The sequence below is a fragment of the Kitasatospora sp. DSM 101779 genome (genome assembly GCF_025655475.1).
Lineage (GTDB): Bacteria > Actinomycetota > Actinomycetes > Streptomycetales > Streptomycetaceae > Kitasatospora.
This window is the reverse complement of the sequence record NZ_JAHTIK010000001.1, coordinates 919,980-977,650: the sequence shown is the minus strand read 5'-3', so window position 1 is coordinate 977,650 and position 57,671 is coordinate 919,980. Positions and strand designations below refer to the sequence as shown.

50 protein-coding genes (1 of these 50 only partly in view) are annotated in these 57,671 nt (G+C 74.5%); 34 read left to right on the top strand and 16 right to left on the bottom strand.

Translation table 11 applies throughout. The annotated features are described in order from the left end of the window. Positions 1–166, top strand: partial view of a hypothetical protein gene (locus KSNIM_RS04620; protein ID WP_263101935.1) — the final stretch only. It extends 341 nt beyond the left edge of the window; 166 of the gene's 507 nt are visible here — the last part of the coding sequence; the start codon falls outside the window, past its left edge; its stop codon occupies positions 164–166. A 46-nt stretch (positions 167–212) separates the two neighbouring features. Here the strand turns inward: KSNIM_RS04620 and KSNIM_RS04615 are convergent, their stop codons facing one another. Further along, positions 213–1,295, bottom strand: coding sequence for an alpha/beta hydrolase family protein (locus KSNIM_RS04615; protein WP_263101934.1), 1,083 nt, complete (start codon positions 1,293–1,295; stop codon positions 213–215). Positions 1,296–1,470: 175 nt separating this feature from the next. Further along, positions 1,471–2,976 carry an alpha/beta hydrolase gene (locus KSNIM_RS04610; protein WP_263101933.1) on the bottom strand — a complete coding sequence of 502 codons (1,506 nt, stop codon included), beginning with the start codon at positions 2,974–2,976 and terminating at the stop codon, positions 1,471–1,473. Positions 2,977–3,063: 87 nt separating this feature from the next. Between KSNIM_RS04610 and KSNIM_RS04605 the strand changes: the two genes are divergently transcribed. From KSNIM_RS04605 to KSNIM_RS04595, 3 genes are all read left to right on the top strand, one after another. Then, positions 3,064–3,990 (top strand): MerR family transcriptional regulator, encoded by a 927-nt coding sequence (locus KSNIM_RS04605; RefSeq protein ID WP_263101932.1) that lies wholly within the window; start codon positions 3,064–3,066, stop codon positions 3,988–3,990. 183 nt (positions 3,991–4,173) lie between these two features. Further along, the gene (locus tag KSNIM_RS04600) at positions 4,174–4,668 is read left to right on the top strand and encodes a tyrosine protein phosphatase (RefSeq protein WP_263101931.1); all 495 of its coding nucleotides are present in this window, start codon (positions 4,174–4,176) and stop codon (positions 4,666–4,668) included. A gap of 109 nt (positions 4,669–4,777) precedes the next feature. Next, complete coding sequence (locus KSNIM_RS04595) at positions 4,778–5,587, top strand: alpha/beta fold hydrolase (protein WP_263101930.1); 810 nt, start codon at positions 4,778–4,780, stop codon at positions 5,585–5,587. 157 nt (positions 5,588–5,744) lie between these two features. Here the strand turns inward: KSNIM_RS04595 and KSNIM_RS04590 are convergent, their stop codons facing one another. The 4 genes from KSNIM_RS04590 to KSNIM_RS04575 all read right to left on the bottom strand — a co-directional run bounded on the left by KSNIM_RS04590 (position 5,745) and on the right by KSNIM_RS04575 (position 7,978). Next, positions 5,745–6,164, bottom strand: a complete 420-nt coding sequence (locus KSNIM_RS04590; RefSeq protein WP_263101929.1) for a VOC family protein — start codon at positions 6,162–6,164, stop codon at positions 5,745–5,747. 193 nt (positions 6,165–6,357) lie between these two features. After that, positions 6,358–7,326, bottom strand: a complete 969-nt coding sequence (locus KSNIM_RS04585; protein ID WP_263101928.1) for an NAD(P)-dependent alcohol dehydrogenase — start codon at positions 7,324–7,326, stop codon at positions 6,358–6,360. Then, positions 7,323–7,526 (bottom strand): helix-turn-helix transcriptional regulator, encoded by a 204-nt coding sequence (locus tag KSNIM_RS04580; protein ID WP_317634103.1) that lies wholly within the window; start codon positions 7,524–7,526, stop codon positions 7,323–7,325. Before KSNIM_RS04580 ends, KSNIM_RS04585 begins: the two co-directional genes overlap by 4 nt. A gap of 23 nt (positions 7,527–7,549) precedes the next feature. Next, positions 7,550–7,978 (bottom strand): hypothetical protein, encoded by a 429-nt coding sequence (locus tag KSNIM_RS04575; protein WP_263101926.1) that lies wholly within the window; start codon positions 7,976–7,978, stop codon positions 7,550–7,552. Between the two features lie 168 nt (positions 7,979–8,146). On the opposite strand from KSNIM_RS04575, the gene KSNIM_RS04570 reads away from it, so the two are divergent. Continuing rightward, a complete protein-coding gene (locus KSNIM_RS04570; RefSeq protein ID WP_263101925.1) occupies positions 8,147–8,881 on the top strand; it encodes a histone deacetylase in 735 nt (244 codons plus the stop codon). Positions 8,882–8,930: 49 nt separating this feature from the next. Beyond that, positions 8,931–9,479: a YrhB family protein gene (locus KSNIM_RS04565; protein WP_263101924.1), complete on the top strand. Its 549-nt coding sequence runs from the start codon at positions 8,931–8,933 to the stop codon at positions 9,477–9,479. Here KSNIM_RS04565 and KSNIM_RS04560 read toward each other — a convergent pair. Together KSNIM_RS04560 and ligD are read right to left on the bottom strand one after the other, a co-directional pair. Further along, positions 9,472–10,212 carry a hypothetical protein gene (locus tag KSNIM_RS04560; protein WP_263101923.1) on the bottom strand — a complete coding sequence of 247 codons (741 nt, stop codon included), beginning with the start codon at positions 10,210–10,212 and terminating at the stop codon, positions 9,472–9,474. The genes KSNIM_RS04565 and KSNIM_RS04560 overlap by 8 nt on opposite strands. A 255-nt stretch (positions 10,213–10,467) precedes the next feature. Further along, positions 10,468–11,466 (bottom strand): non-homologous end-joining DNA ligase, encoded by a 999-nt coding sequence (ligD, locus tag KSNIM_RS04555; RefSeq protein ID WP_263101922.1) that lies wholly within the window; start codon positions 11,464–11,466, stop codon positions 10,468–10,470. A gap of 69 nt (positions 11,467–11,535) precedes the next feature. On the opposite strand from ligD, the gene KSNIM_RS04550 reads away from it, so the two are divergent. Then, positions 11,536–12,594 carry an ATP-dependent DNA ligase gene (locus KSNIM_RS04550; RefSeq protein ID WP_263101921.1) on the top strand — a complete coding sequence of 353 codons (1,059 nt, stop codon included), beginning with the start codon at positions 11,536–11,538 and terminating at the stop codon, positions 12,592–12,594. Between the two features lie 439 nt (positions 12,595–13,033). Here KSNIM_RS04550 and KSNIM_RS04545 read toward each other — a convergent pair whose 3' ends face one another. Next, positions 13,034–13,372, bottom strand: a complete 339-nt coding sequence (locus tag KSNIM_RS04545; protein WP_263101920.1) for a DUF5713 family protein — start codon at positions 13,370–13,372, stop codon at positions 13,034–13,036. Next, entirely contained in the window at positions 13,356–14,096 is a 741-nt protein-coding gene (locus KSNIM_RS04540) for a tyrosine-protein phosphatase (RefSeq protein WP_263101918.1), read from the bottom strand. The genes KSNIM_RS04545 and KSNIM_RS04540 overlap by 17 nt, the downstream gene beginning before the upstream one ends. A 291-nt stretch (positions 14,097–14,387) precedes the next feature. On the opposite strand from KSNIM_RS04540, the gene tdh reads away from it, so the two are divergent. The 8 genes from tdh to KSNIM_RS04500 all read left to right on the top strand — a co-directional run bounded on the left by tdh (position 14,388) and on the right by KSNIM_RS04500 (position 22,669). Beyond that, positions 14,388–15,416, top strand: coding sequence for an L-threonine 3-dehydrogenase (gene tdh, locus KSNIM_RS04535; protein ID WP_263101917.1), 1,029 nt, complete (start codon positions 14,388–14,390; stop codon positions 15,414–15,416). A gap of 165 nt (positions 15,417–15,581) precedes the next feature. After that, positions 15,582–16,775: a glycine C-acetyltransferase gene (locus tag KSNIM_RS04530; protein WP_263101916.1), complete on the top strand. Its 1,194-nt coding sequence runs from the start codon at positions 15,582–15,584 to the stop codon at positions 16,773–16,775. 301 nt (positions 16,776–17,076) lie between these two features. Beyond that, positions 17,077–19,086, top strand: coding sequence for a phosphatase PAP2 family protein (locus KSNIM_RS04525; protein ID WP_263101915.1), 2,010 nt, complete (start codon positions 17,077–17,079; stop codon positions 19,084–19,086). A 77-nt stretch (positions 19,087–19,163) separates the two neighbouring features. Further along, the gene (locus KSNIM_RS04520; RefSeq protein ID WP_263101914.1) at positions 19,164–20,081 is read left to right on the top strand and encodes a LysR family transcriptional regulator; all 918 of its coding nucleotides are present in this window, start codon (positions 19,164–19,166) and stop codon (positions 20,079–20,081) included. A gap of 288 nt (positions 20,082–20,369) precedes the next feature. Beyond that, positions 20,370–20,684, top strand: a complete 315-nt coding sequence (locus KSNIM_RS04515) for a hypothetical protein (protein WP_263101913.1) — start codon at positions 20,370–20,372, stop codon at positions 20,682–20,684. A 207-nt stretch (positions 20,685–20,891) separates the two neighbouring features. Continuing rightward, positions 20,892–21,215 (top strand): YciI family protein, encoded by a 324-nt coding sequence (locus KSNIM_RS04510; protein ID WP_263101912.1) that lies wholly within the window; start codon positions 20,892–20,894, stop codon positions 21,213–21,215. Continuing rightward, complete coding sequence (locus KSNIM_RS04505; protein ID WP_263101911.1) at positions 21,212–22,441, top strand: RNA polymerase sigma factor; 1,230 nt, start codon at positions 21,212–21,214, stop codon at positions 22,439–22,441. The genes KSNIM_RS04510 and KSNIM_RS04505 overlap by 4 nt, the downstream gene beginning before the upstream one ends. Positions 22,442–22,510: 69 nt before the next feature. Continuing rightward, on the top strand, positions 22,511–22,669 hold the full coding sequence (locus KSNIM_RS04500) for a hypothetical protein (protein ID WP_263101910.1): 159 nt from the start codon (positions 22,511–22,513) through the stop codon (positions 22,667–22,669). Positions 22,670–22,687: 18 nt separating this feature from the next. Here KSNIM_RS04500 and KSNIM_RS04495 read toward each other — a convergent pair whose 3' ends face one another. After that, complete coding sequence (locus tag KSNIM_RS04495; protein WP_263101909.1) at positions 22,688–23,548, bottom strand: alpha/beta fold hydrolase; 861 nt, start codon at positions 23,546–23,548, stop codon at positions 22,688–22,690. 222 nt (positions 23,549–23,770) lie between these two features. On the opposite strand from KSNIM_RS04495, the gene KSNIM_RS04490 reads away from it, so the two are divergent. After that, positions 23,771–24,667 carry a Gfo/Idh/MocA family oxidoreductase gene (locus KSNIM_RS04490; RefSeq protein ID WP_317634102.1) on the top strand — a complete coding sequence of 299 codons (897 nt, stop codon included), beginning with the start codon at positions 23,771–23,773 and terminating at the stop codon, positions 24,665–24,667. 86 nt (positions 24,668–24,753) lie between these two features. Here KSNIM_RS04490 and KSNIM_RS04485 read toward each other — a convergent pair whose 3' ends face one another. After that, on the bottom strand, positions 24,754–25,005 hold the full coding sequence (locus KSNIM_RS04485) for a chaplin (RefSeq protein WP_411543657.1): 252 nt from the start codon (positions 25,003–25,005) through the stop codon (positions 24,754–24,756). Positions 25,006–25,412: 407 nt separating this feature from the next. Here KSNIM_RS04485 and KSNIM_RS04480 point away from each other — a divergent pair, with 407 nt between their 5' ends. From KSNIM_RS04480 to KSNIM_RS04445, 8 genes are all read left to right on the top strand, one after another. Beyond that, the gene (locus tag KSNIM_RS04480; RefSeq protein WP_263101907.1) at positions 25,413–27,110 is read left to right on the top strand and encodes an acyclic terpene utilization AtuA family protein; all 1,698 of its coding nucleotides are present in this window, start codon (positions 25,413–25,415) and stop codon (positions 27,108–27,110) included. Beyond that, positions 27,107–28,705 (top strand): acyl-CoA carboxylase subunit beta, encoded by a 1,599-nt coding sequence (locus KSNIM_RS04475; protein ID WP_263101906.1) that lies wholly within the window; start codon positions 27,107–27,109, stop codon positions 28,703–28,705. Before KSNIM_RS04480 ends, KSNIM_RS04475 begins: the two co-directional genes overlap by 4 nt. A 23-nt stretch (positions 28,706–28,728) precedes the next feature. Next, positions 28,729–30,657, top strand: a complete 1,929-nt coding sequence (locus KSNIM_RS04470) for an acetyl/propionyl/methylcrotonyl-CoA carboxylase subunit alpha (RefSeq protein ID WP_263101905.1) — start codon at positions 28,729–28,731, stop codon at positions 30,655–30,657. Positions 30,658–30,708: 51 nt separating this feature from the next. After that, positions 30,709–31,890 (top strand): acyl-CoA dehydrogenase family protein, encoded by a 1,182-nt coding sequence (locus KSNIM_RS04465; protein ID WP_263101904.1) that lies wholly within the window; start codon positions 30,709–30,711, stop codon positions 31,888–31,890. Between the two features lie 510 nt (positions 31,891–32,400). Then, positions 32,401–33,999 carry an AMP-binding protein gene (locus KSNIM_RS04460; RefSeq protein WP_263101903.1) on the top strand — a complete coding sequence of 533 codons (1,599 nt, stop codon included), beginning with the start codon at positions 32,401–32,403 and terminating at the stop codon, positions 33,997–33,999. Positions 34,000–34,044: 45 nt separating this feature from the next. Further along, positions 34,045–34,704: a TetR/AcrR family transcriptional regulator gene (locus KSNIM_RS04455; RefSeq protein WP_263101902.1), complete on the top strand. Its 660-nt coding sequence runs from the start codon at positions 34,045–34,047 to the stop codon at positions 34,702–34,704. A gap of 129 nt (positions 34,705–34,833) precedes the next feature. Continuing rightward, complete coding sequence (locus KSNIM_RS04450) at positions 34,834–37,305, top strand: SpoIIE family protein phosphatase (protein ID WP_263101901.1); 2,472 nt, start codon at positions 34,834–34,836, stop codon at positions 37,303–37,305. A 121-nt stretch (positions 37,306–37,426) separates the two neighbouring features. Next, positions 37,427–37,927 carry a hypothetical protein gene (locus KSNIM_RS04445; RefSeq protein WP_263101900.1) on the top strand — a complete coding sequence of 167 codons (501 nt, stop codon included), beginning with the start codon at positions 37,427–37,429 and terminating at the stop codon, positions 37,925–37,927. A 126-nt stretch (positions 37,928–38,053) separates the two neighbouring features. Here KSNIM_RS04445 and KSNIM_RS04440 read toward each other — a convergent pair whose 3' ends face one another. The 3 genes from KSNIM_RS04440 to KSNIM_RS04430 all read right to left on the bottom strand — a co-directional run bounded on the left by KSNIM_RS04440 (position 38,054) and on the right by KSNIM_RS04430 (position 41,080). After that, a complete protein-coding gene (locus KSNIM_RS04440) occupies positions 38,054–38,440 on the bottom strand; it encodes an MmcQ/YjbR family DNA-binding protein (protein WP_263101899.1) in 387 nt (128 codons plus the stop codon). Between the two features lie 67 nt (positions 38,441–38,507). Next, the gene (locus KSNIM_RS04435) at positions 38,508–39,413 is read right to left on the bottom strand and encodes a diacylglycerol kinase (protein WP_263107830.1); all 906 of its coding nucleotides are present in this window, start codon (positions 39,411–39,413) and stop codon (positions 38,508–38,510) included. A gap of 35 nt (positions 39,414–39,448) precedes the next feature. Next, on the bottom strand, positions 39,449–41,080 hold the full coding sequence (locus tag KSNIM_RS04430; RefSeq protein WP_411543656.1) for an FAD-binding oxidoreductase: 1,632 nt from the start codon (positions 41,078–41,080) through the stop codon (positions 39,449–39,451). Positions 41,081–41,100: 20 nt separating this feature from the next. Here KSNIM_RS04430 and KSNIM_RS04425 point away from each other — a divergent pair, with 20 nt between their 5' ends. From KSNIM_RS04425 to KSNIM_RS04400, 6 genes are all read left to right on the top strand, one after another. After that, positions 41,101–41,697 carry a TetR/AcrR family transcriptional regulator gene (locus KSNIM_RS04425; RefSeq protein WP_263101898.1) on the top strand — a complete coding sequence of 199 codons (597 nt, stop codon included), beginning with the start codon at positions 41,101–41,103 and terminating at the stop codon, positions 41,695–41,697. A gap of 110 nt (positions 41,698–41,807) precedes the next feature. Beyond that, the gene (locus tag KSNIM_RS04420; RefSeq protein ID WP_263101897.1) at positions 41,808–43,364 is read left to right on the top strand and encodes a glycerol-3-phosphate dehydrogenase/oxidase; all 1,557 of its coding nucleotides are present in this window, start codon (positions 41,808–41,810) and stop codon (positions 43,362–43,364) included. 118 nt (positions 43,365–43,482) lie between these two features. After that, positions 43,483–43,848 (top strand): trypco2 family protein, encoded by a 366-nt coding sequence (locus KSNIM_RS04415; protein WP_263101896.1) that lies wholly within the window; start codon positions 43,483–43,485, stop codon positions 43,846–43,848. A gap of 52 nt (positions 43,849–43,900) precedes the next feature. After that, positions 43,901–48,580: a tetratricopeptide repeat protein gene (locus KSNIM_RS04410; RefSeq protein WP_263101895.1), complete on the top strand. Its 4,680-nt coding sequence runs from the start codon at positions 43,901–43,903 to the stop codon at positions 48,578–48,580. 73 nt (positions 48,581–48,653) lie between these two features. Beyond that, positions 48,654–50,123, top strand: coding sequence for an oxidoreductase (locus tag KSNIM_RS04405; RefSeq protein ID WP_263101894.1), 1,470 nt, complete (start codon positions 48,654–48,656; stop codon positions 50,121–50,123). 41 nt (positions 50,124–50,164) lie between these two features. Beyond that, positions 50,165–51,133: a leucine-rich repeat domain-containing protein gene (locus KSNIM_RS04400; protein WP_263101893.1), complete on the top strand. Its 969-nt coding sequence runs from the start codon at positions 50,165–50,167 to the stop codon at positions 51,131–51,133. Positions 51,134–51,242: 109 nt separating this feature from the next. On the opposite strand, the gene KSNIM_RS04395 is transcribed toward KSNIM_RS04400, so the two are convergent. Then, a complete protein-coding gene (locus tag KSNIM_RS04395; RefSeq protein ID WP_263101891.1) occupies positions 51,243–51,626 on the bottom strand; it encodes a VOC family protein in 384 nt (127 codons plus the stop codon). Between the two features lie 161 nt (positions 51,627–51,787). Here KSNIM_RS04395 and KSNIM_RS04390 point away from each other — a divergent pair, with 161 nt between their 5' ends. From KSNIM_RS04390 to KSNIM_RS04375, 4 genes are all read left to right on the top strand, one after another. Further along, positions 51,788–52,693, top strand: coding sequence for an NADP-dependent oxidoreductase (locus KSNIM_RS04390; RefSeq protein ID WP_263101890.1), 906 nt, complete (start codon positions 51,788–51,790; stop codon positions 52,691–52,693). 774 nt (positions 52,694–53,467) lie between these two features. Beyond that, entirely contained in the window at positions 53,468–55,012 is a 1,545-nt protein-coding gene (locus KSNIM_RS04385; protein ID WP_263101888.1) for an arginine decarboxylase, read from the top strand. A gap of 3 nt (positions 55,013–55,015) precedes the next feature. After that, positions 55,016–56,629 (top strand): class I adenylate-forming enzyme family protein, encoded by a 1,614-nt coding sequence (locus KSNIM_RS04380; RefSeq protein ID WP_263101887.1) that lies wholly within the window; start codon positions 55,016–55,018, stop codon positions 56,627–56,629. A 52-nt stretch (positions 56,630–56,681) separates the two neighbouring features. Further along, positions 56,682–57,671: DMT family transporter (locus KSNIM_RS04375; protein ID WP_263101886.1), on the top strand; the 990-nt coding region annotated here is incomplete at its 3' end.

Sequence of the window (57,671 nt, the reverse complement as noted above, 5' to 3'; positions counted from 1 at the left end):
CACGGCCGAGCGGCTCGCGGAGGGCGAACGGCCCTACGCCGCCGCGCTCGCGCCGGCCGGCCGGACCGGACTCGACGTGTCCGAGGTGCGGATCCTCGGCGGTCTGCCGGGTGCTTCCGCCCGCCTGCGCAGCGGGCTTCGGCGACGGCTCGCCGCCCGGGCCTGACGGCCCGGCCGACCACCTCGGCCACGTCGAGTCCGGGCGTTCGGCATCAGGCCCGCGGCGGCGCCGACCGGACGGCTGCGGCGAGCCAGTCGGCGGCGGCGGGCAGCCAGTCGGCGAGGGCGGTGCCGAGCAGGTGGTTGCCGTGGGGGACGAGCAGGAGCTCGGCGTGGGGGAGTTGACGGGCCAGCAGGTCGGCGTTGGTGACGCCCGGTATCCGGTCGTCGCCGCCCTCGACGACCAGCAGCGGGAGGTCGAGCTCAGCGGCGATCGTGCCGAGGTCGACCCGATCGGCGAAAGCCCTGGCCGCCGCGAGGCCGCCGCAGCGCTGGGCGAGCGTCGCGACCACGAAGGGGACGAGTCCGTCCCAGTCCAGCCGGTACGGACCGCTGACCAGGGCGGCCGCCCGGACCCGGGGCTCGCGGGCGGCGGCGACCGCGGCGAACCAGCCGCCCAGGCTCAGTCCGATCACTGCGACGCCGTCCGCGGTGTCGAGGCCGTCCCGGCCCGCCAGGTGGTCGACGGCGCGGCCGACCACCTTCTGGTACTCCGGTTCGAAGCTGCTGGTCGCCGCCAGGACGCCCTGGCCGGGCCCGTCGATCGAGAGGACGGCCGTCCCGCGGGCGAGCAGCGCCTCCGCCACCGCGTGGAACTCCTCCTTGCCGGAGTCCAGCCCGGGCACGATCACCACCACCGGCGCGGGCCGTACGTCCGTCGGACGCCGCAGCCACCCGGCGAAGCCCTCGCCCTCGACCCGTTCGGCACCCGGATCGAGGAGGGCGAGGGCCGAGCCCATCGCCTCGTCCGCCGCGGCGGCCGTCCGGGCGGCCGCCGCGCGGTCCGGGTCGGGGACGAGCCCGGCGACGTGGAACCAGCGGGCCGCCGTCCGGTAGGCCTCGCCGGCCGTCCGTGTCCGCCCCTCGGCCGCGGCGGCCCCGGCGACCGCCAGGTGCCGCCGCGCGGCCGCCCCGCAGACGGCGGGCCACTCGCGCAGGGACGCCGCCCCTGCCGCCACCCGCCCGTACTCCCAGACGTCGAGGCCGGCACCGTGCGCCCGTGGGCGGGTCTCCTCGGCGAAGCCGGCCAGCAGATCGGGCGCGTCGAGGAAGGAGAGGTCGGGGCTGTCGGTCATCGGAGTCCTCGGTCGCAGGGTGCACGGGCGGCGGGAGCCTTCCCGCCGAGCCCCCAGCAGACCAAGCGGCACCGGCCCGCGTCCAACAACCGTCCGTTCCCACCGACAACCGTGCGGTCGTGCCGACAATCGTCAGGTCCCACCCGACCACCGGTGAGGGGGGCTCAGGCACGGCTCAGGCCCGCAGGTGCGTCAGGACGGACCGCATCGCCCGTGCCACGGCCCGGCGCGACGGCCCGGTGGACTCGGCGGTGTCGAAGCCGTGCTGCCCGTCGGGCAGGTCGACCACGTCGACGGCGGCGCCGCACTTCCCGGCCGCGCCCAGGAACTCCGCGACGGTGGCGGCGATCCCGGGGTTCTCCCGGCCGACCCGGGTCAGCACGATCGGCAGCCGCCCGGCCGCGCCGACCGCCTCGACCGGACGGAACCGGGGATCGACCGGGCCCCAGGAGGGCAGCGGAGCGAGCACGGGGTAGCTCGCGGCCACGCACCGCAGCCACGGCCCGGGTGCGGCAAGCGCGTCCGCGAGGAGCAGTCCACCGCCGGAGAAGAACCACAGGGCGATGCGGTCCGGGTCGACCCGCGGATCGGCGCGGAGCAGGTCGACGGCCGCGGCGAGGTCCCCGGCCGCCCGGGGGTAGTCCGCGAAGCCGTGCAGCCGGTGGTCGACCACCGCGCCGACCGCACCCAGCTCCGCGGCGTACCGGGCGTGGCCGGCCAGCCCCGGCCAGTCCCGGGGCGTGGGCCGCACGTCCGGCGGGAGCGGGCCTCCGTGGACGAACAGCACCGCCGGGCGGGGATCGCGGGAGCCGGCACCGTCCGGGAGGTACAGGTCGACCCGGCCGACCCGCTCGCGCGGCCGCTCCGGCACCTCCAGCACGAACGGCCGCAGATGCGGCGGCACGTCGCGGGACGGGGCGATCCGGTGCCCCTCCCCGGCGGCGGCCTGCCGCAGGACGTCCGCCAGTTCGCCGGGGCAGGAGAGCATCGGCCAGTGCCCGGTGGCGAGTTCGAAGAAGCGCACCGCGGGGTCGGTGAGCTTCCGGGCGAGCGGGCCTGCTCCGGCGACCACCGTCCGGAGAATGGCGATCGTCATGCCGCCCCCGGTGCACAGCACGCCGGTGGACGGCAGCGCGGCCGCAGCCCCCGAGAGCTTCAGCGGACGGGTGAGCGTCCCGACGGGCTGCGGGACGGCGCGGTCGGTGAGCCGGGCCAGCGCCTCGTCGCCGAGGCCCGCGGTGCTGCCCCAGCGCTGCCAGCCGTCGACGGCGGGCGGCGGGACGTCGGCGACGCCCGGGTCGGCGCCGAGCAGCCGCGTACGGACGTCCGGGTCCGGCACCGACTGTGCCGCGGTGTCGCCGTCCCCGGGCATGCCCGCGTCCAGGTGCACCACCCGGGCGACCCGCTCAGGACGGCGGTCCGCGGCGCCCAGGACCGGATGGATGCCGTAGCCGTGGCCGACGAGCACCACCTCGGGTGCGGCGAGGCCGTCGACCACCCGCAGCACGTCCCCGATGTGCGTCTCCAGGTCCGTGCCGGGCGGCGCCGTTTCGCCGCGGCCACCCGTCCCCGTCAGGGCCACCGGATGCACCTCGGCCCCGGAGGCCCGCATCCGCTCCGCCACGTCCTCCCAGATCCAGCTTCCGGTGAACCAGCCCGACACCAGGACGAACACCGCCATCGTCGCCTCCCCGGCTCTGGCGGCGGCCCGGTCGGCCGCCGCCGTGTGCGGGTACGGTAGGAACTCCCCCTGAGGGAGGTTCAAGTCGTGGTCCCGGCCGATCTGTGGAGCATCGGGGAGCTCGCCGAACGGGCGGGCGTCACCGTGAAGACCGTCCGCTTCTACTCCGACCGCGGTCTGCTGCCGGAGGCCGGCCGCAGCACCGGCGGCCACCGCAGGTACGGGCCGGAGGCGCTCGACCGGCTGCGGCTGATCCGCTCGATGCGCGCCCTCGACCTGCCCGTCCCGGAGATCGACCGCGTCCTCCGGCGGGAGGACACCCAGGCCGACGCACTGGAGGACGCCGTCGCCCGGCAGTTGAAGGAGCTCGGCACGCAACTCGCCGCGCTGCGCTGGCGGGAGGCCGCGCTGCGGCTGCTGCGCGACTGCACCGCCGAGGAGCGCACCGACCGGCTGCGGCTGATCGGCGCGGTGACCACCCCGCCCGACACCACCGCGCTGGCCCGCTACTGGCGGCGGGTCCTGCCCGGCGGGCTGTCCGCGCGGCAGGTCAGGTGGATCGTCGACGCGGCGGTGCCGCAACCGCCCGCCGAGCCGCGGCCGGCCGAGGTGCTGGCCTTCGCCCGGCTGCACGCCCTCGCCACCATGCCCTGCCCCGGGGGCGGCGCCGATGCGCCGCCCCGGCCCCCGGCGGACGGCCGCACCTACCGCCCGGCCGTGCTCTACGACGGCCTCGGTGAGGCGTACGAGCTGGCCGCCCCGGCGCTCCGCGGTGGAGGCGCACCGCAGCCGGGCGAGGCACTCGACTGCTTCGTCGCGGCGTACGCGGGCGCCCACGGCGACCGGGACACCCCGCTGTTCCGCCGTCGGCTCGCCCAGGAGCTGGACGCCCTCGCGCACCCCGTCATGGACCGCTACTGGCAGCTCGCCGGTGAACTCGCCGACCCGTTCACCCCCACCCTCGGAGCCGCCCACGACTGGCTCCGCGCCGCCCTGGCGGCCGCCCCGGTCTGACCTTCCTGACGCCGGCCCATCGTGCTGCCCGGACCGCCGCGCTCTCCGGCCGCGCGGTACGCTGACCGGCATCCCGTGGCCGTAGCGCGGGCGCTCCGCTCCCTCGACGTTCCGTCAGGTCTCCGAGCGCCGCCCGACGTCCGACCCGGGGCCCACACCTTCCGAGCGAAATGCGGTGCCGCCGTGCGCGTTTCCCTGTTCACGATCGACCTGCCCGGCCCGGGGCGGCTGAGCACCATGGCCCGCCCGCGCGGCCACGACTGGCTGCCCGGCGAGACGGCCGCGCTGGCCGCCGCCGGCGCCGACGTGCTCGTCTGCGCCCTCACCCCGGACGAACTCGACGAACTCGGCCTCACCGCCGAGCCCGCACTCGCGACTGCCGCCGGACTGGAGTTCGTGTCCCTCCCGATCCGCGACCGGACGGTCCCCGACCCGGCCGCCGTGCTGCCGACCCTCCGTCGCCTCACCGCCCGCCTGCGCGACGGCGCCCACGTGGTGACGCACTGCCGGGCGGGCATCGGCCGCTCCTCCCTGCTCGCGGTCTCCCTCCTCGTCCTCGGCGGCACCCCGCCCGAGACCGCCTGGGCCGCCGTCCGGCGGGCCCGCGGCCTCACCGTCCCCGACACCCCCGAACAGCGCGCCTGGCCCGCCGACCTGCTGCTCCCGCTCCTGGACTGATCGGCCGGTGCCCCGGCCGGGCCGACATGCCGCGTTCGGCCCAGGGTCGGCGGGCTGCGGACGGCGGCGCGGGAGACTTCGGTGGTCGAGCGAGACGGAGGGCCGAGCCGTGGCCGGTGCCGCACAGTTCCATGCCTGGGACGTCCGGGAGTCGGGGCCGGCGGACGCCCCGCACCGGGTGCTGCTGCTGCCCGGTGGGATGTGCAGTACGGCCTTCTACGAGGACCTGATGGCGGCAGAGCCGCTCGCCGGCGCACCGGTCCGGCTGGTGGCGGCGACCGTCCCGGGCCATGCCGGGACGGTCGCACCGCGGGACGTGTCGATGGAGAACTACGCGGCGATCACCGGCTCCTTCGCGGCCGAGTACGGCTGCACGGCCGTGGTCGGCCACAGCATCGGCGCCAACATCGCGCTGGAGATGGTCGGTGGTGGGCACTTCGCCGGGCCGGTGGTGCTGCTCTCGCCGACCTTCTCGCGGCCGGACGAGTCCAGGGCGCTGGCGGTCGCGACGAGGCTCGGCCGGGTGCCCGGTCTCGGCGCGGCGGTCTGGCCGGCGATGCTGTGGCTGGTGCCGAAGGTGCTGGCGGACAGCATGCCGGAGCCGCGGCGCGAGCCGCTCGTCGCCGACCTGAAGCGGAACTCGGCGTCCTTCTGCCGCCGGGCGCTGACCGAGTACTTCGCCTACCTGGACCGGCACGGTTCGCTGGTCCCGCGGTTGTGCGACGCGGGTGTCCGGGCGTGGGTGGTGCGCGGCGACCGGGACGAGGTCGGGCTCACCGACGACGAGCGCGCCGCGCTGGGGGCCTGCCGCTCCGTCACCCTGGAGACGGTCGAGGACAGTGGCCACCTGGTGATGGTGGAACAGCCCGCGGCGGTCGCCCGCCTGATCGTCGACGCCCTCCTCGCCCCGGACCGTTGAACCCCGGCGGCAGGAGAACGGGCGTCAGAGCTGCTGGGGCATGGCCGGGGTACGGCGTCGCGAGGGCGGCCGGCGGGTCGTGGTCAGCCGGGGCGGGTACCCGTCGGTTCGTGGGTCGCGCACCGGCTCGATGCCCGAGGGGATCAAGGACATGCGGTCAGAGCACCAGATCGTCGTGTTCGTCGAAGATCCAACCGTCCTCGTACAGCACCTCGAACAGGTGGCCGTCGGGATCGGTGAAGTACCCGCTGTGTCCCCAGGGGTTCGGGCCGGCCGGGCGGGTGACCGTGGCGCCCAGTTCGGCGGCCTTGGCCATGACCTCGTACACCTCCTCGGCGCTGCGGGCCACATACGCCAGGGCGAAGCCGGCGAAGCCGCCAGGCTCCCGGTCGGGCAGACGGGTGTCGGCTGCGAAGGCCGCCCGGGACTGGAACGCGATCGCGACCCCACCCAGTTCGAACAGTGCGAACCCGTCCGAGCCCGCCGTGGACCTTCGCCAGCCCAGCGCCTGGTAGAAGGCGACCGAGGCGGCGACATCGCGCACACCGAGCAGGATCAGATTGAGTCGCTGCCGCATGTCTTCCTCCCCGAACGGCGATCGGCAGGTCATCCTGACATCCCGACATCCCGGCCGCCACCACCGTGATCAGCCCAATGGACGTCACCATGACGCCTTCCCCGACGCCGGAACTCCGTCGCACGAAGATGCCGGTCGAGGTCGTTTCGGACCCGCTCGACGGGGCTCTGTGCGGGACCGCCGGCACGAGTGCTCACACGGTGAGCACGACCTTGCCCCGGGCGTGCCCTGCGTGCACGTGCCGGACCGCGTCCGCGGCCTGTGCCAGCGGGTAGCCGCGGTCGAGGAGCGGCACCAGCCGGCCGTCCGCCACGGCATCGGCGAGGTGGCGCAGGTCCTCCGTCCGGGTCTGCCCGACGAGTGTGCGCAGTCGCTGCCCGAGGAAGGGCGAGAGCGCGACGGCCCGCAACTGCCGGTCGAGGCCCTGGAACCACTTGCCGTCGGCCTCGCCGCCCACGATGACCAGGGTGCCGCGAGGGGTGAGGGCCTGCCGGAGCAGCGTGAGCGGCCGGTTGCCCGCGGTGTCGAGGACGAGGTCGTAGCGGTGCCCGCCCTCGGTGATCTCCTCGCGGGTGTGGTCGAGCACCCGGTCGGCGCCGAGCGAGCGGACGAGTTCGGTCTTGCCGGTGCTGCACACCCCGGTGACGTCGGCGCCGAGGGCCTTGGCCAACTGCACCGCGTAAGAGCCGACGCCGCCGGCCGCGCCGATGACCAGGACGTGCTGCCCGGCCCGCAGCCCGCCGGTGTCGCGCAGGGCCTGCAGTGCGGTGCAGCCGGAGATCGGCAGCGCCGCGGCCTGTTCGAAGCTCAGCCCGGCGGGCTTGGGCGCGAGCCGTCCGGGCCTGGCGAGGGCGTACTCGGCGAAGGACCCCGCGCAGACCCCGAACACCTCGTCACCGGGCCGGAAGGCGGTGACGTTGCCGCCGACCTCCTCGACGACCCCGGCGGCGTCCAGGCCGCGGACGGGGTTGCGCGGGGTCCGCAGGCCCGAGGCGAGCCGTACGGGGTAGGGGAGACCCGCCATCAGGTGCCAGACGCCGGGGTCGACACCGGCCGCGCGCACCCGGACGAGGACTTCGCCCGCCCCCGGCCGCGGCCGCTCCGTCTCCCGGAGCTGCAGCACCTCTGCCTCGCCGTACCTGTCCTGCACAACGGCCTTCACTGTGCCTCCCCCTTGGATTCCGGGTACTGGAAGACGTCGTCGAGTGCGACGCGAAACACCCGGGCGATCTGGAAAGCCATCTCCAGCGAGGGCGAGTACCGGCCCTGCTCGATGGCGATGACGGTCTGTCGGGTCACGCCGATCCGTTCGGCCAGTGCCGCCTGGGTCATCTCCCCGTGGGCGAACCGGAGCGCGCGGATGCTGTTGGTGACCTTGGTCGGCTTCACCACGGGCCGAAACCCCGCCGGTAGGCGACGATCTTCGCGGCCGAGCCGAGCAGGGCCGAGAGGACGAACGCCAGGTACGCCGCATTGGCGATCCAGAAGTGGTCGGCCCTGGCCATGGCGAGGACGAGCGCGGCCACCCCGCCGATCACCAGGAAGGACTGGCCGACGTACTCGCCGAACCGGTGGATCTCGCGGTCCCGCTGGTCCTTCCGGCGGCCGCTCTCCTTCGAGGCGAGCGACACCGTGATGTGCAGCACGATCGACGCCGCGATCGCGAGGCCGACGCTCCAGAGCAGGGCCGCCCGGTACGGCGTCGCGGCGAGCGGCCCGGAGCCGGCGCGACCCAGGACGACGGCCGCGTAGGCGGCATAGCTGCAGAGCGTGACCAGGACCATGATCCAGGCCCGCTTCTCTTCGGTTGCCATGCCATCAAGGTAAAGCAGACCATACCTCGTGTCAAAGATTCTTTACCTCGCGATCGGGGTGTGCCGCCCCGGCCGAGCAGGGTCGGCCGCGCCCGCCGGACGGGTGAAGCCGGAGCGCCGCGCGGCGGGCCGGGGCCGGGCACGGCTCCGGCCCGCGCATCATCGGGCATGGGCACCCCCGTACCGCGCCGGCCCCGCCCGCACCTCCTCCGGCCGCCCGAACTCCTCGACCCCGCAGGGCTGGTGGACCCGGCCGACCCGGTCGACCTGGCCCGCCCGGTCTGGTACGCCGCGTACGGCTCCAACATGCGCAGGGCCCGACTGCACGCCTACCTCGTGGGCGGCAGCCCGCCCGGCACCACCCGCGGCTACCCCGGCTGCCGGGACCCGCGCCCGCCCGCCGCGGACCTGCCGCTGGTGCTGCCCGGCCGGCTCTACTTCGCCCGGGAGTCCCTGGTCTGGGGCGGCGGCATGGCCTTCCTCGACGCACAGGACGACGGAGAACTGCCCGCCCGCGGCTACCTGCTGACCCTGGACCAACTGCTCGACGTCGCCGCGCAGGAGATGCACCGCACTCCCCGCGCGCGGGCCGCCCCCGGTCTGGCCGCCGCCCTCCGCGACGGCCGCGCCACCCTCGGCCCGGGCCGCTACGAGACCCTGCTCTGCCCGGGCACCCTGGACGGCCACCCCGTGGTCACCTTCACCGCCGCCGGCCGCAGCAGCGAGGCGCCGCTCAGCCGCCCCTCCGCCGGCTACCTGCGCCACCTCGCCACCGGCCTCGCCGAGTCCCACGGCTGGTCCGCCCCGCGCGCCGCCGCCTACCTCAGCAGCCGCCCCGGCGCCCTCGGCCGCTGGACCCCGGACACCCTCCTCGCCGCCCTCCGGGCCCGGTCGGACCAGTGAAAATCCGGACCAGCGAAAATCCGGTTGCCGGGCAGGAGACACTGGGACGGTGATCACCGAGGAGCGTGCGGTCGAGCTGGTCGAGGCCCAGTTGGTCCTGGACCGGCTGGCCCAACCGTGGATGACACACCTGGTCGAGTACGCCGTGGGCCGGGTGGAGGAGCACGCCGTCGGCTGGCTGGTCTTCTGGCAGGGGGTGGAGCGGTCGCCCCACAGCGACACGCTCGTCCGCTACGCCGGCACCGGCCCGTACCTGGTGGACCGGCAGGACGGGAGCCTGCACTTCGTCCGCGCCACCTCCCTGGACGAGGACTGGGAGACGTTCTACCGCCGGACGGCCAGAGGAGGGACGGACGACGACCCGCTGGTGACGGAGATCCGCGACGCGGCGCAGTCCGCCGGGCCGGTCGCGGCGATGCAGCGCCTGCGCCGCCGCTACCCGCAGCTGGGCATCGCCCAGGCCAAGGCCTATGTGACGGCCGTGGCGCGGGGCGTCCGGCCGCCCGAGGAGCTGGTGCAGCTGACCCGGCCCGACGACCTGTTCCTGCGCGCGGACATCTGGGCGGTCACCGGCCCGGCCGGGCGGCCGCTCACCTGACGCCTCGTCGCTCGACCCGGCAGTCGGACCCGGCACCGGGCCCGCCACGGACGGCCCCGAGCGCGGTGCCGGTCGTCACACACAGAGCGGCTGCGGTCAGGCCGACCGCCAGGGCGGCGTTGCCCAGCAGGGCCGTGCAGGCAAGGCTGGCCGCGGCCGCACAGATGCACCCACCGGCGAAGCCGACCAGCGCCCCGGTGACCGTGGCGGGCCGCCCGGGATCGGCCGCCGGGGCGGCGGCCGGGACCGGATCCGGCCGCCGGGCCCAGGAGGGCAACGCCGGAGGCGGTGGCGGCGGGGCGGCCACCGGCTGCGGGCGGGCGGCGGGCCGGCGCGGCACGGCCGTCCACGGCAACTGCTCCAGCAGCGCGGTCACCTGGTCGAAGGGCCGGCCCGGTCCGAGCGCGACCAGCGTCCGCGCGCTGGCCGGCGACAGCTCCAGCCGGCGGGTGACCACCGTCCGGCCGCCTGCACCGGGTATCCGCAGCGAGCTGTCCCGGTAGCGGTGGAACCGCCCGTTCACGTCGAGGACGAGTGCACAACTGCTGCGCACCTCCGTTCGGCGCGTCTGCAGCGCGGCGCCGCCGCGGTCCCAGGCGGGAAGCCGGTCCACCACCCAGCCGTCCACCACGGCGCCCTCGTCGTCACGGAACGACCGCGGCGCGACGCCCTGCGCCAGCAGCGTCCGGGCGGTGCCGCGGGCCAGCGCCAGCAACTCCTCGTACGCGTCCACCGGCTCGTCAGCCCCGGTCGCCGCAGGCCGGGCAGGGCCGCCGCGGCCCCTTGGTGGCGCACTTGCCGCACGTCGTGGTCTCGCCCATCTCGCCGTCCCCTGCCGAAGCGGTGTCACCCGAAGCGGTGTCAGGTGCGCGAGCGTAGCCACGCGGTGGGGCGGCGGAGGGGCGGCGTTCGGAACCGGCGGCGATCGACCGGACCCGACGGTTCCCGACGGTTCCTGCCCGGTCGGGCCCGCTGCCCGTCCCCGTGCTCAGCCCTTCTTCGCCCGGCTGGGCTGCACCCGCATCGGCTCGCCCGGCATCTTCGGATGGTCCGGCGGGTAGGGCAGGTCGCCGGCGTCCTGCTGCGCGAACAGCTCCAGCAGCGGCTCCAGGTCGAAGGCGAAGTCGTCCATGTCGGCGTGCAGGTCGCCGAGTTCGGCGAACCGCGCGGGCAGTGTCCGCAGGTCGAAGTCCTGCGGGACGACCTCGTCGAGCTCCTCCCAGCGCAGTGGCGCGGAGGCGGTGGCCTCGGCCCGGGCGCGCAGCGAGTACGGGGAGGCGATCGTCCGGTCGCGGGCCATCTGGTTGTAGTCCACGAAGATCCGCTCGCCGCGCTCCTCCTTCCACCACGCGGTGGTCACCCGCCCGGGCATCCGGCGCTCCAGCTCCCGGCCGAGCGCGATCACCGCGTGCCGGCAGTCGGTGAACGTCCAGCGCGGCTCGACCGGCACGTAGACGTGCAGCCCGCGCCCGCCCGAGGTCTTCGGCCAGCCGCGCAGCCCCAGCTCCTCCAGCAGGGCGCGCAGCTCGTGCGCGGCGTTCACCGCGTCGTGGAAGTCGGTGCCCGGCTGCGGGTCGAGGTCGATCCGCAGCTCGTCCGGGTGCTCGGTGTCGGCGCGGCGCACCGGCCAGGGGTGGAAGGTCAGACAGCCGAGGTTGGCGGCCCAGAGCACCGCGGCCGGCTCGTTCGGGCAGATCTCGTCGGCGCTGCGGCCGCTCGGGAAGGCGATCCGGGCGGTCGGCAGCCACTCCGGCAGGCCCTTGGGCGCCCGCTTCTGGTAGAAGAACTCGCCCTCGACGCCGTCGGGGAACCGCTGCAGGGTGGTCGGCCGGTCCCGCAGCCCGCGCAGCACGCCCGGCGCCACCGCCAGGTAGTACTCGGCGACGTCCCGCTTGGTGAAGCCGCGCGCCGGATAGTAGACCTTGTCGGGGTTGGAGAGCCGGACCGGCCGGCCGTCCACCTCCAGTTCAACCGCTGTCGAGACCATGACTCCCACGCTAGGCGGGCCCCCCGCATCCGGCGCGCGGGCCGTGCGACGTGCGGCGACGATCGGAGCATGGACCTTCCCGTGATGCCGCCGGTGCAGCCGATGCTCGCCAAGTCGGTGGCCGAGATCCCGCCCGGCATGCAGTACGAGGCCAAGTGGGACGGCTTCCGCGCGATCGTCTTCCGCGACGGCGACGAGGTCGAGATCGGCAGCCGCACCACCAAGACGCTCACCCGGTACTTCCCCGAACTGGTGGAGGCCTTCCGCCGGGAACTGCCGGCCCGCTGCGTGGTCGACGGCGAGATCGTGATCGCCCGTGAGGGCCGGCTGCGCTTCGAGGAACTCCTGGAGCGTATCCATCCCGCGGCCTCCCGGGTCCGCACCCTCGCCGAACGCACTCCCGCCTCGTTCGTCGCCTTCGACCTGCTCGCCCTGGACGACACGGCCCTCGCCGACCGCCCGCTCGCCGAGCGACGCAGCGCCCTGGAGGCCGCGCTGGCCGACGCCTCCGCCCCCATCCACCTGGCGCCCGCCGCCACCGACATCGACCTCGCGCGGACCTGGTTCGCCCAGTACGAGGGCGCCGGGCTGGACGGCGTGGTCGCGAAACCGCTGGACGGGCCGTACGCACCCGGCGAGCGCACCCTCTTCAAGATCAAGCACCAGCGGACGGCCGACTGCGTGCTCGCCGGCTACCGCGAGCACAAGAGCGGACCGGTCGTCGGCTCGCTGCTGCTCGGCCTCTACGACGCCGACGGGCACCTGCAGCACGTCGGCGTCTGCGCCTCCTTCCCGATGGCCCGCCGACGCGAACTGGTCGAGGAACTGGCCCCGCTGCGGCTCGACGACCTCACCGGCCACCCCTGGGCCGCCTGGGCCGACGAGAGCGCCCAGGCCTCCTCCCGGCTGCCCGGCGCCGTCAGTCGTTGGACGGGCACCAAGGACCTCTCCTGGGTGCCGCTGCGCCCCGACCGGGTCGTCGAGGTCGCGTACGACCACATGGAGGGCTCCCGCTTCCGGCACACCACCCAGTTCCGCCGCTGGCGGCCCGACCGCGAACCGGCCGACTGCGGCTACGAGCAGCTGGAGGAGCCGGTCTCCTACGACCTGTCGGACATCCTCCGCTGACTCCCGGCCCCCAACCCGTGCCGCCCGCATCGCCAACTCCCCTGCACGAGTGACGTGCTGTGCACCGACGCGGACGTGGCGGGCGCCGCCTGCCGTCTGCAGACCGGCGCGGATCCGGGCAACGCCGCTACCGCGTGCGGTGCTCGCCCGTCAGCGGCGTCACCGGGTGCGTCCGCAGGTACTCCTCCAGTGCTGCCGGATCGTCACCGATCCGCCCAACGTCCGGTGACACCGGGCTGTTCTCCCGGACGACCACCCGACCGGCGTCGCGGCCGACTGCCGTGGCCGTCACCGCGCAAGACCGCCGTCCCGACCGGTCCCGGAGCCGGCAGTGCGACCCCGGCCCCCGACGACCCGCGATCGTCACCCCCCGCGTCAACTCCCCTGTCTGACAGGAGCGCCAGTACCGGTGGTGGGTGGCCGGACGGGCGGCGTGCAGTCACCGGTCCCGTGCGGCGATCAGCTCCTCGACGTTCGCGTCCGGGAAGCCGTAGGCGGCCGCGACGAAGACGAAGTCCTCGGCGATCTCCTCCCGTGCGACCGTCTCGATCTCGCTGCCGGCGGCCTCGAACGCCTCCTGCACCACGTTGAACTCCTCGGTGGCGGCGTTGGTGAGGAGGTAGCGCGCGGTCAGGTCGGACGGCCGCTCGGCCTCGATCCGCTCGCACGACCGCAGCAGGACCTCGCGCCCGCGGTCGACGACGGCGTCGGGGTAGGCGTCCGCGTACAGGGCGCGCGGGAAGGGGTGCCGGGCGATCCGGTCATGGGCAATCGGCATGACGCCGGTCCTGCCGCCGGCCACCGACAGGTTCCTGGGCACCGAGAGCGGCGCGCACCGCCGACAGGTGCTCCTCTCCGGCGCCGTGCGCCAGCAGGTAGTCGGCGACCGAGCCGTGGTGGCTGCGGATCCGGAGCATCGCCCGGCGCAGGTGGGCGGCGGCGACCGGACGGGAGTTGTGGCCCGGGCCGGCCGTCTCCTCGGACAGGCCGAGCGCGGCGTTGGACCGCAGGAAGTCCGCGGTGATCTCCGCCTCGGATGCTCCCAGCAGGCTCTGCAGCACGGCCACCACCACCCCGGTGCGGTCCTTGCCGGACGCGCAGTGGACGAGGACGGGCAGTGTCCCGGGCCGGGCCAGTCGGCGGACGAGCGAGGCCGCGACCGGGCCCGCGTGCTCCGCCATGGCCGGGTAGAGCTCGGCCTGCTCGGCCGGCCACCGCTGCTCGGTGAAGACCGGCAGGTGCCAGTGGTCCACCGGAAGACCGCGGCGGTCGTCCGGCCGCTCCGCCACCTCGGGGACGCTCCGCAGGTCGACGACCGTCCGCACGCCCAGGTCCGCCAGCCGGCGCGCCCCCTCGGGCGGCAGCCGGTGCAGCGCCCCCGAGCGGTACAGCACGCCGCGCCGCAGCCCGCCGACCCCGCCCGCGTCGCGGAAGTTCCGCACCCCAGGCACCTGCACGGCCGTCCCCGCCGGGTCGAGGCCGGTCCGCTCCGCGCTGTCCACGCCGTGTTCCTCCCCTTGCCGACGATCCCGGGCCGACGGTCCGCAGGCAGACGATACCCGGGGCCCGCGGCCGCGCGGGTAGCCCGTACGGGTGGCGATCGGCACGCCGCGGGGGTGGCCGGGATGCCCGGCGGCCGGTGCTCGGGGACGATCGTTCAGCCCAGCTGCGACCGCCCTTAAGAATTCCTCGATGGACCGGACCTGCTCCGACGCGGCAGATTTCACTGTGCCCGGCGAGGCAGGGGTTGCACCGCCGGGCTTCCGTTCCACCCTCCCCCAGGAGCGCGCGCCGTGAAGGCACTCGTCAAGCACCAGGCCGAGCCGGGTCTCTGGCTGATGGACGTCCCCATGCCGGAGATCGGCCCCGGGGACGTGCTGATCAAGGTGCTGCGCACCGGCATCTGCGGCACCGACCTGCACATCCGCTCCTGGGACGGCTGGGCGCAGCAGACCATCAAGACCCCGCTGACCATCGGCCACGAGTTCGTCGGCGAGGTCGCCGCGATCGGTGCCGCCGTCGCCGACGTCGAGGTGGGCGACCTGGTCAGCGGCGAGGGCCACCTGGTCTGCGGCAAGTGCCGCAACTGCCTGGCCGGCCGCCGCCACCTGTGCCGCAACACCGTGGGCCTCGGCGTGGGCCGCGACGGCGCCTTCGCCGAGTACGTGGCGCTGCCCGCCTCCAACGTGTGGGTGCACCGGGTGCCGGTGGACCTGGACGTCGCGGCGATCTTCGACCCGTTCGGCAACGCGGTGCACACCGCGCTGTCCTTCCCGCTGGTCGGCGAGGACGTGCTGATCACCGGCGCCGGTCCGATCGGCATCATGGCCGCCGCCGTCGCCCGGCACGCCGGCGCCCGCAACGTGATGATCACCGATGTCTCGCCGTACCGGCTGGACCTCGCCCGCAAGGTCGGCGTCACCCTGGCGCTGGACGTCTCGCAGCACACCGTCGAGGAGGGCCAGCAGCAGCTGGGCCTGCGCGAGGGCTTCGACGTCGGCCTGGAGATGTCCGGCCGCCCCGAGGCGATGCGCTCGATGATCGCCAACATGACGCACGGCGGCAAGATCGCCATGCTGGGCCTGCCCGCCGACGAGTTCCCGGTGGACTGGGCGTCGATCGTCACCTCGATGATCACCATCAAGGGCATCTACGGCCGCGAGATGTTCGAGACCTGGTACGCGATGTCCGTCCTGCTGGAGGGCGGCCTGGACCTCACCCCGGTGATCACCGGCCGCTACCCCGCCGCGGACTTCGCCGAGGCCTTCGACGAGGCCGCGAGCGGCAACTGCGGCAAGATCATCCTCGACTGGACCGCCTGAGAGCGCACCGCCCGCGCCGGTCGGCCCCGCACCACCGTCCAGCCCCGTACCGTCAGCCCCGCACCGCCCCGTGCCGGACGGTCCCGCACCGGGCGACCGCCCGGAGCGACCGACCCGACCGTCCGGCACCCCGTCAGCGAACCTCCATCCAGGGAGACACCACCCGTGTTCGACAACGTGCGCGAAGACCTCGCCGCCACCCTCGACGAGATCCGCGAGGCCGGCCTCTTCAAGCCCGAGCGGGTCATCGGCAGCCCGCAGAACGCCGCCGTCACCGTCACCGCGGGCGGCCGCCCCGGCGAGGTGCTGAACTTCTGCGCCAACAACTACCTCGGCCTCGCCGACCACCCCGCCGTGGTCGCCGCCGCCAAGGACGCCCTGGACCGGTGGGGCTACGGCATGGCCTCCGTCCGCTTCATCTGCGGCACCCAGGACGTGCACAAGCAGCTCGAGGAGCGCCTCTCGCACTTCCTCGGCCAGGAGGACACGATCCTCTACTCCTCCTGCTTCGACGCCAACGGCGGCGTCTTCGAGACCCTGCTGGACGAGCGCGACGCCGTCATCTCGGACGCCCTCAACCACGCCTCCATCATCGACGGCATCCGCCTCTCCAAGGCCCGCCGCCACCGCTACGCCAACCGCGACCTCGCCGACCTCGAGCAGCAGCTCAAGGCCACCCAGGACGCCCGCCGCCGCCTGATCGTCACCGACGGCGTGTTCTCCATGGACGGCTACATCGCCCCGCTACGCGAGATCTGCGACCTCGCCGACCGCTACGACGCGATGGTCATGGTCGACGACTCGCACGCCGTGGGCTTCGTCGGCCCGACCGGCCGCGGCACCCCCGAGCTGCACGGCGTGATGGACCGCGTCGACATCATCACCGGCACCCTCGGCAAGGCCCTCGGCGGCGCCTCCGGCGGCTACGTCGCCGCCCGCCGCGAGATCGTCGCCCTGCTGCGCCAGCGCTCCCGCCCGTACCTGTTCTCCAACTCGCTCGCCCCGGTGATCGCGGCGGCCTCGCTGACCGTGCTCGACCTGCTGGAGCAGTCCGGCGACCTGCGCGAGCGCCTGGCCGCCAACACCCACCTGTTCCGCACCAAGATGACCGAGGCCGGCTTCGAGATCCTGCCGGGCGAGCACGCCATCGCCCCGGTCATGATCGGCGACGCCGCCGAAGCCGGCCGGCTGGCCGAACTGCTGCTGGAGCGCGGCGTGTACGTGATCGGCTTCTCCTACCCGGTCGTGCCGCACGGCCAGGCCCGCATCCGCGTGCAGCTGTCGGCCGCCCACTCCACCGAGGACGTCGAGCGCGCCGTCGCCGCCTTCGTCGACGCCCGCGCGGCGATGGGCAAGTAGCACCCCGGGGCCCCGGCCCCGATCCGACCACCACCGCGGGGCGCGGCCCTACCCTCACCGCGCCCCTGCGGGGCAGCCCCCGGCCCCGCTCCGCCGTCGGCCCGGCCTTCCCCAGCCGGGCCGGCGGCGTTTCTCCTCGGCGTTCCCGGCCCCGCGCGGCCCGCTGCCACCCGGGCGGCACCCCACGGGATGCGTACCGGCCGCCGCCGCTGGACAGTCGCAAGGTAGGACCGGCCACCGGACCGCAGCCACTCCCGCGGTACCGGCCAGCCGGCCGGCTCACGCGGCGAGAGGAGCAGGGATGCCACCGGTGCCCGCCCTGCCGCTGCCCAGGCCCCGCGTCCCCTCCGCCGCCCGCCTGGTGGCCGCTGCCACCACCCTGATCGTGCTGGCCGTCTGCGCGCCGGTCACCTGGAACACCCTGGCCGAGCCCGTCGGCCGCCCGAGCCCGGTCGCCGACCTCGCCGCGACCGGCCTCGGCGGCTGGTACGCGATCGGCACCCGCGCCGTCCTGCTGGCCGTCGCACTCGCCTCCGTCCTCGCCGCCGGCCTGCTGCTCGCCCGCGACCCGCCGCCCGGCCTGCCCCACCCCGGCGCGGTCGGCAGCACCGCCGCCGGCGCCCTGCTGCTCAGCGCCGACCTGCGCGGCCAGCCCGTCGACGCCGTCCTCGGCCTCGCCGCCGTCACGCTCGCCCTCGCCGAGATGCTGCCGCGCACCCGCCCGCCCGAAGGACTCGCCCTCGGCACCGCGATCGCCCTCGAACCCGCGCTCGCCCTCTTCGCCGTCCTGCTCGTCTGCCGGAGGGACCGGCGGCGGGCCCTCAACGCCCTCGTCCTCGCGCTCGCCCTGAACACCGCCGCCTGGGCCGCCCGCCCGCTGGAGACCGCCCGCGGCTGGCGGCAGCTGATCGACCCGCTGCTCGCCGTCGGGCCCGACAACCAGTCGGCGTACGGCCTGCTGCTCCGGCTCGGCCTGCGCGGCCCGCTGCTCGCCGCCGTCTGCCTGGCCGCCGCCGTCCTCGTCGGCACGCTGGCAATCCGCCGCGGCCTGGCGTACACCGCGGACGGACAGCACCTGCTCGCCACCGGCGTGGTCGGCTGCGCGGCCGTGGTGGTCTCCCCGCTCACCGGGCCCGCCGCCTTCGGCTGGCTGCTCGCCGCCGCGGTCGGCCGGCTCGGCCGCCGCCCCGAGGACCGCGCCCTGTGGCCGGTGGTCGCCGTCACCGTCGCCCTGCTGTCCAGCAGCATGCTCGACCCGCAGATCGAACCGGTGACCACCTTCCTGCTGCGCGGCGCCGCCCCGCTCACCGCAGCCGCGGCCGCTGCCCTGCTGTCCTTCCGAAGCACCACCGACCCGCTCTGGACGCTGCACCGCACACCCGCACCCACCCCGCACCACCCTTTCGGCCGCCGACGGCTGCCCCTGCTGCCCGCCACACTGCGCCCGGTCAGCCGGCCCAACCTGCTGATGGAGCTGCTGTTCATCCAGGTCGGCTACGGCATCTACACCAAGATCCGCAACGCCGCGCCGAACCGGATCGAGGCCGCCGTCGAGCACGCCCGCGACATCTACGGGGTGGAGCGGTTCCTGCGGATCGACGTCGAGCGGGCCGTCAACGGCTGGGTGCTGCACACCCGCGGCATGCTCGACCTCTCGCTGCAGTACTACAAGACGTTCCACCTGATCGGGCCGCTGGCGGTGCTCGGCTGGCTCTACCTGCGCCACCCGCGCCGCTACCGCACCAGCCGCACGGTGCTCTTCACCGCGACCGGCCTGGCCCTGCTCGGCTTCTGGGGGTACCCGCTGGCCCCGCCCCGGCTCACCCCCGGCCTCGGCCTGCGCGACTCCCCGTTCGGCGGGCCCGACGGCTCGCCGCTGGGCGCGCTGACCGCCCTCACCAACCAGTTCGCGGCGATGCCCTCGCTGCACTGCGCCTGGGCGTTCTGGTGCGCGGCGGCGGTGATCGCCGCGACGCGGCGGCGCTGGGTGTGGGCGGTGGCGGTGGTCTACCCGCTGCTCACCCTTTTCGTGGTGGTCGCCACCGCCAACCACTGGCTGCTCGACGCGGTCGGCGGGGTGGCCGTCGTCCTCGCCGGCTGCCTGTTCCAGTACGTCCTCACCGGCCGGCGGATGGTGGACCGGTCGCCCGTGCTGGCGGCCCGGGTCCGGGCCTGGTCCGGCCGCCCCCGGCCCGGCGGGCACCCGACGCCCACGGTGGGCCCGGGCACGTCGGTGGACCTCAACCGCGCCCGGGGCCCGGCACCGCCCGCCCCGAGCGCCGAGCACGTGGAACGCCGCCGGGACCCCTGACGCGGGCGGTCGGGGTCCTGCCAAGGGGTTCCCGGGGTGCGGAACGGCGGGCTCCGCGCCGCTGGCAGAATTGAGCCGTGATCGACGCACGACGGCTGCGGACCCTGCGGGCCGTGGCCGACCACCGCACCGTGACGGCCGCCGCGGCCGCGCTATACCTCACCCCCTCCGCCGTCTCCCAGCAGCTCGCCGCGCTGGAGCAGGAGACCGGCCACCACCTGCTCGCCAGGGACGGCCGGGGAGTGCGGCTCACCGCGGCCGGCGAGATCCTGCTCGGCCACGCGGACGCGGTGCTCGCCCAGCTGGAACGTGCCGAGGCCGACCTCGCCGCCTACAGCGCGGGCGTCGCCGGAGAGGTCACCGTCGCCGCGTTCGCCACCGGCATCGCACTCGTACTGGCCCCCGCGATCACCGAACTCGCCGGCACGGCCCCCGGCGTCCGGCTGAAGGTCCTCGACGCCGAGGGAGACGCCAGCCTGCCGATGCTGCTGGACGGCCAGGCCGACATCGCCGTCGCCGTCGAGTACCGCGGTGCGCCGCGCGCAGACGACCAGCGGCTGACCCGCGTTCCCCTGTACGCCGAGCCCTTCCGCGCCGTGCTGCCGCTCGGCCACCCGCTGGCGGCGGGCGAGGGCCCGGTCGCGGTCGCCGACCTGGCCGCCGAGCCGTGGATCGGCCCCTACCCCGGCAACCCCTGCCACGACGTGGTGCTGCTCGCCTGCGAGCACGCCGGGTTCCAGCCCCGGCTGCTGCACTCCTCGGACGACTTCCGGGCCGTGGTCGCGCTCGCCTCGGCGGGTGCCGGGGTCGCCCTCGTCCCGCGTTCGGCCCTGCCCGGCGCCGACCTCTCCGCGGTGGCCGTCCGCCCGGTGGACACCGAACTCGCCACCCGCAAGGTCTTCGCCGCCGTCCGCGCCGGCGCCGAACACCACCCGCTGATCGCCCCCGTCCTGACCGCCCTCACCGACGCCGCCCGCAGCCTCGACACCCAGTGACCTCCGGCCACCGGTCGGGGGGATCGGGCCGCGCCGTCGTGGGGCCGTGGGGCAGCCGGTGTTCGAGGTTCTCGGCCGGTGCCCGCCGACCCGGCCGTGAGCGCGGCAGCCGGCTCGTCCGCCGTCTTCGCCACGATCGGCCCGCGTGCAGCCCGGCGGGTTGAGTCGGACCGGTGATGACCGCGGTCGTCCGCCGGTTCGGCCGATGGTGCCGGAGGTCCTCTCCCTGCCGTCGAGGCGCAGTCTGCGCCCGAGGCGAGCCCGTCCGCGCACCTGCGCCGGTACGTGGTGTCCGGCACACTCGCGCCGGACACCGACCCGACCGTCACCGTCGTCCCGGGCGACCCGGCCGCCCTCGCCCGGGAGCTCAAGAAGGAGGAGAGCAGCGGCCTGGACATCCGGCTCTGCGGCGGCGGGAAGCTCGCCGGCGCCGGAAGCCCGGGCGTCGACGGCGCCTTCGACCCGACCGCCTTCGGCGCGCCGAGCGCACCGCCCTCCCCGACGGCGTCACCCTCACCCGCCGCTGGCGCATGTTTCCGTGAGGGCAGCAGGGTGGTTGATTCAGGGGTCCCGCGCCCCTTGGGGCTGCCCGATCGCCCTTGAAGACACACGCCGGCGCAGGCCGGGGGCGGTCCGGGGTCGGTGTGCGGCGGACGGGATACCGTCGGTCCCGGGCCGCCCGTCCCCGGCGTACCGGACACTCCCCGGAGAAATGTCGGACGGCGGTGTCGGATCGGGGTGGAGGCGTTCGTAGAAGGAGTGAGCGGTCGCCCGTGAGGGGCGTCCCCGAAGCGCAGGAGATGGTTCGCGATGCAGTACCTGTTCTCCGTGATCCACGACAGCGACGCCCTCGCCACCGCGGACGAGATGGCTGCGATCGACGTGTTCAACGACCGGCTCCAGGCCGAGGGCCACTGGGTCTTCGCCGCCGGCCTCGGGGGGCCCGACACCGCCACCGTGATCGACAACCGTGGTGAGGAGGCGCTGTTCACCGACGGACCCTTCGTGGAGTCGAAGGAGTACCTCGTCGGGTTCTGGATCGTCGAGGCAGCCGACCTCGACGTGGCGCTCAAGCTGGCGGCCGAGGGCTCGAAGGCCTGCAACCGGAAGGTCGAGGTGCGGCCGGTCCTGTGAGCGCGACCGACGTCCGAGAGGCGATCACCCGGGCCCACCACGAGGAGTGGGCCCGGCTGGTCGCCGCCCTGGCCCGACGCTTCGGTGACCTCGACACCGCCGAGGAGGCGGCGGCCGAGGCGTTCGCCACCGCCGTCGAGCGGTGGCCGGCCGACGGCGTCCCGCCCAACCCCGGCGCGTGGCTGACCACCACCGCCAACCGCAAGGCCATCGACCGGATCCGGCGCGAGAACAAGCGTGACGCCAAGCAGATGGAGGCTCAGGTGTCGTACGGCGAACCGCCCGAGCCGCTCGGCCCGATCGACGACGAGCGGCTCCGGCTGATCTTCACCTGCTGTCACCCGGCGCTGGCGCCGGGCACCCGCGTGGCACTGACGCTGCGGATGGTCGGTGGTCTGACCGTGGCCGAGATCGCCCGTGCCTTCCTGGTGCAGGAGAGCGCCATGGGGCAGCGGATCACCCGCGCGAAGGCCAAGATCAAAGCGGCTCGCATCCCCTACCGGGTGCCCTCCGCGGAGGATCTCCCGGGACGCGTCTCCGCCGTGCTCGCCGTGCTCTTTCTCGTCTTCAACGAGGGCTACCTGGCGACCGGCCCCGACACCGATCCCGTACGCCACGAGCTGACCGCGGAGGCGATCCGGCTCACCCGTCTGGTCCGTGCCCTCCTGCCGGAGGACGGCGAGGTGGCCGGGTTGCTGGCGCTGATGCTGCTCACCGACGCCCGCCGCACCGCCCGGGTCACTCCGAGCGGCGAGCTGGTCGCCCTCGGCGAGCAGGACCGCGGGGACTGGGACACGGCGCTGATCGCCGAGGGCCACCGGCTGGTGCGCGAGCGGCTGGCCACCGGTGCGGCTCCCGGGCGCTACCAGGTCCTCGCAGCGATCAACGCCGTGCACACCTCGGCCCGCCACGTGGCCGACACCGACTGGTCGCAGGTCGTCGCCCTCTACGACCAGCTCGTACGCCTCGACCCCTCGCCGATCGTCGTCCTCAACCGGGCCGTCGCGATCGCCGAACTCGACGGCCCGGAGGTGGCACTGGCGGCCGTCGACCGGCTGGCGGACGCGTTGGCCGGCTACCACGCCTTCCACGCGACCCGCGCGGACCTGCTGCGCAGGCTGGGTCGCCGTCAGGCGTCGCGCGCCGCCTACGACAGGGCCGTCGAGCTGGCGGGGAACACCGCCGAGACCGCCTACCTCACCCGGCGCCGCGACCAACTGGGGTAGCCGCAGGCGTCCACGGACGGCAGACCGCTGCTCCGTGCGGGGCTGCTGCCGGCGGGGACGGTCGCCGGAGTGCTCGCCGTCCTGCTGGTCGGGTTGCCCCTGCTGCTGGCGCCGGGCCCGGTCGGGGTGCCGTACGCGGTGGCGTCCGGCGGCACCGTGGTGGACCTGCCCCGGGCCGAGGAGACGCACCGGCGGGTGCTGGCGGTCCTGGAGTTCCTCCGGTCCTGAGCGCCGGGCCCGAGGCGCTCACCCGCCAGGGCGTTCCCCCGCGGCCGTGTGGTCGAGGACGGCGCGGACGACCGCCGGCCAGTCGGCGCGGTCGACGCCGTGCCCGGCGTCCGCCAGGGTCAGGAGCCGCGCCCCGGGGATCCGCTCCGCGAGCGCCTCGCCGTGTGCGAGCGGGAACATCGGGTCGGCCGTCCCGTGGACCACCAGCACGGGGACGGCGATCGAGGACAGGGGAGTCCGCGGGTGCTCGCCCTCCGCCAGTGTGTCGTGGTTGCGGGCCGCGGCGACGTCGCGGGCGCGTTCGACCTCGCGACGGACCAGGTCGCGGGCGGCGGACTCGTCGAACGGGCGCCGGCCCCCGGCGAGCAGGCGGGCGTAGGCGACCTGGTGGGCGACCACCGCCTCGGTGTCCGAGGGGTCGGGGCCGTCGGCCGAGGCGAAGCGCATGAACTCCTCCGTCGGCGCGGGCAGCTCCCGGTCGTCGGGCACGGCGGAGGAGGTGCTGATCAGGACGAGGGAGAGGACGCGGTCCGGCGCGCCGAGCGCCAGCAGCTGGGCCAGCGCCCCGCCGGCCGAGACGCCGGCCACGTGCGCGGCCGGGATCCCGTAGCCGTCGAGCACCCGTGCGGCGTCGTCGACCAGGTCGGCGCCGGTGTACCCGGGACGCCCCGGCGGGTAGGAGGTCGAGCGGCCGGTGTCGCGGTGGTCGTACCGGATCACCAAGCGCCCGCCTCCGGCGAGCATCCGGCAGAAGCCCTCCTCCCACCAGAGCATCGAGGCTCCGGCGCCCATGACGAGCAGCACGGCGGGATCCGCCGGGTCGCCGAAGGACTCCGTGCACAGTTCGACACCGTCCGCCCCGGCCATGCGCTCGACCATCGCCGCGCCCTCCTCCCGTCCCGCTCCAGTGTCCCTCCGCGGTGCCGTGTCACGGCACCCCCACCTGACGGGCCGTCGGGCCCGATCTCCGGTATCCGCACTGCTCAACGGCATGGCTGGCATATGCTGCTGGGCGGCCCGCCCCCGACCACCCAGCAGGGGGCCACCACACCCTCAGCAGGAGAGACCGTGAGCCACGACCACGACATCGACCCCGCCCCCCTGCCGGTGGCGGTGATCGGCCTCGGCGACATCGCGCAGAAGGCCTACCTCCCGGTGCTCACCGCCCAACCCGGCCTCGACCTGCGGCTGATGACCCGTGACCGCGCCAAGCTGGACCGCCTCGGAGACGCCCACCGCCTCCCGCACCGCTACACCGACCTCGGCGAGGTCATCGACAGCGGCATCCGCGCCGCCTTCGTGCACGCCTCCACCAGCCAGCACGTCCCGATCGTCGAGCAGCTGCTGACCGCCGGGGTCGACGTCTACGTGGACAAGCCGCTGGACCACACCCTGGACGGCGCCCGCCGGCTGGTCGACCTCGCCGAGCAGACCGGCCGCTCGCTGCTGGTCGGCTTCAATCGCCGGCACGCCCCCGGCTACCTGCTCGCCCAGGAACGGCCGCGCGACCTGATCGTCCTTCAGAAGCACCGCGAGGGACTGCCGGAGGCCGCCCGCTCGGCCGTGTTCGACGACTTCATCCACGTCGTCGACACGCTGCGCTTCCTGGTGCCGGGCGAGATCGAGCACGTGGACGTCCGCTCCCGCAGCCGTGACGGCCTGATGGAGCACGTCGTGCTCACCCTGGCCGGCCAGGGCTTCACCGCCCTCGGCATCATGAACCGGATGAGCGGCGCCACCGAGGAGGTGCTGGAGGTCTCCGGCGGCGACTCCAAGCGGAGCGTCATCAATCTCGCCGAGGTCGTCGACTTCCGCGGCCAGCCGACCGTCCGCCGCCGCGGCGACTGGGTGTCGGTCGCCCGCCAGCGCGGCATCGAGCAGATCGTGCTGTCCTTCCTGGAGGCCGTCCGGGCCGGCAAGGTGCTCTCGGCGCGGGACGCGCTGCGTACCCACGAGCTGTGCGAGCACGTCGTCGAGCAGATCGAGGCCCAGGCCTGACGGACCGCCACCGCCGGGGCCGGTCGCGGCGGCGCCCCCGGCCGGCCCGTGGAACGGGCCGCACCGGGGGCACCCGTGCGCGCTGCTCAGCTGTTGCTGCAGACGTTGCCGGCCGTCGGGTTCAGCAGACCGACCAGGTTGATGCTGTTCCCGCAGACGTTGACGGGGATGTGGATCGGAACCTGAATCACGTTGCCGGACAGCAGGCCCGGGGAGTTGGTGGCCGTGCCGACGGCACTCGCGTCTGCGTTGGCCACGCCGGCCGAGCCGAGCACGAGAGCGCCGGCGGCGGCGGTCAGCGCGAGAGCCTTGCGGATGTCCTTCACGGTCTTCTCCAATTCGAGGGGGAACGTTCCTGGGTGGAACCCGGGCGCCGGGCCGACGGCTCGCCGGCAGGACGGCGCCCGCCACCCAGTTTTGGCACGGCGAGACGAAACGGTCCTCCGGGCACGCGCGAGGTTCGTCCGCCCGGGTGGGAATCTCCGCAGCCACTGGGCCATCGGCGGTACCGGAGGCCGCGCTTCTGATTACGGGCTGTGACGGTCCGTCGGATTCGGGCCCGTACCACCCCCGTGCGGCCCCGTCCATCACCGGACGAACCGTCCCGCCGCGGGGCCCGGACGGGGAGGCCCGAGGCGGCCCCGCAGCCGACCGGGAGAGGTTTCGCAGCAAAAAAAGCATGCATGCTTGATTTATCCGAAGGCCGCTGCCAGGCTGCTGCACGACCAGCGCAGGGGAGGCGGGCATGCTGCGGATCGGCAATGCGTCAGGGTTCTACGGCGACCGATTCGCCGCGTTCGAGGAGATGCTCACCGGCGGGCCACTGGACGTGCTGACGGGCGACTACCTCGCCGAGCTCACCATGCTCATCCTCGCCCGGGACCGACTGAAGGACCCGGGCCTCGGCTACGCCAAGACCTTCCTCCGGCAGGCCGAGCAGTGCCTCGCGCTCGCCGCCGAACGCGGCGTCAAACTCGTCGTCAACGCCGGCGGGCTCAACCCCGCCCGGCTCGCCGAGGCGGTCGCCGAACTCGCCGCCAAGCAGGGCCTCGCGCTGCGCACCGGCCACGTCCTCGGTGACGACCTGCTCGCCCGCGCCGGGGAGTTCGGGCCGCGGCCCGGTCTGCTCGCCGCCAACGCCTACCTCGGCGGGGCCGGCATCGCCGCCTGCCTGCGCGGCGGCGCCGACATCGTCGTCACCGGCCGGGTCACCGACGCCGCCCTCGTCACCGGCCCCGCCATGGCCCACTTCGGCTGGGGCCCCGACGACCTCGACGCACTCGCCGGCGCCGTCGTCGCCGGCCACGTCCTGGAGTGCGGCGCCCAGGCCACCGGCGGCAACTACGCCTTCTTCCGGGAGCACCTGGGCCCCGGCAGCGACCCCCGCCCCGGCTTCCCGCTCGCCGAGATCCACGCCGACGGCAGCAGCGTCATCACCAAGCACCCCGGCACCGGCGGCGCCGTCACCGTCGAGACCGTCACCGCCCAGCTGCTCTACGAGACCGCCGGACCGCGCTACGCCGGACCGGATGTGACGGCCCGCCTGGACACCGTCCGGCTCGCCCAGCAGGGCCCCGACCGGGTGCTCGTCGAGGGCGTCCGCGGCGAGGCGCCGCCGCCCCGGCTCAAGGTCGGCCTCAACCGGCTCGGCGGCTACCGCAACGAGGTCGTCTTCGTCCTCACCGGCCTCGACGTGGAGGCCAAGGCCGACCTGGTGCGCCGCCAGTTCGAGCAGGCGCTCGCCCGGCGGCCCGCCGAACTGCGCTGGACCCTCGCCCGCACCGACCACCCCGACGCCGACACCGAGGAGGCCGCCTCCGCGCTGCTGCGCCTCACCGTCCGCGACCCCGACGAGCGGGCCGTCGGCCGTGCGGTCGGCGCCGCCGCCGTCGAACTCGGCCTCGCCGGCTACCCCGGCTTCCACCTCACGGCACCGCCCGGGCCCGGCACCCCGTACGGCGTCTTCGAGACCGCGTACACCGACCGGCGCGGCGTCCCGCACACGGCAGTGCTGCCCGACGGCAGCACCCGCCGGATCGCGCCGCCCGACTGTACCCGGCCGCTCGGACCGCTCCCCGAGCCGCCGCTGCCGGAGCCACTGCCCGCCGGGCCCACCCGCCGCGCCCCGCTCGGCCTGGTCGCCGGCGCCCGCAGCGGCGACAAGGGCGGCGACGCCAACCTCGGCGTCTGGGCCCGCACCGACGACGGCTGGCGCTGGCTCGCCCACACGCTCACCACCGACCTGCTGCGCCGACTGCTCCCCGAGACCGCCGGACTGACGGTGGAACGGCACCTGCTGCCCAACCTGCGGGCCGTCAACTTCACCGTCGCCGGGCTGCTCGGCGAGGGAGTCGCCGCACAGGCCCGCTTCGACCCGCAGGCCAAGGCGCTGGGGGAGTGGCTGCGCTCCCGGCACCTCGACATCCCGGAGGCCCTCCTGTGACCGTCCTCCCCACCCGCCTCGACCCGGGCGGCGCCGAGCACGCCGCCCACCGGGCCGCGATGCTGGAGAAGCTCGCCGCACTCGACGCCGAACACGCCAAGGCACTGGCCGGCGGCGGTGCCCGCTACGTCGAGCGGCACCGCACCCGCGGCAAGCTGCTCGCCCGCGAGCGGATCGAACTCCTCCTCGACCAGGACTCGCCGTTCCTGGAGCTCTCCCCGCTCGCCGCCTGGGGCAGCGACCACCCCGTGGGCGCGGCCCTGGTCACCGGCATCGGGGTGATCGAGGGCACGGTCTGCGTCATCACCGCCAACGACCCGACCGTGCGCGGCGGCGCCAGCAACCCGTGGACGCTCAAGAAGGCGCTGCGGGCCAACGAGATCGCGCTGCACAACCGGCTGCCGCTGGTGAACCTCGTCGAGTCCGGCGGCGCCGACCTGCCCAGCCAGAAGGAGATCTTCATCCCCGGCGGGGCGCTATTCCGCGACCTCACCCGGCTCTCCGCCGCCGGCATCCCGACCGTCGCCGTCGTCTTCGGCAACTCCACCGCTGGCGGCGCCTACGTGCCCGGCATGTCCGACCACACCGTGCTGGTGCGCGAGCGGGCCAAGGTGTTCCTCGGCGGTCCGCCGCTGGTGAAGATGGCCACCGGCGAGGAGGCCGACGAGGAACGGCTCGGCGGCGCCGACATGCACGCCCGCACCTCCGGCCTCGCCGACCATGTCGCCGAGGACGAGCCGGACGCCTGCCGGATCGCCCGCCGGATCGTCAGGCGGCTGCACTGGCAGCGCCGCGGCCCGCTGCCGGACATCACGGCCGAGCCGCCGAAGTACGACGAGGAGGAACTGCTCGGCATCGTCCCCGGCGACCTGCGGGTGCCCTTCGACCCCCGCGAGGTCATCGCCCGGATCGTCGACGGCTCCGACTTCGACGAGTTCAAGCCGCTGTACGGGCCGAGCCTGGCCACCGGCTGGGCCACCCTGCACGGCTACCCCGTCGGCATCCTCGCCAACGCCCAGGGCGTGCTGTTCAGCGCCGAGTCGCAGAAGGCCGCCCAGTTCATCCAGCTCGCCAACCAGCGCGACATCCCGCTGCTCTTCCTGCACAACACCACCGGCTACATGGTCGGCGAGGCCTACGAGCAGGGCGGCATCATCAAGCACGGCGCGATGATGATCAACGCGGTCGCCAACTCCCGCGTCCCGCACCTCTCCGTACTGATGGGCGCCTCCTACGGCGCCGGGCACTACGGCATGTGCGGGCGGGCCTACGAGCCGCGCTTCCTGTTCGCCTGGCCGAGCGCCAAGTCCGCCGTGATGGGCCCCCAGCAGCTCGCCGGGGTGCTGTCCATCGTCGCCCGGCAGTCCGCCGCCGCCAAGGGCACCCCGTACGACGAGGACGCCGACGCGGCGATCCGCGCCATGGTCGAGCAGCAGATCGAGGCCGAGTCGCTGCCCGCCTTCCTCTCGGGGCGGCTCTACGACGACGGCGTCATCGACCCGCGGGACACCAGGACGGTGCTCGGACTCTGCCTCTCCGCCGTACACAGCGGCCCCGTCGAGGGCGCCCGCGGCTACGGCGTCTTCCGGATGTAGCTTCTTGTGGAGGAACGACCCACGTGATCACCTCTCTGCTGGTCGCCAACCGCGGCGAGATCGCCCGGCGGATCTTCCGCACCTGCCGCGACCTCGGCATCGCCACCGTCGCCGTGCACGCCGACCCGGACGCCGACGCCCCGCACGTGCGGGAGGCCGACACCGCCGTCCGCCTCCCCGGCGCCGCCCCCGCCGACACCTACCTCCGGGCCGACCTGCTGATCGCGGCCGCCCGGGCCGCCGGCGCCGACGCCGTCCACCCCGGCTACGGCTTCCTCTCCGAGAACGCCGAGTTCGCGCAGGCCGTCCTCGACGCCGGCCTCGCCTGGATCGGGCCGCCGCCCGCCGCGATCGCCGCCATGGGGTCCAAGACCGCCGCCAAGCGGCTGATGGCCGAGGCCGGCGTGCCCGTCCTCACCGTCGGCGGGCAGCCCGCCGAGGCCGACCTGCCGCTGCTGGTCAAGGCGGCCGCCGGCGGCGGCGGACGCGGCATGCGGATCGTCCGCGACCTCGCCGACCTGCCCGCCGCGCTCACCGCCGCCCGCGCCGAGGCACTCGCCGCCTTCGGGTCCGACGAGGTCTTCTGCGAGCCGTACCTGCCCACCGGGCGGCACGTCGAGGTCCAGCTGATGGCCGACACCCACGGCACCGTCTGGGCCGTCGGCGACCGCGACTGCTCGCTGCAGCGCCGCCACCAGAAGGTCGTGGAGGAGGCCCCCGCCCCCGGACTCACCGAGCAGGAGCGCACCGCACTGCACCGCGCCGCCGTCGACGCCGCCCGGGCCATCGGCTACGTCGGCGCCGGCACCGCCGAATTCCTGCTCGCCCCCGACGGCCGGCTCGCCTTCCTGGAGATGAACACCCGCCTCCAGGTCGAACACCCCGTCACCGAATGCGTCACCGGCCTCGACCTGGTCGCCCTGCAGATCGCCGTCGCCGAGGGCGAGGCGCTGCCCGCCGAACCGCCCGCCACCACCGGCCACGCCATCGAGGCCCGCCTCTACGCCGAAGACCCGGCCCGCGACTGGCAGCCGCAGACCGGCACCCTGCACCGCCTCGAACTCGCTCACCCGCACACCGAGTTCACCACCGCCACGGCCCCCGCAGGGCTGCGCCTGGACTCCGGCGCCGACGACGGCACCACCGTCACCGTCCACTACGACGCCATGCTCGCCAAGGTCATCGCCTGGGCACCCACCCGGGACGCCGCCGCCCGCCGGCTCGCCGACGCCCTCGCCCGCGCCCGCATCCACGGCCCCGCCACCAACCGCGAACTGCTCGTCCGCGCCCTGCGCCACCCCGCCTTCCTGGACGCCCGGCTGCACACCGGGTTCCTCACCGAACACGCCGCCGACCTCACCGCCCCCGACGGCAAGGACACCCCGCTCGCCGCCCTCGCCGCCGCACTGGCCGACGCCGCCGCCCGCCGCACCGCACTGCCCTCCGGCTGGCGCAACCTGGCCTCCCAGCCGCAGGTCAAGCGGTACCGGGCCGCCGACGGCGGCGAATGGGAGGTCCGCTACCGGATCGGCCGGACCGGCCTGGACGCCGAGGGCCACCCCGGCACCCGGCTGCTCCACTCCGCCCCGGACCTGGTCGTCCTGGAGACCGACGCCCTGCGGCAGACCTTCCACGTCGCCGCACACGGCAGCGGCATCTGGATCGACGGACCGCACGGCGCCACCGCCCTCACCGCCCTCGACCGCTTCCCCGACCCGACGCAGCGCACCGACCCCGGCGCCCTGCTCGCCCCCATGCCCGGCACCGTCGTCCGCACCGCCGCCGCCCCCGGCGACACCGTCACCGCCGGACAGCCGCTGCTCTGGCTGGAGGCCATGAAGATGGAGCACCAGGTCACCGCCCCCGCCGACGGGCTGCTCACCGAACTTCGCGTCGCCCCCGGCCAGCAGGTCGAGCCCGGGGCCGTCCTCGCCGTCGTCCAGCCCGCCTGAGCCCCGAACACCCCGTACGGCACCCACCCTCACCGCCCGGAAGGACGCCGCATGTCCGCACCGCGCACCACCGCAGGCACCCTCGTCGAGACCCCCGAACAGCAGGCCCTGCGCCGGGCCGTCGCCGACCTCGCCGCCCGCTTCGGCCCCGCCTGGTTCCAGGCCAAGGCCCGCGCCGGCGAGTACGCCGACGAACTGTGGGCCGAGGCCGGCAAGCTCGGCTACCTCGGCGTCAACCTGCCCACCGAGTACGGCGGCGGGGGCGCCGGCATCACCGAACTCGCCATCGTCCTCGAAGAGCTCGGCGCCGGCGGCTGCCCGCTGCTGATGCTCGTCGTCTCGCCCGCCATCTGCGGCACCGTCATCGCCCGCTACGGCACCGAGGAACAGCGCCGCCGCTGGCTGCCCGGCCTCGCCGACGGCACCCGCCGGATGGCCTTCGGCATCACCGAACCCGACGCCGGCTCCAACTCCCACCGGATCTCCACCGTCGCCCGCCGCGACGGCGAGGACTGGCTGCTCACCGGCCGCAAGGTCTTCATCTCCGGCGTCGACCACGCCGACGCCGTGCTCTTCGTCGCCCGCACCGAGGACGCCCGCACCGGCCGGCTGCGGCCCTCGCTCTTCGTCGTCCCGCGGGACACCCCCGGCTTCGAGTACCGGGCCATCCCGATGGAGCTGGTCGCCGCCGAGAGGCAGTTCCAGGTCTTCCTGGACGACGTCCGGCTGCCCGCCGACGCCCTGGTCGGCAACGAGGACGCCGGGCTGCTCCAGCTCTTCGCCGGCCTCAACCCCGAACGGATCATGACGGCGGCGTTCTCCATCGGGGCCGCCCGCCGCGCCCTGGACACCGCCGTCGACTACGCCCGCACCCGCACCGTCTGGGACACCCCGATCGGTGCCCACCAGGGCATCGCCCACCCGCTCGCCCAGTGCGCCATCGAGGTCGAACTCGCCCGGCTGATGACCCAGAAGGCCGCCCACCTGTACGACGCCGGGGACGACCTGGCCGCCGGCGAGGCCGCCAACATGGCCAAGTACGCGGCCGGCGAGGCCGCCTGCCGGGCCGTCGACCAGGCCGTCCAGACGCTCGGCGGCAACGGCCTCACCCAGGAGTACGGCCTCGCCGCCCTCCTCACCGTCACCCGGGTCGGCCGGGTCGCCCCGGTCAGCCGCGAGATGATCCTCAACTACGTCGCCCAACACACCCTCGGCCTCCCGCGGTCGTACTGAGCCCCCAGGGCCAGGGGCAAGCCCCCAGGGCCACGGGCAACCACCCCGGGATACGGGGCAAGCACTCAGGGCCACGGGCAACCACTAAGGGGCGCAGGAAAACCACTCAGGGTCACGGGCAACCACTAAGGGGCGCGGGGAACTGCGCAATCGGGATGCGGCCCACGTACAGATCCGGGCTTGGCCCATGCTGTTCTGATACCCGCTCCCGGACTGCGCAGTTCCCCGCGCCCCTGGGTGGCTGCCCCGCGCCCTGGGTGGCTGCCCCCGCGCCGCTGGGTGGTTGCCCCCGCGCCCCCGGGTGGCTGCCCCCCGCGCCCCCGGGTGGCTGCCCCCCCGCGCCGCTGGGTGGTTGCCCCCGCGCCCCCGGGTGGCTGCCCCCCATGCCCTGGGGCGCTCGTCTCGTTTCCGTGCTGTACGCCCTCTGGGCTGCGGGGCGGAAAGCGGGCAGGCTGTGACCCGGCAACCTGGCAGCACCGCGAGCTCCCCATCACCCCGCCGGAGGTATGCATGGTGTTCCGCAGCGACCACCCCGAGATCGAGCCCGTCGACGTGCCCATCCACGACGCCGTCCTCGGGGATCTGGACGGCCGGGCCGACCTGCCCGCCCTGGTCGACGGCATCACCGGGCGTACCCTCAGCTACGCCGAGCTCGACCTCGCGGCCCGCCGCACCGCGGCCGGCCTCGCCGAGGCGGGCGTGCGCCAGGGCGACGTGGTAGCGCTGTTCAGCCCGAACACCATCGCCTGGCCGGTCGCCTTCTACGGCGCGACCCGCACCGGCGCCACCGTCACCACGGTGAGCTCGCTCGCCACCGCGGGCGAACTCGCCGGCCAGCTGCGCGACAGCGGCGCGCGCTGGATCGTCACCGTCTCCGCCTTCCTGCCGGTCGCCGCCGAGGCCGCCGCCGCGCTCGCCGCCGAGGGCCGCCCGATCGCCGAGGTCTTCGTCTGCGACCATGCCCCCGGCCACCGCTCGCTCACCGACCTCGCCGCGACCGCCGCCGCCGAGCCGGCCCCGCGGATCGACCCCGGAGACCTCGCCGTGCTGCCGTACTCCAGCGGTACCACCGGCCTGCCGAAGGGCGTGATGCTCACCCACCGTTCGATCGGCTCCAACCTGGCGCAGACCGACTCGGTGCACGCCACCGCCTCCGGCGAGCGGATCATCGCCGTGCTGCCGTTCTTCCACATCTACGGCCTGACCGCGCTGCTCAACCATCCGCTGCGCTGCGGCTCCACCGTCGTCGTGCTGCCCCGCTTCGACCTGGAGCAGTTCCTGCGCACCATCCAGGAGCAGCGGATCGAGGGCGTGTTCGCCGCCCCGCCGATGGTCCTGGCCCTGGCCAAGCACCCGCTAGTCGACCGCTACGACCTCTCCTCGGTGAAGTACGTGCTCAGCGCCGCCGCCCCGCTGGACGCCGAGCTCGCCGACGCCGCCGCCCGCCGGCTCGGCCTGCCGCGCATCCACCAGGGCTACGGCATGACCGAGCTCTCCCCGGTCACCCACGTCGTCCCGCTGGACGACCCGGCGCCGCCGCCGGGCACGGTCGGGAGGATGGTGGCCTCCACCGAGCTGCGGATCGTCTCCCTCGACGACCCCGACACCGACCTGCCCGCCGGGCAGCGCGGCGAGCTGCTCTTCCGCGGCCCGCAGGTGATGAAGGGCTACTTCGGCCGCCAGTCGGAGACCGACGCGATGCTCGACGCGGACGGCTGGCTGCACACCGGCGACGTCGGCTACGTCGACGAGGACGGCTACCTCTTCGTCGTCGACCGGGTGAAGGAGCTGATCAAGTACAAGGGATACCAGGTCGCCCCCGCCGAGCTGGAGGCGCTGCTGCTCACCCACCCCGAGATCGCGGACGCCGCGGTCGTCGGCATCACCGGTGAGGACGGCACCGAACGACCGAAGGCCTTCGTGGTGCGGGCCCCCGGCAGCGAGCTGACGGAGGCCCAGGTCGAGGAGTACGTGGCGGCGCAGGTCGCCCCGTACAAGAAGGTGCGGGCGGTGGAGTTCCTCGACGCGGTGCCCAAGTCCGCGAGCGGCAAGATCCTCCGTCGCGAGCTGCGGGCCCGCCCGTCCGCCGCCGGCGCGCCGGCGATCTGAGAGGATCGGGCCCACCCGCCGTACACGTCACCGGAAAGCCAGGCCATGACCGCCCACGCCGCAGCCCTGCGCACCCCGCAGCAGGACCGAAGCCGCGCCACCCGCCGCCGCCTGCTGGAGGCCGCCGTGGAGTGCCTGGCCGAGCTGGGCTGGCAGGGGTCGACGGTCGCCGTGGTCGCCGAGCGGGCGGGAGTGACGCGGGGCGCCGCCCAGCACCACTTCCCGACCCGCGAGGACCTCTTCACGGCGGCCGTCGAGCACGTCGCCGACGAGCGGCTCGCCCAGGTGCGCGCCAGCGCCGAGCAGCTGCCGCCGGCCGGGCCGGGCCGCACCGAGGCCGTGGTCTCCATGATCGTCAGGCTCTACACCGGCCCACTGTTCCGTGCCGCGCTGCACCTGTGGGTGGCGGCCGCCACCGAGGACGCGCTGCGCGAGCGGATCGTCGCGCTGGAGAACCACGTGGGCCGGGAGTCGCACCGGGCCGCCGTGGAGTTCCTCGGCGCGGACGAGTCCCGGCCCGGGGTACGGGAGACCGTGCAGGCCACCATGGACATGGCCCGCGGCCTCGGCCTGGCCAACCTGCTGACCGACGACGGCACCCGCCGCTCCGGCATCGTCCGCCAGTGGGCCGGCCTGCTGGAGGCGGCACTGGCCGGACGGGGACCGGCCGAGGGCGGGCCGGCCGGCGGGAGACCGGCGTGCTGAGTACGAACAGACCGCGCCCGACCGGCCGGAGACCCGCAGTCGCCGACCGGCCGGGCTTTGTGCAGTCTGGTGGGGACCGGATTGGCCGGCCTCCCACCGGGAAGGTACCGGGCAGGTGAACTCCTGAAGATGCACGGATTCGACTGGACCGCCACCGACGGCGCCGGCCGCGGTGAGGCGGGCGCAGCCTCGGCGCGCCTGGCCGGCCACCGTCTGGTGCCCCTCGCCACCGCCCTCCTCCAGGAGGACGGCCGCATCCTGCACTGGAGCGAGGAGGCCGCGGCGCTCTCCGGCCATCCCGCCGAGGAGGCCGTCGGCGCCTACGCGGCCGAGCTGCTCGTCCCCGAGGGCAGGCGGCACCAGGCCGACGAGCTGTTCAAGCAGATCATGGCGGGCTCCGGCTGGTCCGGCATCCGGCCGATCCGGCACCGCGACGGCACGGACGTCGAGATCGAGTTCCACACCTATCCGATCGCCGGGCCCGCCGGGCAGCGCCTGCTGCTGGTCACCGGCTCCGACGTCCGCGCCCTGCGCCAGGTCGAGGCGGACCTCGCCGTCCTGGACGGCATCTTCAACCAGTCCCCGATCGGCATGGCGGTCTACGACACCGACCTGCGCTTCGTCCGGCTGAACCACGCCCTGGCCAAGATCAACGGGGTGCCGGTGGACGAACACATCGGCCGCCGGGTCTCCGGGGTGCTGCCCGGCCTCAACAGCGCCGAGATCGAGGCCGTGATGCGCCAGGTGCTCACCACGGGCCGCCCGATCGTCGACGCCCGCTCGCACGGCCGCACCCCCGGCGAACCGCGCCGCGACCGCGCCTGGTCCGCCTCCTACTTCAGACTGGAGGACTCCACCGGCCGGGTGCTCGGCGTCAGCTCCTCGCTGATCGACGTCACCGAGCGCTTCCAGGCCGAGGCGCGCGCCGCCCGCGCCCAGGAGCGCCTCGCCCTGCTCGCGGAGGCCACCGCCCGTATCGGCACCACCCTCGACCTGCAGCGCACCGCCGAGGAGCTGATCGAGGCGGTCATCCCGCGGTTCGCCGACTTCGCCACCGTCGACCTGCTGGAGCCGGTGCTGCGCGGCGAGGAACCCGCCCCCATCCAGCCGGACAAGCCGATCCTCGTCCGCGCCGTCGCCGTCGGCGAGGCCTACGAGGCCGGGCTCACCCGGGCCGCCGACGCGGTCGGCGCGACCACCGAGTACGACGCCCAGCGCGTCTACACCCAGTGCCTGCGCAGCGGACGGCCGCTGCTGCGCTCGCACGTCGACGAGGAGGTACTGCGCGGCCTGGTGCCCAGCTCCGACCGGGTCGGCCCGGGTATCGCCGCGGGCGTCCACTCCTACCTGATGGTGCCGGTCCTGGCCCGCGGGATGGTGCTCGGCGGCGCCGAGTTCGTCCGCACCCGCAACCCGGAGCCGTTCACCGCCGCCGATGTCGCCCTCGCCGAGGAACTCGTCGCCCGCGCCGCCCTCGCCATTGACAACGCCCGGCTCTACCGGCGCGAGCGCGAGACCGCGCTCACCCTGCAGCGCAGCCTGCTGCCGCAGGAGATCCACCGCACCCTCGGCCTGGAGATCGCCCACCGCTACCTGCCGAGCAGCCTGGTCTCCGAGGTCGGCGGCGACTGGTTCGACGTGGTGCCGCTCTCCTGCGGCCGGGTCGCCCTGGTCGTCGGCGACGTCATGGGCCACGGCATCCGGGCCGCCGCCACGATGGGCCAGCTGCGCACCGTCGCCCGCACCCTGGCCACTCTCGACCTGCCGCCCGAGCAGGTGCTGACCCGGCTCGACGAGACCGCCAACGCCATCGGCGAGGGCCAGTTCGCCACCTGCATCTGCCTGGTCTACGACCCCGTGGACCGCACCTGTACCGTCGCCTCGGCCGGACACCTGCCGCCCGTCCGCGTCGCCCCCGACGGCACCGCCAGCACGGTCGACCTGCCGCCCGGCGTCCCGCTCGGCATCGGCGGCGCCGGCTTCGAGGCCGTCGAGTTCACCCTGCCGGTCGGCGCGACCGTCGCCCTCTACACCGACGGACTGATCGAACGCCGCGGCCAGGACATCGACGAGGGCATCGCCCTGCTCGCCCGCACCCTCGCCGGCCGCCCGCGGACCCTGGAGGAGAGCGCCGACGCGGTGCTCGCCGCACTGGTCGCCGAGGGCACCGACGACGACATCGCGATGATCCTCGCCCGCGCCCTGCCCGTCCCCGCCGAGCGCATCGCCACCCTCGACCTCCCCGGCGAGGGCCCGCTGCCCGCGCAGGCCCGCCGCTTCACCCGGGCCACCCTGCAGGCCTGGGGCCTGGCCGGGCACTCGGACTTCGCCGAACTGATGGTCAGCGAACTCGTCACCAACGCCCTGCTGCACGCCGATGCGCCGCGCCGGCTGCGGCTCTACCGCGACGACCGAACCCTGACCGTCGAGGTCTCCGACGCCGGCGCCCAGTCCCCGCGGCTGCGCTCCTCGGCCGAGGAGGACGAGGGCGGCCGCGGGATGCACCTGGTCAGCGAACTCGCCCACCGCTGGGGCACCCGCCCCACCAAGGAGGGCAAGGTGGTCTGGGCCGAGGTCGAACTGCCGTACCGGGCCGGATAGTTGTTCGGGGAATTCGCCGATTCGCCGCACAGCGCCCGGTGCCGTGCCCGACGATGGAGGTCCACGCACCGAGCGGGGCGCGGCCCGACCGCCCCGCGGCGGCAGAAGGGGACCCGAGCGCATGCCCGTGCACCTGGGGGAGCGGTACACGCTGTCCTTCGCCTGCCTGGCCGAGGTGAAGTCGGCCGGCACCCTGATCACCACCCGGTGGAAGGTCAGCCAACTGTCCTCACCTGAGTTCGTCCGTCCGCGGGAGGGCGCCGCCACGACCCTCTTCCGCTGCCCGACCTGCCGGATGGACTTCAGCGTCCGGGTGGAGAGCCTGGCCAAGGCCCGCGCGAAGCGGCTCGCCAACCTGGTGGTCGGCGCGGTGCTGCTCGCCCTGCTGCTGGTCTGGGTGCCGATGCTGGTGCACTACGGCGGGCAGACGGTGGACGAGGACCAGGCGGACTCGACCGTGACCACCATCGGGCTGCTCGTCCTGGCGACGGCCGTCTCGTTCGTCGGCGGCCTGACCGCCTTCCGGATGGGCCGCGCCTACACCGGTCTCAACAAGCTGCGCAGGACCACCGGCGAGGGCCGGCCCTCCATTCGCGTGAAGGGTCACAAGTTCTGGCCGTAGGAGGAGCCTTCGGCCGTCGGCGGTCGGTCCGGGGCACAGGCACCGCCGGCCGGGGGAACGGCTGCGATCCGGGCGCGGCAGGACGACGGCAGCCAGGTGCTCCACGCGCCCCCGACGAGGTGCCCGTCAGCCGCCCTCGCCGCCACGGGACCTGACACCGGGCCAGTCCAGTCGGAGCTGCTGGGCGCGCGGGAGCGAGGCGACCACCAGGTCGTACGAGTCCTCGATCATGTCCAGCACCAGCGGGGCGGGCACCGATCCGTCCAGCAGGACGGTGTTCCAGTGCCGCTTGTTGAGGTGCCAGCCGCCGGTGATCGCCGGGTGTTCGGCCCGCAGCCGGACGGCCAGGTCGGGATCGCACTTCAGGCTCACCGACAGCGGCGAGCCCTCCAGCGCGCTGAGGGCGAACATCTTCCCGCCGACCTTGAACACCGAGGTCTCGGCGTTGAACGGGAAGGTCTCCTCGGCGCCGTTCAGTGCCAGGCAGGCCGCTTTGAGGGCTTCGGGCGTCATGCCCCCAGTCTGGCCCGCCGCACCGACAGCCCGTCGGACGGGCTGTCGGTGCGGCGCCGGGGTGCGGTCACTCGGTGACCGCACCCCGGACGCCTGCCGGCACCAGCAGGCGCAGCGCACCCGGCACCACCTCGACCTCGACCGGCAGCGGGCCGATGTACTCGCCGTCGGCGTAGGCGGTGATGCCGGGGGACTCGATGCGCAGCGAGGAGGTCCGGTGGATCTCGACCTCCTCGTGCTGCACATGGGTGCCCTTGAAGACGGTCGGGAAGAACCGGGCCACCTTGAGCCGCGGCATCGCCCGGACGACCGTCACGTCGAACAGCCCGTCGGCCGGGTCGGCCTGCGGGCACATCTGCATGCCGCCGCCGTAGCTGCGGGTGTTGCCCACGGCGGCGAGCACGAGGTCGCGCTCGATCACTGTGCCGTCCGCCAGCACCAGGCGGAACGGCAGCGGCCGCAGGTTGGCGAACTCGACCAGGATCGCCAGGTTGTAGCGCATCCGGCCGCGCGGCCACCGCAGCCGGTTGGTGCGGTCGCTCACCAGCGAGTCGAAGCCGGTCGCGAGCACCGATCCGAACCAGCGCCCGGTGCCGTCCGCGGTGGTGGCCCGGCCCAGGTCGACGGTGGCGGTCCGGCCCGCGGCGATCACGTCGGCGGCCGCCTCCGGGTCGCCGAGCGGCAGCCCGTACGCGCGGGCGTGGTCGTTGCCGGTACCGGCCGGGACGATGCCGAGCGGGGTTCCGGTGCCCGCCAGGGCCTGCAGCGCGAGGCTGATCATGCCGTCGCCGCCGGCGGTGACCAGGGCGTCCACGCCGCGACCGACCGCCTCCCGGGCGAGCCGGACGGCGTCCTCGGGGTCGGCGCCCGCGGTGTTCAGCACCTCGATGCCGTGCTCGCGCAGCCGGGCGGTGGCCCGGCGGGCGGCCTGCGCGGCGTGGCCCCCGCCCGCGGCGGGGTTGGTGAGGACCATGACGCTGCGCGGCGGACGGCCGCTCGCGGCGGCGGTCAAGGGATCAGCTTGCCGGGGTTGAGGATGCCGACCGGGTCGACGGCGTCCTTGACGGCACGGAGGATCTTCACGCCGAGTCCGCCGATCTCCTGCTCCATCCACGGGCGGTGGTCGGCGCCGACCGCGTGGTGGTGGGTGATGGTGCCGCCGTTCGCCATGATGGCGTCGCAGGCGGCGCGCTTCGCCGCGTCCCACTGGGCGATCGGGTCGCCCTGCTGGGCGCCGACCACGGTGAAGTAGAGCGAGGCGCCCGTCGGGTAGACGTGCGAGATGTGGCAGAGCACCAGGCTGTTGGCGCCGAGCCCGCCCTGCAGCGCGGCGGTGACGGCCGTCCGGAGCCGGTCCAGGTTCGCCCAGTCGGTGGCGGTCTCCAGCGTCTCGCAGAGCGCGCCGCTGTCGAGCAGCGCGTCGCGCAGGTACGGCGCGGAGAACCGGCCGTGTTCCCAGCCCACCGCCGGGTCGGCGCCGAGCGAGGTGCCGCCGGCCGCGAGCATGACCGCGCGGGTCCGCTCGTGACGGGCCTCGGCCTGCTCCTTGGTGCCCTCGAAGACGGTGACGGCCAGGCAGCCGCCGGTGACCTGGGTGCCGCCGATCTTCTCGGTCATCGCCAGGTTGACGGCAGTCTCGGCCTCGTCCGAGAGCCGGATCACCGTCGGGCCGGTGCCCTGCTGCTCGACGGCGCGCAGGGCGGCGGCGCCGGTCGCGAAGTCGGGGAAGCTCCAGGCTTCGTGGACCTTGGCGGCGGGCAGCGGATGGATCCGCACCCGCACCCGGGTGATGACGCCGAAGACGCCCTCGGAGCCGAGGAACAGCTCGCGCAGGTCCGGGCCGGCTGCCGAGGCGGGGGCGCGGCCCAGGTCCAGCACCCCGGCCGGGGTGACCACACGCAGGCCGCGGACCATCTCGTCGAAGCGGCCGTGACCGGCCGAGTCCTGGCCCGAGGAGCGGGTGGCGGCGAAGCCGCCGACGGTCGCGTAGCGGAAGCTCTGCGGGTAGTGGCCGAGCTCCCAGCCGCGCTCGGCGAGCAGCTCCTCGGCGCGCGGGCCGGTGAGGCCGGCGCCGAGCACGGCCTCACCGGAGACCTCGTCGAGAGCGTGCAGGGCGTCGAGGCGGCGCAGGTCGAGCGAGACGACGGCGGTGAAGGAACCGCGGACGGGGTCGAGGCCGCCGACCACGCTGGTGCCGCCGCCGAAGGGCACCACGGCGATCCGGCGTTCGGCGCAGACCGCGAGGACGGCGGCGATCTCCTCCTCGCTGCCGGGCAGCAGCACGGCGTCCGGCGCGTCCTGCGGCTGGCGGCTGCGGCGGCGCAGCAGGTCGGGGGTGGACTTGCCGCCGGCCCGGGGCAGCCGGTCCGCGTCGGCCGTGCTGAGGTGCGCGGCGCCGACCACGGCGGCGAGTGCGGCGACGTCCTCGGCGGCGAGGGTCGAGGGCCGCAGTCGGACGTCCTCGGCGGCGAGCGGCGCGGCCGCGGCGTCCGCCGACACGCCGAGGGCGGCGGCCAGCAGGCCCTTGATGTCCTCGGGGAGCGGCTTGGCCAGGGCCGGGTCGCCCCAGGCGTCCCACTTCATCGGGGGGAGGGGCAGGGCGGCGCCGCCGTCCTGACCTGCTTGCGTCTCAGATGCCATGCGTTACAGTATTACGCATTATGTCAAGCAGTAACGAGACCGAACGGTCAGAGCCCGGCACGCCGGCGACGAGCACCGACGACGCGATCCTCGATGCCGCCGCCCACCTGGTCGTCCACCTCGGCGTGCAGCGCACCCAGCTGGCGGAGATCGCGCGCCGCGCCGGGGTCAGCAGGCCGACCGTCTACCGCCGCTGGCCGGACGTCCGCGCGGTCATCGGCGCCCTGCTCACCCGGGAGATCCGCCGCACCCAGGAGCAGGTCGTGCTCGCCGGCGAGGACCGCGAGGCCTTCGTGGACGCCGTCGTCGAGGTCGCCGTCCGGCTGCGCGACCACCCCGTGATCGGCGCCCTGCTGCACTCCGACACGATCACCGAGTACGTCGTCGAGCGGCTCGGCACCAGCCAGCGCGGCCTGCTCGACGCCATCGGCGCCGCCGTCGTCCAGGGCCAGCAGCACGGCTCCATCCGCGCGGGCGAGCCCACCGAGATGGCCGCCATGGTGCTGCTCATCGCCCAGTCCACCGTCCAGTCGCACCGCATGGTGGCGCAGCTGCTGCCCGAGCAGGCCTGGCGCCGCGAACTGGCCCGCGCCCTGAACGGCTACCTCGCACCCTGACCCCCCCACCGCCGCAGATCCGCCCGCCGCAGATCCGCCCGCCGCAGATCCGCACCGGCACTCCGCGCCCTGACCCCTGCCGCCGCCGACCCGAACGGATACCCCGCGCCGTGACCTCTGCTGCTGCCGCCTCCGCGGCCGGATTCGCCGGAACCAGCGCCCTCAGCGCTCGCCGCCGGACGGCCGAACTCGCCGCCCTCGGCGACGAGCCGGACATCGACCTGCTGGTCGTCGGCGGCGGCGTCACCGGGGTCGGCATCGCCCTCGACTCGGCCGCCCGCGGGCTGCGCACCGTGCTGGTCGAGTCCCGCGACCTCGCCTTCGGCACCAGCCGCTGGAGCTCCAAGCTCGTCCACGGCGGCCTGCGCTACCTCGCCTCCGGCCGGATCGGCGTCGCCCGCGAGAGCGCCGTCGAGCGCGGCATCCTGATGACCCGGACGGCCCCGCACCTGGTGCGCGCACTGCCGCAGCTCGTCCCGCTGCTGCCCTCCGTCGGCCGCGGCCAGGCCGGGCTCGTCCGGGTCGGCTTCCTGGCCGGCGACGCGCTGCGCGCCGTGGCCGGCACGCCCGCCGCGGTGCTGCCCCGGGTGCGGCGGATCGGCGCGGAGGAGACCGTCCGGCTGGTGCCCGGCGTCCGCACCACCGGCCTGAGCGGTGCGCTCGTCGCCCACGACGGCCAACTCGTCGACGACGCCCGGCTGGTGGTGGCCGTCGCACGGACGGCCGCGCACCACGGGGCGACCGTCCTCACCCGGGTCCGCGCCGACCTCGTCACCGGCACCTCGGCCCGGCTCACCGACACGCTCACCGGCGAGACCCTCACCGTGACCGCCCGCGCCGTCGTCAACGCCGCCGGCGTCTGGGCGGGCGAGGTCGACGACGCCGTCCGGCTGCGGCCCAGCCGCGGCACCCACCTGGTGCTGGACGCGGCCGCCCTCGGCCACCCGCGCGCCGCCCTCACCGTGCCGGTGCCCGGCTCCACCAGCCGCTTCGTCTTCGCGCTGCCCCAGCAACTCGGCCGGATCGCCGTCGGCCTCACCGACGAGGACGCTCCCGGGCCGATCCCGGACGAGCCGCAGCCGACCGGCACCGAGATCGCCTTCCTGCTCGACACCGTGAACACCGCGCTGCAGACCTCCCTCACCCGCGAGGACGTCCGCGGCGCCTTCGCCGGCCTGCGACCGCTCATCGACACCGGCGGCGGCGCCACCGCCGACCTCTCCCGCAAGCACGCCGTGCTCGACTCGCCGAACGGCGTCATCACCGTCGTCGGCGGCAAACTGACCACCTATCGCCGGATGGCCGAGGACGCCGTCGACGCCGCCGTCCGGCTCCGCGGACTGTCCGCCGGCCCCTGCCTGACCCGTCGCCTGCCCCTGGTCGGCGCCCCCGGCCGCAGCGACAGCCGTCCCACCGGCGGCCTCCCCGCCTCGCTGGTCGCCCGCCACGGCGGCCTCTCCGCGGAGGTGGCCGCCGCCGACGTTGCCCGGCCGCTGGAGACGGTGGCCGAGGGCATCGACGTCACCCGCGCCGAGATCGCCTACGCCCTCACCCACGAGGGCGCCCTCGACACCGAGGACGTCCTGCACCGCCGCACCCGCATCGGCCTCGTACCCGCCGACGCCGACCTGGCCCGCACCGCCGTCGAGGAGATCGCCGCGGGCTGACGCCCTACCACGGGCACGGCCAACTCCGCCAAGTGACATCTGCACGGCGCCTCGGGCCGCTAGCCTGACGGCCAGTCGAACGGGCGCCAGGTGCGCCCGCGGACCCTGGGGGTGGGGTATGGAGATCGGTCTGGCCGATGCGGTCGACGCCGTGCGCGAGGAACTGCTGGAGGCGGCCTCCCGGGGAGAGGGCCAGCCGCTCTCCTTCGAGGTCGGCCCGATCGAGATGGAGTTCGAGATCGAGCTCCGCGCCGAGGCCAAGGCGGGCGGCAAGTTCAAGGCCTGGGTCGTCTCCGCCGAGGCCGAGGCCGGAGTGTCGCGCGGCCGCACCCACCGGGTGGCGTTCACGCTGACCCCGCGAGCCGCCGGGCCTGCGGACTCCCCGCCGGCCGCCGACGGCTCGACAGCACGACGCAGCTGGACCATCGACGACCACGTGGACGGCGACGACGCCGAGGACGTCTCGGACCGCATCGCGCACTGACCGGCTCCCGGCGTACCCGCCGCAGCACGGTCGAGCACCCGAGGGGGAACCGATGGACGAGTCACGTCTGGTCGCGGTACAGAACGGCAGGAGCAGGAGCAGCGGGTACGCGATCGGTCCGCGCCTCGTGCTCGCCTCCGCCCACGGCGTAGGCCCGGTGGGGCACACCGTGCGGGTGTGGCGGCCGGGCCACCAACCGCACCACGACGCGCGCGTGGTCTGGCGCGGCACGCCCGAGGGCCGTGACGACGCGGCCCTGCTGCACATCGATGACCCCTCGTGGCAGGAGCCGCCGGGCCGGGCCGAGTCGTGGGGGCGGATGGCGACGATGCGCCCCGGGCAGCAGTGTGAGACCTGGGGTGTTCCGCACGCCATCCAGATCCCGGGCCGGCCGGGGCAACCGCGCGTCCCCGTCGAGCCCATGCAACTGGTCGGCACCGTCAACCCGGGCACCGGCTACGTCGGGAACCGCTACTTTCTCGCCCTCACCGACCATCCGGTGCTCCCCGGCGGCGGTGAGGGCGAACTGCCGTGGGCCGGACTGTCCGGCGCGGCCGTGACGAGCGGCGGACTGCTCGTCGGCGTCGTCAAGGCGGAGGCCCCCGAGTTCGGCCACGGCCTGCTGGAGGTCGTCCCGGCCTACGTGCTGCACGCGGACAAGAGCTTCCTGAAGGCCCTGGAGGACCACGGGGCCGACTCCTCCACCCTCGGCCAGTCGGAGTTCGACCGGCTGCGGCGCACCGACGCCCCCGGGCCGACGATCGGGCCGCTGCCACCCGCCGCCCTGCTGCAGGCCGGCCGGGAGGTGGTCGGCTTCCACGGCCGCGAGGAGATCCTCGGACGGCTCAAGCAGTGGTGCGAGCCGACCGGCTTCGGTGTCCGACTGCTGCACGGGTCCGGCGGCCAGGGCAAGACGAGGCTGGCCGCCCGCCTCGCGGAAGCACTCCAGGAGGACGACCCCCGGTGGACGGTGCTCTGGCCGGACCCGGCCGCCTCGCCGGAGGAACTGGCAGAGCTGCAGGACACCGCGAAGCCCGTGCTGGTGGTGCTCGACTACGCCGAGGCGCGACTCGACCAGCTGTCGGGCCTGCTGGAGGCCGGTCGCTCCCACCGCGGGAGCGTCCCCCTCAAGGTGCTCCTCCTGGCCCGTACCGCCGGCGGCTGGTGGCAGCACGCGAAGACGGCCCCCGGATGCGCCCCCCTGCTCCGGGCCGCCGTCGACGAACTTCCCGCGCTCGCGCCCGACCGGGCGACGCGCGCCCTCCTGTACCGGCAGGCGTTGACCGCCTTCGCCGGACGGCTGACCGACCCCGAGGACGTGCCGGAGGAGGAGACGTGGTGCGCCCGCGCCGAGGCACTGCCCGCCCCGCGCCCCGCGGCGTTGGCATCGGGCAACGTCCTGACCCTGCACATGACGGCCCTGGCCGACCTGCTGGACGCAGGAGTCACGGCCGGGGAACCGGCGTGGGAGACCGACGAGGACGCCGAGGACCGCATCCTCGAACACGAGTGGCTGTACTGGGCCCAGGTCGAACGCGAGCGACCGCTTCCGGACGGACTCGGCAGGGGGAGCGCACCGGCCGACGCGCTGGCCACGGTCGCGCTGATCGGCGGGATCCCGCTGCGCGGGCGGGAACGCGAGGCGCTGCTGCGCCGCTCACCCGTCCTCGCCGACTTGCGGGCGCACGAGATCAGGCAGGTCCGCGAATGGGTCGAGGCCGTCTACCCGGTGCCCGCCGGCGATCCCTGGGAGGTCCTGCAGCCCGATCGGCTCGCCGAGCGCTTCGTCGGCCGGCACGTCCTGTCCGACCCCGAGTTCGTCGACAGTCTGCTGGCCGAGGCGGAGCCCGGCCGGATGGCCGTCCGGGCGCTCACGGTGCTCTCCCGTGCCGCGGCCCACCCGCCGTTGCTCGGCAGCCTCGACGGCCTGATCGCCGAGGTCTGCACCCGCCATGCCGGCAGCCTCGGGACGGCCATGATGGAGGTGGCCACCCAGGTGGAGCGGCCGCAGCCGCTGATCGACGCCCTGCAGCGGCGCGTTGATTCTCCGGAGACTTCGCTCGCGGCCCTCGAGACCCTCACGGCCCACCTGCCGCGCAGTTCGCACGTGCTCGTGCCATGGGCGCTCAATCTGACCGAACGGATGATCCGGCTGCGTACGGCCACCGGGACCGGCAGTGCCGAGGACGGGATCGCGCTGGGCATCGAGCATCGGCGTCTGGCCGGCCGTCTCACCGATGCGGGCAGGCCCGCGGAGGCGCTCGCTGCCGCCGAGAAGGCTGTGGAACTGCTCGAACCCCTGCTGACGACCCACCATGAGACGGTACGGGTGCCCCTGGCGGCCGCGCTGACCAACAAGTCCGGGTGCCTCGGAGCAGTGGGCAGGCGCAGCGAGGCACTCCCGCCGGCCGGCGAGGCGGTCGCGCACTTCCGAGCCGCGGCGGCGAGCGATCGCGTCCCGGACAGCGTCCACGACCAACTGGTCACCGCGCTCGGCGTCCTGTCGTCGGCCCAGAGCGACCTCGGCCACCACACCGAGGCGCTGGAGACCATGACCGACGCGGTGGCCGTCCAGCGCAGGCTGGTCCTGGCCGGGGCGCCCGGCGCCGTGGGCGATCTCGTGCTGCGCCTGAACAACCTCGCGATCCGCTTGAACGCCGTCGGCCACTTCCGCGACGCCCTCGACTCGGCCGCCGAGGCCGTGGCACTGTGCGAGCCGCTGTCCGAGCGGCATCCGGACGCCTACGCCCCCGACATGGCCATGGCCCTGAGCACACTGGCCGACTGCCACGGTCGCCTGGGCGACCGGCGCAGGGGGTTGCTGCTGACCCGGCGGGCGATCGGGATCCGCGAGCGCCTGTACCGGGAACTCCCCGACATGTACAGGCCCTCACTCGCTCTGGCGCTGAACTCCCTCGCGACCGACCTGGGCGAGCTCGGACAGGTCGAGGAGGCCGTGGAGGCCGCAGCACGGGCCGTCGTCCTCTATCGGGAGGTCGTCGCGCAGCGAGACGGCCACCGGGACGAGCTGGCCATGTCCCTCAACACCCTCGCGAACCAGTGCGGGGACGCCGGAGACACGGCAGGAGCGGTGGCGGCGGCCCGGGAGGCCGCACGCATCTACACCCAGCTGCACGAGGAGCACCCCGGCGTCTTCGCGGCGTCCCGGGCGATGATTCTTGCCACGCTGGCGACCTGTCTGGACGCCGACCGACAGCCGGAGGCGGCACTGGACACCGCCTTGGAAGCGGTGGCCGCCTATCACGAGCTCACCAGGACACAGCCCCGCACGATCGCTCCGAACTTCGCGGGCCTCCTGCGGAACCTCCGCTGCATGCTCGTAGGAGCGGATCGGGCGGAGGAGGCGCTGGAGCTGCTCGACGCGGCGCTCGCGTGCTACGCCGGGTCCACCGAAGCGCTCTACCCGGTGGTCGAAGAGCTGCTGATCGGCCGTGCCATGTGTCTCGACGCGCTCGGGCGACCGGGCGAGGCCGTCGCAACGATGCGCAGGGCCGTGCGTCTGGCCCGCAGGAATGCCGGTTCGCCCTCCTCGAGAGGGCCGTCCGAGGTGGTCGGCATGCTCGAGCTGCTCGGCGCGTTCGCCTTCTGCGCAGGGAGGCGGACCGAGGCCGCCGAAGCCGCGGCGGAGGCCGCAGAATTGCTGCGGGAACTCGCACAGGACGATCCGGACCGCTTCGACGGCCGGTTGGCGGCCGCACTGGCACAGCTGAGGAACCTGCTGCCGAGGCTGGCGCGGTACGGCGAGGCCGAGACGGCGGCACGTGAGGCAGTCGCAGTGCGCCGCCGGATCGCCGAGCGCGGTGGCGCGGCCGAGAGAGTGGGCGTCGTCGCCGAGTTGGGCTGGCTCGCCGAGGTCCTGCTGACACGGCTGCGGCCGGCCGAAGCACTGGCCGTCCTGGAACAGGCCGATGACCAGCGAGGGCGCCTGACGGCCGACGAGGCGGCCCCCCACGAATCGGCCCTGGACCTGGCCCAGCGGACCCGCGGGATCCTCCTGCTCATGCTGGGCCGCCAAGACGAGGCCGAGGAGTTCGTCAGGGCATCGGTCGTCAGGGCGGAACGTGTGTCCGAGAGCGACCCGTTGCGGACCCTGGGTCGGTTGGTGGCCGGACTCGCCGCCGGATCGGTGCTGGTCGACCTGGAGCGGCGCGAGGAGGCACTGCCCCACCTGGAGCGCGCGGTGGCGCTCTGCCGCCCCCTCGCCGAGGCCGGGGAGGCGGGTTACGGTGCGCTGCTGGCCACCTGTCTCTCGATGGCGGGCACCTGCCTCGGTCTGGATCCCGCGGAGCCGGAGCGGGCCCTCGAAGCCGCCACCGAGGCCCTCGCCATCAGTCAGCGGCTGGCCGAACTCGATCCCGAGGCTGTCGCCAGCGGTCTTGCCCGTGTGACCGGCCAACAGGGTCTGCGGCTCGCGGAGGTCGGCCGGTTCGAGGACGGGCTCCGACTGACCGGCGAGGCGGTGCCGATCGCCCGGATGCTCGTCGCGCTCGACCCGAGGGCCCACGTGTTGGAACTCGTCGACGTCCTGTACTGCTTCGCTGCCGCCCGGGTGGCGGCCGGCACGGCTGCGGAGTCGGCCGATGCCCTGACCGCGCTCGACGAGGCGGTCGCGCTGCTCCGCGAGCTTACCGAGGACATCCCCTGGTCCGCCGAGCGAGGGCTCTGCAAGGCCGAGGAACTCCGCGAACGGCTGGTCGGCGGACAGACCTGAACCTCGCCCCCGGTGCCGCGCCCGCCGTCCACTACGCTCCTGACCCGGTGTCAATCGGGTGGGGGAGTGGCGGGTGCCGGCGTACGAGGAGCTGGGCGAGGCGGAGCGGCGACTGTGGGAGGCGTTCCCGCGCGGGGAGGAACTGGACCTGCGGGGCGCGGCGGACACGGCCGTCCGGGCCGAGGTGGTGGCTGCGCTGCTGCTGGGCGGGGGACCGGCCGCCGTCCGGGGGCGGGTCGGTGGGCTGCGGCTCGTCGGAGCCACCGTCACCGGACAGCTGGACCTCACCGGGGCCGCCGTCGAGCTGCCGGTGCAGCTGCGGGACTGCACCTTCGAGCAGCGGGTGCTGCTGCGCGGGGCGACCATGCGCTCGACGTCCTTCCTCGGCTGCCGCCTGCCGGGCCTGGACGGCTGGCTGCTACGGGTCGACGGCAACCTGTTCTTCGAGGACTCGGTCATCGAGGGCCGGCTCACCCTCACCCGCGCCCACATCACCGGTGAACTCCGGCTCAGCGGAGTCCGGTTGACCGCGTCCGAGCTGCTGGCGCCCGATGCGCCGGGGGAGCGTCCCCCGCCGGCCTGGTCGCTCTGGGCCGGCGGACTGGTCATGGAGGGCGGCTGCTTCGCCCGGAAGGGATTCCGCTCTCGCGGCGGGCTGCGCCTGGTCGGGGCCACCTTCGGGGGCGGGCTGTTCATGGAGGGCGCGCAGCTCGACAACCCGGGTGGCGAGGCGTTCTCCGGTGACGACCTCACCGCCTCCACCATGATCCTCACCGACGGGTTCACCGCCCGCGGCGTACTGAGGCTCCCAGGAGCGACCGTCCGCAGCCGCCTCTCGCTGGACGGCGCCCATCTGCACGGCGACGGCAGCACCGCCCTGGACGCCGCCCGCCTGAGCGCGGGCGATCTCCACCTCACCCCCGCCGCCACGCCCGAGGGCGCGGTCGACCTGAGCGCCGCCCAGGTCGCCGTCCTGTACGACAACTCCGCTGCGCGCAGCGCCGACACGCGTCTCGACGGACTCGGCTACACCTCTCTGCAGGGCGCCACCGGCCTCGCCGACCGCCTCGCCTGGCTGGAGCGCATCCCCGGCTACACCCCGCAGCCGTACGAGCAACTCGCCGCCTGGTACCGGCGGATCGGCCACGACGACGACGCCCGCCGGGTGCTGCTGGCCAAGCAGCGCCGCCGCCGACGCACCCTCGGGGTGCTCGGCCGGGCCTGGGGACGCCTGCTCGATGCGACCGTCGGCTACGGCTACCGCCCCTGGCAGGCCGCGGTCTGGCTGGCCGCGCTGATCGCCGCCGGCACCGCGGCGTTCAGCCACGGCGCGCCCACCCCCGTCCAGGCCGGGCAGGGGGCGCCGTTCAACGCGCTGATCTACACCATCGACCTGCTGATACCCATCGGCGGCTTCGGCCAGCGCACCGCCTGGTACTGGACGGGCCTGCACCAGTGGCTCGGCTACGCCCTCATCGCCGCCGGCTGGCTGCTCACCACCGCCACCCTGGCCGGCGTGACCCGATCGCTGAACCGCAGTTGAGCAACGCGTCCGACCGCACCCGGATCCGAAAGGCGGCTCCCGTGACCCTCCCGGCCGGTGCCCTCCGCCGTGACGCGGACGGCACCCCCACCGCCCTGCGCGCACCGCACGCCGATCTCACCCGCTGGCCCGCCGACATCGCCTCGTACCCCGGGCTGCGGCTGATCGACCTGGACGGCAACCGGCTCGTCGACCTGCCGTCGGCGGTCGCCGCGCTGCCCGCCCTGCACACCCTGCTGCTGTACGGCAACCGGATCGGCGCCGTACCGCCCGAACTCGGCGACGCGCCGGCCCTGCGCCACCTGAGCCTCGGCGGCAACGGCCTCTCCGACGTGCCGGACACCCTCTGGCGGCTGACCGGCCTGCACTCGCTGAACCTCGCCGAGAACCGGCTCACCGGAGTGCCCGACGGCATCGGGGCGTTCGGCCGGCTGCGGATGCTCGACCTCGGGCACAACCGCCTCGACCACATCCCCGCGGCCATCGGCGAACTGACCGGACTCACCGACTTCCTCTACCTCAGCGACAACGGGTTCACCGCCGTCCCCGAGAGCCTCGGCCGCCTCGACCGGCTCGGCTACCTCAACCTCACCGACAACCGGCTCACCGAGCTGCCCGCCGCCATCGGCGGGCTGGCGAGCCTGCGCGAACTGCGCCTCTACCGCAACCGGTTGGCGGCGCTGCCGGACAGCATCGGCCGACTGCACGCGCTGCGCGAGCTGCACCTCGCCGACAACCGGCTCACCGAACTGCCGGCCGGCATCGGCGGGTTGGCGGAACTCCGCGTCCTCGACCTGCGGAACAACCCGCTGCGGAGGCTGCCGGAGTCCGTGGCCGGGCTCACCCGGCTGCGGCACCTCGATCTGCGGGCCACCCGGATCACCGAGCTGCCCGCCGCGATCGCCGACCTGCCCGCCCTGGAGAAGCTCGACCTGCGCTGGACGAAGCCGGAGATCCTGCCGGACTGGCTGCCGGCCCTCCGCGACCGCGGCTGCGCCGTCCTGTTCTGACGGTGTCCGCGGTTGCGCCCGCGCCCGTGCGCGCGTCTGCATCTGTGTCTGCGTCCGTAGTGTCCGTATCCGTGTCCGTATCCGTGTCCGCGGGACGGCCTCGGCGGCGTCAGGAGGGCACGGCGGCCCGGTCGGACTCGCTGCGCAGGACGCAGAACTCGTTGCCCTCGGGATCGGCGAGGACCGCCCAGCCGGAGCCGTCGGGATTCCGTCGATCGGTGACCAGGGTGGCGCCGAGGCCCAGCAGTCGGTCCACCTCCTGTTCGCGTGAGGTCTCCGGGCGCAGGCACAGATGGATCCGGTTCTTGACCGTCCTGGCCTCGGGCACCTGGTTGAAGTACAGGACCGGGCCCTCCGCCAGCATTACCCGGACTTCCGGATCACCCGGCCCGTCCTGCGGATCCAGCGGGCAGCCGGTCACCCTGCTCCAGAACCGCGCCAGCCCGTAGGCATCCGCACAGTCGATCGCCACGTTCTGCACCACCGAGACCATGGGGGCGAGTCTTCCCGGTCTCCGCGCCCGACACCAGGGGCCGCGTGTGTTCTTCGCGCGTCCGGCGCGGACCGGCTCCCGAGCGGCGGTTCCACTCGGGGCGCCGCAGAGTGGGTCGGGGCGCCTGCGGTCCCGTCCACCCCTCTCCCCGGGAGTTCCCGATGTCCCAAGCGATCACCTTCTCCGAGTACGGTGCACCAGAGGTGCTGCGGCTGTCGGAGGTCGACCCGCCGGAGCCCGGACCGGGCCAGGTCCGGATCCGGGTGCGGGCCGCCTCGGTGAACCCGTTCGACCTGAAGGTCCGGTCCGGTCTGATGGCCGCCGTCGCCCCCGCCGCCTTTCCCGTGGTGCCCGGACTGGACGCGGCCGGCGTCGTCGACGCGGTCGGCGAGAACGCCGGCGCGGCGGTGGGGGACGAGGTCCTCGGCTCCACGGCCGGCGGCAGCTACGCCGAGTACGCCCTGCTGGACCGGCCGGTGGCCAAGCCCCCCGCACTGTCCTGGGAGGCCGCCGCCTCGCTGGTGACGGTCGGCCGGACGGCGCACCGGGTGCTCGAGGAGCTCGGGGTCCGGGAGGGGCAGACCCTGCTGGTCCACGGCGCCGGCGGCAGCGTCGGGATCATCGCGGCGCAGCTGGCCGCCGCCCGCGGCATCACCGTGGTGGGCACGGCCGGCGAGCACGACATCGCACGCGTCACCGCCCTGGGCGCGACCGCCGTCCGCTACGGCGACGGTTGGGTGGAGCGGGTGAGGGCCGCGGCCCCGCAGGGGGTCGACGCCGTCCTCGACGCCTCCGGTGCCGGCGTGCTCGCCGACTCGGTGGCGATGGTCGGCGACGCCGACCACGTCCTCACGATCGCCGACATGGCCGCCGCGCAGCACGGCGTGCGCTTCAGTGCGGGCACCTCCGGCCAGGGCGAGGAGTCCGTGCCCGAGCTGGCCCACCTGGCCGCCCAGGGGAAGCTCACCGTCCCGATCTGGCGGACCTACCCGCTGGCCGAGGCGGCCCGCGCCCACGCCGACCTGGAGGCCCACCGCAACCACGGGAAGGCCGTCCTCCTGCCCTGAGCACCGCGGCCCGCCCGGAGCCGGGATTCGGTCCGTCCGTGCGTGCGGGGGCGCGGGCGGACTCACCCGGGATCGGCCCGCCGGTCAGAACGAGTTGGTCCGCGGGGGTGAGGACGCGGATGCTTCCGGACCCGAAGTGGAGGGCGGGGCGGAGGTCGAAGCCGAGGTGCTCGTACGGGCGGCGGACCGATCGGGCCGTGAGGAGCCGCCGGCCGGCGAACCGGGCCATGGGGACGTCGGGCAGGTCGGCCACGACCGTGGTGTGCCCGTACTCGTCCATGTCGTGGGACGTGCCGCAGGACCTGCCCCAAGAGGTCGCCGCCGGTGCCGCCGGGCAACGGCCGCTCCCCGCGGCAGAATCCGACCGAACGGTCGGAAACTTCGAAGCGGAACGCCGCCCGCCTCGCCTTCTAGGTAGATCATCGTACTTACGGTGCGAACCTTTGCCGCTCCGTCAACTCCTCCGTGCCGGAACGAGCCGTGCCGGGCGGTGCCGATGGCCGTGATCCGGCTCGGGTTGTGCGCGTCTGGGTGTTACGAAGTGCGTGAATCGGCGGCCGGGGCGCGTGGATCCGCCACGCCTGCCCTCGGCGGCCTCTGGCGTCCCATCCGTACACCGCGCGCCGGCCCGACGCGCCTTGTGGGAACTTCGCGCAGCCATCACAATTCCCGATGAGATTTGATACCGGCGCGAAGGTTTTATTTCATGGAGGGCGAGGCACTCAGCCCACGCCCTCTCCCGGGTGCTCCGATACCCCTCTGGAGTGCACACCCATGACCCCAGCCAGCAGCACCGCCCTCGGGCCGGAAGCCGTCCCGCAGGCCGCGTCGGAGCTCGGCCCCCCGGAGCCGAGCGCCACCCCGCTCGCCGATGCCGTCCTGCGCGTCGCCAGACGCGACATCGCGTCCTTCCACGCCCTGCCCCTCTCGCACGGCCGGTCCATCCTCAACTCCCGGACCAAGGCCGTGTACGAGGCCCTGTTCGGGCAGGCGCAGCTGGCCGCCGACGTGTCCTACAGCGGCACCATGCTCGACTCGTTCTTCCGTCCGCACGGCCCGCTGCGCGAGGCCCAGCGGCTGGCCGCCCGGACCTTCGGCGCCGACACCACGCTCTTCCTCTCCGCCGGCACCTCGACCGCCAACCGGGTCGCCCTCGCCGCCCTCACCCGCCCCGGCGGCCGGGTGCTCGCCGACCGCAGCTGCCACCAGTCCGTGCACTTCGCCCTCGGCTCGCTCACCGTCGACGTCGACTACGCCCCCATGCGGCGCTGCTGCGACACCTGCCCGCGCACCTTCGCCGACCTGCCGCTGCTGCTGCACAGCTTCGCCGAGGCCGCCGCGGAGGGCCGCCCCTACGACACCGTCGTGCTCTCCGCCGTCTCCTACGACGGCGTCCGCTACGACCTGCCGACGCTGCTCGCCGAGATGTCCCGGATCCACCCGACCGTCAACGTCCTGGTCGACGAGGCGTGGGGCGCCATCCACCGCTTCCATCCGCACCTGCGGCCGCTCACCGCCCTCGCCGCCGTCGAGCAGCTGCGGGCCGACGACCCGTCACTGCCGATGACGGTCGCCGTCACGCACTCCGCGCACAAGTCGATGTCCGCGCTGCGGCAGGGGTCGTACCTGCACCTCGTGGGCGATCGGGAGGCGCAGGAGCGGACCGCGCAGGCGCTCTTCCAGCACCACACCACCTCGCCCAGCTTCCCCGTGCTGGCCAGCCTCGACCTCGCCCGGCTGCAGGCCGAGCACGAGGGCGAGGCGCTGCTGGAGCGGTCGCTGATGCTCGCCCGCACCCTGCGCACCGAGATCGCCACCGACCCGCGGCTCTCCGCCTACCGCACCCTCGGCCCCGAGGGCCACCTCACCGACCCGGCCATGCTGGTCTCCGACGACCCCACCCGCGTCCTGGTCGACATCCGCGCCCTCGGCATCACCGCCGCCGACTTCCGCCGCATCCTCTTCGACGAGTACGCCCTCTACGTGGCCCGGGAGAGCGGCGGCGCCGTCCTCTTCCACGTCCACATCGGCGTCGACGAGGGCACCCTGCTCCGCCTGCTGGAGGCACTGCGGGTCATCCAGCGCACCTACCGCACCACATCCGCGGCCCTCCACGAGGACAGCGCCGACCACTTCATCATCGCCTACCCGCCCGGCATCCCCATCACCGTGCCCGGCGAGAAGCTCTGCGACGCGACCCGCGCCGAGATCCGGGCGCTGCGCGCCAGCGGCAGCGAGATCTACACGCTCTACCAGCCGCAACCCGCCGCCGCCCGGGCCCCCGAGACGGCGTCCGCCACCACCGCAGCATCGGAGTAACGCATGATCAAGCTGGACGACATCCGCAAGCACGCCGCGCGGCGCCCCGACCACGTGGCCGTGGTGGACCGCGACTTCCGGCTCACCTGGGCCGAACTCGCGGAGCAGGTCGCCCGGGTGGCCACCGGCCTCGCCGACCACCTGCCCGCCGAGCGCCCCGCCCGCGCCGCCTTCATGTCCTGCAACAGCTGGGAGCTGGTGGTCGTGATGGCCGCCTGCGCCACCCTCGGCGTGCCCTGCATAGGCCTCGACTACACGACCACCCCCGAGGCCACCGCCGGCGCCCTGGAGCAGCTGCAGCCGACCGTGCTCATCAGCACCCCGCTGCGCCGCCCGCTGCTGGCGCGGTCCGGCTGGCCGGGCGAGCGCGACGTGCTCAGCATCCACCTCGCCGGCCCCGAGAACGACGACTACGACACCGGCCCGGCCTCGCCCGGCGCCGTCTGCTTCCAGGCACTCGCCGCCTACGAGCCGGCCCCGACCACCCCGGTCGAGCAGCCGTTCACCGCGTTCTCCTTCACCTCCGGCACCAGCGGCATCCCGAAGCTGGTCATCCGCAACTCCTCGTTCGAGGCGCGCCGGCTCTCCGACCTGGTGGACCAGTACTCCTTCGACGAGGACGACGTCCACATGGTCACCGTCCCGCTCTACCACTCCTCCGGCCCCGGCTGGGCCCGGATCTTCCTCTCGCTCGGCGGCACGGTCGTGCTCAGCCCGTACGAGGACGCGGAGAAGATGGCCGAGCTGATCGTCGCCGAGGGCGTCTCCACCACCCTGATGGTGCCCCCGGTGCTCAACCGGCTGGTCTCGCACCCGGCCTCCGAGCACCTGCACAGGACCTCGCGGCTGCGCTTCCTGCTGTCCGGCGGCCGCCACCTCAATCGCTGGGTCATCAACCAGACCTGGGACCGCCTCGGCCCCGTCCTGCACCTGTACTACGGCACCACCGAGACCGGCCTCAACACCATGATCGGCCCCGAGGAGCTGCACGTCGCCCCGGCCCGCTCCGGCCGCCCGATGCCCGGCAGCACCATCCTCGTCCTCGACCCGGAGCACCGCCCGCTGCCGAAGGGCCGGCTCGGCCGGATCGCCATCGCCAGCTACCAGCTGATGGACAGCTACGCCTCCGCCGAGCCCGACTTCCTGATGATCGAGCACGCCGGCCGCACCCAGAAGTACCTGCTCACCGGCGACAGCGGCGTCATGGACGAGGGCGGCCGGATCGAGCTGAGCGCCCGCAACGACGGTGTCACCAAGGCCGACGGCCGGCATCCGCTGGACGTCAACATCTTCGCCCTCGAGGACGAGCTCACCGGCCTCCCGTGCGTCCGGGAGACCGCCGTCCTCAAGGTCGACCTCCCCGACGAGGGCCAGACGCTGGTCGCCGCCTTCGCCCCCATCTCCCCCGAGCGCGAGGCGAGCGGCTCCCGTGCCGTCCTCGCCGCGTGCCTGCGCCGCGCACCGCAGCTGCCCGCGCGCGTCGTGACCGTCCCCGAGATCCCGTACAGCCCGACCGGCAAGGTGCGCACGGCGCAGCTGCTGTCGACCGTCCTCGACCTGATCGGGCAGGAGAACGCGGCCTCGGAGGCCGACCGCATGGAGCTGACGACGGCATGACCGCCGTCCTGCGTGCCGCCCCACCTCACCCCGACTCCCTGACAGGAGAACTGTGAACGACCAGAAGAAGTACGCCCGAGGGGTCCTGCTGTGCCTCGCGGCCACGCTCTCGTGGGGGGCCATGTTCCCCCTCATGGACGTGACGCTGAAGCACATCGACCCCTTCACCTTCACCTGCCTGCGCTACGGGATCGCCGGCCTGATCTTCGTGCTCGTCCTGCGGGCCCGGGAGGGCGCCGCCGGGCTGCGCCTCAAGGGCGAGCGGGTCGGCCTGGCCTGGCTGTTCGGCACCGCCGGCTTCGCCGGCTTCCAGTTCCTGGTCTTCTTCGGCCAGGACCTGATCGGCGAGCAGGGCGCGCTGATCGCCTCGATCATGATGGCCACCATGCCGATGATGGGCTTCCTGGTGAACTGGGTGCTGCGCAAGGTCGTGCCGCCCAAGTGGTCCTTCGCCTTCATCGGACTGTCCTTCGTCGGTGTGATCCTCGTCGTCACCAAGGGCGACCTGGCCGCGCTCGTCAACACCCCGCAGAACTTCGGCGCCGACGCCCTGCTGCTCTTCGCCGCGCTCTGCTGGGTGATCTACACCTCCGGTGCGACCTACTTCCCGAGCTGGTCGCCCATCAAGTACACGACCGTCACCACCGTGCTGGGCCTCGGCAGCGCCGTGGTCATCACCGCCGTGCTGCTCGCCACCGGCGCGGTCGCGGTGCCCACCGGCGGCGCGGTCGTCACGATCCTGCCCGAGCTCGCCTACATGAGCCTGATCGCCGGCTTCGGCGGCGTCCTCGCCTGGAACATCGGCAACCGCAACCTCGGCCCGCTCAACGGCGTGCTGTTCATGGACGTCGTCCCGATCACCGCCTTCACCATCTCCGCGCTGACCGGTGTGATCCCGGCCGGCATGCAGGTGGTCGGCGCGCTGTTCACCGCGTCCGCCCTCGTCCTCAACAACCTCTACCTGCGGCGCCGGGCGGCCGCCGCACCTGCCCCGGCCGCACCTGCGGCCGCCCCGGCCGCCGGCGCGGCTCCCACCCCGGCC

Coding starts and splice junctions, on each gene's coding strand:
- KSNIM_RS04380 (WP_263101887.1), top strand. CDS start 55,016: ATGATCAAGCTGGACGACATCCGCAAGCACGCCGCGCGGCGCCCCGAC.
- KSNIM_RS04410 (WP_263101895.1), top strand. CDS start 43,901: ATGGACGAGTCACGTCTGGTCGCGGTACAGAACGGCAGGAGCAGGAGC.
- KSNIM_RS04390 (WP_263101890.1), top strand. CDS start 51,788: ATGTCCCAAGCGATCACCTTCTCCGAGTACGGTGCACCAGAGGTGCTG.
- KSNIM_RS04445 (WP_263101900.1), top strand. CDS start 37,427: ATGCCCGTGCACCTGGGGGAGCGGTACACGCTGTCCTTCGCCTGCCTG.
- KSNIM_RS04575 (WP_263101926.1), bottom strand. CDS start 7,978: ATGGCAACCGAAGAGAAGCGGGCCTGGATCATGGTCCTGGTCACGCTC.
- KSNIM_RS04590 (WP_263101929.1), bottom strand. CDS start 6,164: ATGCGGCAGCGACTCAATCTGATCCTGCTCGGTGTGCGCGATGTCGCC.
- KSNIM_RS04495 (WP_263101909.1), bottom strand. CDS start 23,548: ATGGTCGAGCGCATGGCCGGGGCGGACGGTGTCGAACTGTGCACGGAG.
- KSNIM_RS04510 (WP_263101912.1), top strand. CDS start 20,892: ATGCAGTACCTGTTCTCCGTGATCCACGACAGCGACGCCCTCGCCACC.
- KSNIM_RS04525 (WP_263101915.1), top strand. CDS start 17,077: ATGCCACCGGTGCCCGCCCTGCCGCTGCCCAGGCCCCGCGTCCCCTCC.
- KSNIM_RS04385 (WP_263101888.1), top strand. CDS start 53,468: ATGACCCCAGCCAGCAGCACCGCCCTCGGGCCGGAAGCCGTCCCGCAG.
- KSNIM_RS04425 (WP_263101898.1), top strand. CDS start 41,101: ATGTCAAGCAGTAACGAGACCGAACGGTCAGAGCCCGGCACGCCGGCG.
- KSNIM_RS04435 (WP_263107830.1), bottom strand. CDS start 39,413: ATGGTCCTCACCAACCCCGCCGCGGGCGGGGGCCACGCCGCGCAGGCC.
- KSNIM_RS04395 (WP_263101891.1), bottom strand. CDS start 51,626: ATGGTCTCGGTGGTGCAGAACGTGGCGATCGACTGTGCGGATGCCTAC.
- KSNIM_RS04460 (WP_263101903.1), top strand. CDS start 32,401: ATGGTGTTCCGCAGCGACCACCCCGAGATCGAGCCCGTCGACGTGCCC.
- KSNIM_RS04455 (WP_263101902.1), top strand. CDS start 34,045: ATGACCGCCCACGCCGCAGCCCTGCGCACCCCGCAGCAGGACCGAAGC.
- KSNIM_RS04440 (WP_263101899.1), bottom strand. CDS start 38,440: ATGACGCCCGAAGCCCTCAAAGCGGCCTGCCTGGCACTGAACGGCGCC.
- ligD (WP_263101922.1), bottom strand. CDS start 11,466: ATGGTCTCGACAGCGGTTGAACTGGAGGTGGACGGCCGGCCGGTCCGG.
- KSNIM_RS04610 (WP_263101933.1), bottom strand. CDS start 2,976: ATGGCGGTGTTCGTCCTGGTGTCGGGCTGGTTCACCGGAAGCTGGATC.
- KSNIM_RS04465 (WP_263101904.1), top strand. CDS start 30,709: ATGTCCGCACCGCGCACCACCGCAGGCACCCTCGTCGAGACCCCCGAA.
- KSNIM_RS04430 (WP_411543656.1), bottom strand. CDS start 41,080: ATGGCATCTGAGACGCAAGCAGGTCAGGACGGCGGCGCCGCCCTGCCC.
- KSNIM_RS04570 (WP_263101925.1), top strand. CDS start 8,147: ATGGGCACCCCCGTACCGCGCCGGCCCCGCCCGCACCTCCTCCGGCCG.
- KSNIM_RS04550 (WP_263101921.1), top strand. CDS start 11,536: ATGGACCTTCCCGTGATGCCGCCGGTGCAGCCGATGCTCGCCAAGTCG.
- KSNIM_RS04545 (WP_263101920.1), bottom strand. CDS start 13,372: ATGCCGATTGCCCATGACCGGATCGCCCGGCACCCCTTCCCGCGCGCC.
- KSNIM_RS04480 (WP_263101907.1), top strand. CDS start 25,413: ATGCTGCGGATCGGCAATGCGTCAGGGTTCTACGGCGACCGATTCGCC.
- KSNIM_RS04415 (WP_263101896.1), top strand. CDS start 43,483: ATGGAGATCGGTCTGGCCGATGCGGTCGACGCCGTGCGCGAGGAACTG.
- KSNIM_RS04615 (WP_263101934.1), bottom strand. CDS start 1,295: ATGACCGACAGCCCCGACCTCTCCTTCCTCGACGCGCCCGATCTGCTG.
- KSNIM_RS04450 (WP_263101901.1), top strand. CDS start 34,834: ATGCACGGATTCGACTGGACCGCCACCGACGGCGCCGGCCGCGGTGAG.